55 protein-coding genes and 1 pseudogene (1 of these 56 only partly in view) are annotated in these 56102 nt (G+C 72.1%); 25 read left to right on the plus strand and 31 right to left on the minus strand.

What is annotated here, in order from left to right; translation table 11 throughout:
- Nucleotides 1-36: the beginning of an acyl-ACP desaturase gene (locus IMZ35_RS00265; RefSeq protein WP_199438817.1), read on the minus strand. The gene continues 897 nt to the left of window position 1, outside the view; the window shows 36 of its 933 coding nt (coding positions 1-36); its start codon is at nucleotides 34-36; the stop codon falls past the left edge of the window.
- A 119-nt stretch (nucleotides 37-155) separates the two neighbouring features.
- Between IMZ35_RS00265 and IMZ35_RS00270 the strand changes: the two genes are divergently transcribed.
- The 4 genes from IMZ35_RS00270 to IMZ35_RS00285 all read left to right on the plus strand — a co-directional run bounded on the left by IMZ35_RS00270 (nucleotide 156) and on the right by IMZ35_RS00285 (nucleotide 3089).
- Nucleotides 156-1361 (plus strand): cysteine desulfurase-like protein, encoded by a 1206-nt coding sequence (locus IMZ35_RS00270; protein ID WP_199438818.1) that lies wholly within the window; start codon nucleotides 156-158, stop codon nucleotides 1359-1361.
- A gap of 13 nt (nucleotides 1362-1374) precedes the next feature.
- The gene (locus tag IMZ35_RS00275; protein WP_199438819.1) at nucleotides 1375-2217 is read left to right on the plus strand and encodes a patatin-like phospholipase family protein; all 843 of its coding nucleotides are present in this window, start codon (nucleotides 1375-1377) and stop codon (nucleotides 2215-2217) included.
- Between the two features lie 118 nt (nucleotides 2218-2335).
- Nucleotides 2336-2803: a DUF309 domain-containing protein gene (locus IMZ35_RS00280; RefSeq protein WP_199438820.1), complete on the plus strand. Its 468-nt coding sequence runs from the start codon at nucleotides 2336-2338 to the stop codon at nucleotides 2801-2803.
- 106 nt (nucleotides 2804-2909) lie between these two features.
- Nucleotides 2910-3089 carry a hypothetical protein gene (locus IMZ35_RS00285; RefSeq protein WP_199438821.1) on the plus strand — a complete coding sequence of 60 codons (180 nt, stop codon included), beginning with the start codon at nucleotides 2910-2912 and terminating at the stop codon, nucleotides 3087-3089.
- Between the two features lie 66 nt (nucleotides 3090-3155).
- Here IMZ35_RS00285 and IMZ35_RS00290 read toward each other — a convergent pair whose 3' ends face one another.
- Entirely contained in the window at nucleotides 3156-3680 is a 525-nt protein-coding gene (locus IMZ35_RS00290; RefSeq protein WP_199438822.1) for a DoxX family protein, read from the minus strand.
- Between the two features lie 69 nt (nucleotides 3681-3749).
- Complete coding sequence (locus tag IMZ35_RS00295; RefSeq protein ID WP_199438823.1) at nucleotides 3750-5393, minus strand: catalase; 1644 nt, start codon at nucleotides 5391-5393, stop codon at nucleotides 3750-3752.
- 116 nt (nucleotides 5394-5509) lie between these two features.
- Between IMZ35_RS00295 and IMZ35_RS00300 the strand changes: the two genes are divergently transcribed.
- On the plus strand, nucleotides 5510-6334 hold the full coding sequence (locus tag IMZ35_RS00300) for an EI24 domain-containing protein (protein ID WP_307867605.1): 825 nt from the start codon (nucleotides 5510-5512) through the stop codon (nucleotides 6332-6334).
- 194 nt (nucleotides 6335-6528) lie between these two features.
- On the opposite strand, the gene IMZ35_RS00305 is transcribed toward IMZ35_RS00300, so the two are convergent.
- Complete coding sequence (locus tag IMZ35_RS00305) at nucleotides 6529-7341, minus strand: S1 family peptidase (protein ID WP_199438824.1); 813 nt, start codon at nucleotides 7339-7341, stop codon at nucleotides 6529-6531.
- 169 nt (nucleotides 7342-7510) lie between these two features.
- Here IMZ35_RS00305 and IMZ35_RS00310 point away from each other — a divergent pair, with 169 nt between their 5' ends.
- From IMZ35_RS00310 to IMZ35_RS00330, 5 genes are all read left to right on the plus strand, one after another.
- Entirely contained in the window at nucleotides 7511-7885 is a 375-nt protein-coding gene (locus IMZ35_RS00310; protein WP_199438825.1) for an FKBP-type peptidyl-prolyl cis-trans isomerase, read from the plus strand.
- Between the two features lie 60 nt (nucleotides 7886-7945).
- The gene (locus IMZ35_RS00315; protein WP_199438826.1) at nucleotides 7946-8434 is read left to right on the plus strand and encodes a heme-degrading domain-containing protein; all 489 of its coding nucleotides are present in this window, start codon (nucleotides 7946-7948) and stop codon (nucleotides 8432-8434) included.
- A 122-nt stretch (nucleotides 8435-8556) separates the two neighbouring features.
- Nucleotides 8557-9096, plus strand: coding sequence for a YbaB/EbfC family nucleoid-associated protein (locus IMZ35_RS00320; RefSeq protein WP_199438827.1), 540 nt, complete (start codon nucleotides 8557-8559; stop codon nucleotides 9094-9096).
- Nucleotides 9097-9127: 31 nt separating this feature from the next.
- The gene (locus IMZ35_RS00325; RefSeq protein ID WP_307867607.1) at nucleotides 9128-9430 is read left to right on the plus strand and encodes a type VII secretion target; all 303 of its coding nucleotides are present in this window, start codon (nucleotides 9128-9130) and stop codon (nucleotides 9428-9430) included.
- A gap of 115 nt (nucleotides 9431-9545) precedes the next feature.
- Nucleotides 9546-10442 (plus strand): hypothetical protein, encoded by an 897-nt coding sequence (locus IMZ35_RS00330; RefSeq protein WP_199438829.1) that lies wholly within the window; start codon nucleotides 9546-9548, stop codon nucleotides 10440-10442.
- Nucleotides 10443-10492: 50 nt separating this feature from the next.
- Here the strand turns inward: IMZ35_RS00330 and IMZ35_RS00335 are convergent, their stop codons facing one another.
- Entirely contained in the window at nucleotides 10493-11551 is a 1059-nt protein-coding gene (locus IMZ35_RS00335; RefSeq protein WP_199438830.1) for an LCP family protein, read from the minus strand.
- Nucleotides 11548-12075 carry a SigE family RNA polymerase sigma factor gene (locus IMZ35_RS00340; protein ID WP_199438831.1) on the minus strand — a complete coding sequence of 176 codons (528 nt, stop codon included), beginning with the start codon at nucleotides 12073-12075 and terminating at the stop codon, nucleotides 11548-11550. The genes IMZ35_RS00335 and IMZ35_RS00340 overlap by 4 nt, the downstream gene beginning before the upstream one ends.
- Nucleotides 12076-12473: 398 nt before the next feature.
- Here IMZ35_RS00340 and IMZ35_RS00345 point away from each other — a divergent pair, with 398 nt between their 5' ends.
- Both IMZ35_RS00345 and IMZ35_RS00350 read left to right on the plus strand, forming a co-directional pair.
- A complete protein-coding gene (locus IMZ35_RS00345) occupies nucleotides 12474-13058 on the plus strand; it encodes a helix-turn-helix domain-containing protein (RefSeq protein ID WP_199438832.1) in 585 nt (194 codons plus the stop codon).
- Nucleotides 13059-13089: 31 nt separating this feature from the next.
- Nucleotides 13090-13746: an RES family NAD+ phosphorylase gene (locus tag IMZ35_RS00350; protein WP_199438833.1), complete on the plus strand. Its 657-nt coding sequence runs from the start codon at nucleotides 13090-13092 to the stop codon at nucleotides 13744-13746.
- Between the two features lie 40 nt (nucleotides 13747-13786).
- Here IMZ35_RS00350 and IMZ35_RS00355 read toward each other — a convergent pair whose 3' ends face one another.
- Both IMZ35_RS00355 and IMZ35_RS00360 read right to left on the minus strand, forming a co-directional pair.
- Entirely contained in the window at nucleotides 13787-14350 is a 564-nt protein-coding gene (locus IMZ35_RS00355; RefSeq protein WP_199438834.1) for a GNAT family N-acetyltransferase, read from the minus strand.
- Between the two features lie 41 nt (nucleotides 14351-14391).
- The gene (locus IMZ35_RS00360) at nucleotides 14392-16332 is read right to left on the minus strand and encodes a S9 family peptidase (RefSeq protein WP_199438835.1); all 1941 of its coding nucleotides are present in this window, start codon (nucleotides 16330-16332) and stop codon (nucleotides 14392-14394) included.
- Nucleotides 16333-16403: 71 nt separating this feature from the next.
- Between IMZ35_RS00360 and IMZ35_RS00365 the strand changes: the two genes are divergently transcribed.
- Entirely contained in the window at nucleotides 16404-17618 is a 1215-nt protein-coding gene (locus tag IMZ35_RS00365) for a metal-dependent hydrolase family protein (protein WP_199438836.1), read from the plus strand.
- 80 nt (nucleotides 17619-17698) lie between these two features.
- Here IMZ35_RS00365 and IMZ35_RS00370 read toward each other — a convergent pair whose 3' ends face one another.
- Nucleotides 17699-18691 carry a TerC family protein gene (locus IMZ35_RS00370; protein ID WP_199438837.1) on the minus strand — a complete coding sequence of 331 codons (993 nt, stop codon included), beginning with the start codon at nucleotides 18689-18691 and terminating at the stop codon, nucleotides 17699-17701.
- Nucleotides 18692-19018: 327 nt separating this feature from the next.
- Between IMZ35_RS00370 and IMZ35_RS00375 the strand changes: the two genes are divergently transcribed.
- Nucleotides 19019-21898 carry an alpha/beta fold hydrolase gene (locus IMZ35_RS00375; protein ID WP_199438838.1) on the plus strand — a complete coding sequence of 960 codons (2880 nt, stop codon included), beginning with the start codon at nucleotides 19019-19021 and terminating at the stop codon, nucleotides 21896-21898.
- Nucleotides 21895-22839, plus strand: a complete 945-nt coding sequence (locus IMZ35_RS00380) for an ABC transporter permease (RefSeq protein WP_199438839.1) — start codon at nucleotides 21895-21897, stop codon at nucleotides 22837-22839. Before IMZ35_RS00375 ends, IMZ35_RS00380 begins: the two co-directional genes overlap by 4 nt.
- 44 nt (nucleotides 22840-22883) lie before the next feature.
- Here IMZ35_RS00380 and IMZ35_RS00385 read toward each other — a convergent pair whose 3' ends face one another.
- The 5 genes from IMZ35_RS00385 to IMZ35_RS00405 all read right to left on the minus strand — a co-directional run bounded on the left by IMZ35_RS00385 (nucleotide 22884) and on the right by IMZ35_RS00405 (nucleotide 30423).
- The gene (locus IMZ35_RS00385) at nucleotides 22884-24989 is read right to left on the minus strand and encodes a hypothetical protein (RefSeq protein WP_199438840.1); all 2106 of its coding nucleotides are present in this window, start codon (nucleotides 24987-24989) and stop codon (nucleotides 22884-22886) included.
- A gap of 4 nt (nucleotides 24990-24993) precedes the next feature.
- A complete protein-coding gene (locus IMZ35_RS00390; RefSeq protein ID WP_199438841.1) occupies nucleotides 24994-25797 on the minus strand; it encodes a protein phosphatase 2C domain-containing protein in 804 nt (267 codons plus the stop codon).
- A 5-nt stretch (nucleotides 25798-25802) separates the two neighbouring features.
- The gene (locus tag IMZ35_RS00395; RefSeq protein ID WP_199438842.1) at nucleotides 25803-26639 is read right to left on the minus strand and encodes a vWA domain-containing protein; all 837 of its coding nucleotides are present in this window, start codon (nucleotides 26637-26639) and stop codon (nucleotides 25803-25805) included.
- Nucleotides 26640-26946: 307 nt separating this feature from the next.
- Nucleotides 26947-29112 (minus strand): excinuclease ABC subunit UvrB, encoded by a 2166-nt coding sequence (gene uvrB, locus IMZ35_RS00400; protein ID WP_199438843.1) that lies wholly within the window; start codon nucleotides 29110-29112, stop codon nucleotides 26947-26949.
- A 60-nt stretch (nucleotides 29113-29172) separates the two neighbouring features.
- Nucleotides 29173-30423, minus strand: a complete 1251-nt coding sequence (locus IMZ35_RS00405; protein WP_199438844.1) for a DUF5685 family protein — start codon at nucleotides 30421-30423, stop codon at nucleotides 29173-29175.
- A gap of 144 nt (nucleotides 30424-30567) precedes the next feature.
- Between IMZ35_RS00405 and IMZ35_RS00410 the strand changes: the two genes are divergently transcribed.
- Together IMZ35_RS00410 and IMZ35_RS00415 are read left to right on the plus strand one after the other, a co-directional pair.
- The gene (locus IMZ35_RS00410) at nucleotides 30568-31059 is read left to right on the plus strand and encodes a ribonuclease FAU-1 family protein (protein ID WP_307867756.1); all 492 of its coding nucleotides are present in this window, start codon (nucleotides 30568-30570) and stop codon (nucleotides 31057-31059) included.
- A 180-nt stretch (nucleotides 31060-31239) separates the two neighbouring features.
- On the plus strand, nucleotides 31240-31716 hold the full coding sequence (locus tag IMZ35_RS00415; RefSeq protein WP_307867608.1) for a ribonuclease FAU-1 family protein: 477 nt from the start codon (nucleotides 31240-31242) through the stop codon (nucleotides 31714-31716).
- A gap of 55 nt (nucleotides 31717-31771) precedes the next feature.
- Here the strand turns inward: IMZ35_RS00415 and coaE are convergent, their stop codons facing one another.
- The 3 genes from coaE to rpsA form a co-directional block, all read right to left on the minus strand.
- The gene (coaE, locus tag IMZ35_RS00420) at nucleotides 31772-32872 is read right to left on the minus strand and encodes a dephospho-CoA kinase (RefSeq protein WP_199438846.1); all 1101 of its coding nucleotides are present in this window, start codon (nucleotides 32870-32872) and stop codon (nucleotides 31772-31774) included.
- Between the two features lie 14 nt (nucleotides 32873-32886).
- Complete coding sequence (locus IMZ35_RS00425) at nucleotides 32887-33513, minus strand: hypothetical protein (RefSeq protein WP_199438847.1); 627 nt, start codon at nucleotides 33511-33513, stop codon at nucleotides 32887-32889.
- 151 nt (nucleotides 33514-33664) lie between these two features.
- Nucleotides 33665-35155: a 30S ribosomal protein S1 gene (gene rpsA, locus IMZ35_RS00430; protein WP_199438848.1), complete on the minus strand. Its 1491-nt coding sequence runs from the start codon at nucleotides 35153-35155 to the stop codon at nucleotides 33665-33667.
- A 190-nt stretch (nucleotides 35156-35345) separates the two neighbouring features.
- Between rpsA and IMZ35_RS00435 the strand changes: the two genes are divergently transcribed.
- The 4 genes and pseudogenes from IMZ35_RS00435 (at nucleotide 35346) to IMZ35_RS00450 (ending at nucleotide 38289) form a co-directional block, all read left to right on the plus strand.
- Nucleotides 35346-36212: a class I SAM-dependent methyltransferase gene (locus tag IMZ35_RS00435; RefSeq protein WP_199438849.1), complete on the plus strand. Its 867-nt coding sequence runs from the start codon at nucleotides 35346-35348 to the stop codon at nucleotides 36210-36212.
- Nucleotides 36213-36266: 54 nt separating this feature from the next.
- Complete coding sequence (locus IMZ35_RS00440) at nucleotides 36267-37196, plus strand: GNAT family N-acetyltransferase (RefSeq protein WP_199438850.1); 930 nt, start codon at nucleotides 36267-36269, stop codon at nucleotides 37194-37196.
- Between the two features lie 242 nt (nucleotides 37197-37438).
- A pseudogene (locus IMZ35_RS00445) lies at nucleotides 37439-37612 on the plus strand (TetR/AcrR family transcriptional regulator); the annotation flags it as partial.
- 62 nt (nucleotides 37613-37674) lie between these two features.
- On the plus strand, nucleotides 37675-38289 hold the full coding sequence (locus IMZ35_RS00450; protein WP_199438851.1) for a CE1759 family FMN reductase: 615 nt from the start codon (nucleotides 37675-37677) through the stop codon (nucleotides 38287-38289).
- Nucleotides 38290-38296: 7 nt separating this feature from the next.
- Here the strand turns inward: IMZ35_RS00450 and IMZ35_RS00455 are convergent, their stop codons facing one another.
- Together IMZ35_RS00455 and polA are read right to left on the minus strand one after the other, a co-directional pair.
- Entirely contained in the window at nucleotides 38297-38890 is a 594-nt protein-coding gene (locus IMZ35_RS00455) for a P-loop NTPase family protein (RefSeq protein ID WP_199438852.1), read from the minus strand.
- 236 nt (nucleotides 38891-39126) lie between these two features.
- On the minus strand, nucleotides 39127-41811 hold the full coding sequence (gene polA, locus IMZ35_RS00460; RefSeq protein ID WP_307867609.1) for a DNA polymerase I: 2685 nt from the start codon (nucleotides 41809-41811) through the stop codon (nucleotides 39127-39129).
- Between the two features lie 52 nt (nucleotides 41812-41863).
- On the opposite strand from polA, the gene IMZ35_RS00465 reads away from it, so the two are divergent.
- A complete protein-coding gene (locus IMZ35_RS00465; RefSeq protein WP_199438853.1) occupies nucleotides 41864-42301 on the plus strand; it encodes a hotdog fold thioesterase in 438 nt (145 codons plus the stop codon).
- 65 nt (nucleotides 42302-42366) lie between these two features.
- Here IMZ35_RS00465 and IMZ35_RS00470 read toward each other — a convergent pair whose 3' ends face one another.
- The 7 genes from IMZ35_RS00470 to IMZ35_RS00500 all read right to left on the minus strand — a co-directional run bounded on the left by IMZ35_RS00470 (nucleotide 42367) and on the right by IMZ35_RS00500 (nucleotide 50235).
- Nucleotides 42367-43080 (minus strand): ABC transporter ATP-binding protein, encoded by a 714-nt coding sequence (locus IMZ35_RS00470; protein ID WP_199438854.1) that lies wholly within the window; start codon nucleotides 43078-43080, stop codon nucleotides 42367-42369.
- On the minus strand, nucleotides 43077-43913 hold the full coding sequence (locus IMZ35_RS00475; protein WP_307867611.1) for an ABC transporter ATP-binding protein: 837 nt from the start codon (nucleotides 43911-43913) through the stop codon (nucleotides 43077-43079). Before IMZ35_RS00475 ends, IMZ35_RS00470 begins: the two co-directional genes overlap by 4 nt.
- Complete coding sequence (locus tag IMZ35_RS31610; protein ID WP_199438855.1) at nucleotides 43910-45631, minus strand: branched-chain amino acid ABC transporter permease; 1722 nt, start codon at nucleotides 45629-45631, stop codon at nucleotides 43910-43912. The genes IMZ35_RS00475 and IMZ35_RS31610 overlap by 4 nt, the downstream gene beginning before the upstream one ends.
- The gene (locus tag IMZ35_RS00485) at nucleotides 45628-46545 is read right to left on the minus strand and encodes a branched-chain amino acid ABC transporter permease (protein WP_199438856.1); all 918 of its coding nucleotides are present in this window, start codon (nucleotides 46543-46545) and stop codon (nucleotides 45628-45630) included. The genes IMZ35_RS31610 and IMZ35_RS00485 overlap by 4 nt, the downstream gene beginning before the upstream one ends.
- A 74-nt stretch (nucleotides 46546-46619) precedes the next feature.
- A complete protein-coding gene (locus IMZ35_RS00490) occupies nucleotides 46620-47846 on the minus strand; it encodes a branched-chain amino acid ABC transporter substrate-binding protein (RefSeq protein ID WP_307867613.1) in 1227 nt (408 codons plus the stop codon).
- Between the two features lie 645 nt (nucleotides 47847-48491).
- The gene (locus tag IMZ35_RS00495; protein ID WP_199438857.1) at nucleotides 48492-49103 is read right to left on the minus strand and encodes an ANTAR domain-containing response regulator; all 612 of its coding nucleotides are present in this window, start codon (nucleotides 49101-49103) and stop codon (nucleotides 48492-48494) included.
- A 160-nt stretch (nucleotides 49104-49263) separates the two neighbouring features.
- Nucleotides 49264-50235 carry a hypothetical protein gene (locus tag IMZ35_RS00500; protein ID WP_199438858.1) on the minus strand — a complete coding sequence of 324 codons (972 nt, stop codon included), beginning with the start codon at nucleotides 50233-50235 and terminating at the stop codon, nucleotides 49264-49266.
- Nucleotides 50236-50486: 251 nt separating this feature from the next.
- Here IMZ35_RS00500 and IMZ35_RS00505 point away from each other — a divergent pair, with 251 nt between their 5' ends.
- Both IMZ35_RS00505 and IMZ35_RS00510 read left to right on the plus strand, forming a co-directional pair.
- Nucleotides 50487-51323: a S1 family peptidase gene (locus IMZ35_RS00505; protein ID WP_307867615.1), complete on the plus strand. Its 837-nt coding sequence runs from the start codon at nucleotides 50487-50489 to the stop codon at nucleotides 51321-51323.
- Between the two features lie 38 nt (nucleotides 51324-51361).
- The gene (locus IMZ35_RS00510) at nucleotides 51362-51781 is read left to right on the plus strand and encodes a CoA-binding protein (RefSeq protein ID WP_199438859.1); all 420 of its coding nucleotides are present in this window, start codon (nucleotides 51362-51364) and stop codon (nucleotides 51779-51781) included.
- Here IMZ35_RS00510 and IMZ35_RS00515 read toward each other — a convergent pair.
- Together IMZ35_RS00515 and IMZ35_RS00520 are read right to left on the minus strand one after the other, a co-directional pair.
- The gene (locus IMZ35_RS00515) at nucleotides 51773-52147 is read right to left on the minus strand and encodes an HPF/RaiA family ribosome-associated protein (protein ID WP_199438860.1); all 375 of its coding nucleotides are present in this window, start codon (nucleotides 52145-52147) and stop codon (nucleotides 51773-51775) included. The two genes, IMZ35_RS00510 and IMZ35_RS00515, sit on opposite strands and share 9 nt — an antisense overlap.
- A 75-nt stretch (nucleotides 52148-52222) precedes the next feature.
- Nucleotides 52223-52597, minus strand: a complete 375-nt coding sequence (locus IMZ35_RS00520) for a PH domain-containing protein (protein WP_199438861.1) — start codon at nucleotides 52595-52597, stop codon at nucleotides 52223-52225.
- 107 nt (nucleotides 52598-52704) lie between these two features.
- Between IMZ35_RS00520 and IMZ35_RS00525 the strand changes: the two genes are divergently transcribed.
- A complete protein-coding gene (locus IMZ35_RS00525; protein ID WP_199438862.1) occupies nucleotides 52705-52905 on the plus strand; it encodes an antitoxin in 201 nt (66 codons plus the stop codon).
- An 80-nt stretch (nucleotides 52906-52985) separates the two neighbouring features.
- Here IMZ35_RS00525 and IMZ35_RS00530 read toward each other — a convergent pair whose 3' ends face one another.
- Genes IMZ35_RS00530 through IMZ35_RS00540 form a run of 3 tightly spaced genes read right to left on the minus strand, consistent with a single transcriptional unit; the run spans nucleotide 52986 to nucleotide 56069 of the window.
- The gene (locus IMZ35_RS00530) at nucleotides 52986-54506 is read right to left on the minus strand and encodes a tripartite tricarboxylate transporter permease (RefSeq protein ID WP_199438863.1); all 1521 of its coding nucleotides are present in this window, start codon (nucleotides 54504-54506) and stop codon (nucleotides 52986-52988) included.
- Complete coding sequence (locus IMZ35_RS00535) at nucleotides 54499-55023, minus strand: tripartite tricarboxylate transporter TctB family protein (RefSeq protein WP_307867617.1); 525 nt, start codon at nucleotides 55021-55023, stop codon at nucleotides 54499-54501. The genes IMZ35_RS00530 and IMZ35_RS00535 overlap by 8 nt, the downstream gene beginning before the upstream one ends.
- Nucleotides 55024-55046: 23 nt before the next feature.
- Nucleotides 55047-56069 carry a Bug family tripartite tricarboxylate transporter substrate binding protein gene (locus tag IMZ35_RS00540; protein ID WP_229369214.1) on the minus strand — a complete coding sequence of 341 codons (1023 nt, stop codon included), beginning with the start codon at nucleotides 56067-56069 and terminating at the stop codon, nucleotides 55047-55049.
- Between the last annotated feature and the right edge of the window lie 33 nt (nucleotides 56070-56102).

Genomic DNA, 56102 nt, shown 5'->3' on the forward strand with positions numbered 1-56102 from the left:
TTCCAGAAGCAGTCGCGCGGTTGCGGACGTGGCCATGAGATTTCATCCTTCCGAGGGATCGGTCCCCCCTAACCTACGCGACCGTAACCTACGGAGGCGTAACCGTGGGATCGAGGTACGGTCGGGCCGGTCGGGCAAGACGTGAGGAGACAGCCGTGCACTACGACGTCACCGCCGTGCGAGCACACTTCCCGGCGCTCGACGAGGGCGCCGCCCACTTCGACGGCCCCGGTGGCTCCCAGGTCCCCGAGGAGGTTGCGGACGCCGTCGCGGGTGCCCTGCGCTCGGCCCTGTCAAACCGGGGCACGACGACGGCCGCTGAGCGCCGCGCCGACGGGATCGTGGTCGCGGCCCGCGAGGCGGCGGCCGACCTGCTGGGCGCCGACCCCCGCGGGATCGTGTTCGGGCGCAGCGCGACGCAACTCGTCCAGGACTTCGCCCGGACCCTCGCGAAGACCTGGGGTCCCGGCGACGAGGTGGTGGTCACCCGGCTGGACCACGACGCGAACATCCGCCCGTGGGTGCTGGCGGCGCAGGCCGCGGGCGCGACCGTCCGCTGGGCCGACTTCGACGCCGCCACGGGCGTGCTCGACGTCTCGCACGTGGCCGCGCAGCTCTCCGGCCGCACGCGGCTCGTCGCCGTGACGGGGGCGTCGAACCTGCTGGGCACGCGGCCCGACGTCGCGCAGATCGCGCGGGTCGTGCACGACGCGGGGGCGCTGCTGCACGTCGACGGCGTGCACCTGACGCCGCACGCGCACGTCGACGTCGCCGAGCTGGGCGCCGACCTGTTCGTCTGCTCCCCCTACAAGTTCCTCGGCCCCCACCTGGGCCTGACGGCGGCGGCGCCGGCGCTGCTGGAGACGCTGGAGCCGGACAAGCTGCTGCCGTCCACGAACGCGGTCCCGGAGCGGTTCGAGCTGGGCACGCTGCCCTACGAGCTGCTCGCGGGCACGACGGCGGCGGTGGACTTCCTCGCGGGGCTCGTGCCGGGCTCGGGATCGCGCCGGGAACGCCTGCGCACGTCGTTCGAGGCGCTCGACGAGCACGAGGCCGGTCTGCGCGACCGGCTGGAGGCGGGACTGCGCGCGATCGACGGCGTCGTCCTGCACGGAGCACCGGACCGGCCGCGCACGCCGACCGTGCTGTTCTCGGTGGACGGGGTCGCCCCGGACGAGGTGCGCCGCCAGCTCGCGCGGATCGGGGTGAACGCGCCCGCCGGGCACTTCTACGCCCTGGAGTGCTCCCGCTGGGCCGGGCTGGGCGACACGGGTGCGGTGCGCGCCGGGATCGCCCCTTACACGAACGAGTCCGACGTGGACCGTTTGCTGGACGGTGTGGCGCGCACGGCGCGTCCCTGACGAGAGGACTCCCATGTCGCGTGCGCTGGTGCTGGGTGGCGGTGGTCTGGCCGGGATCGCCTGGGAGATCGGGGTGCTGCGGGGCCTGCTCGACCACGGTGTCGACGTGACCGACGCCGAACTCGTGGTGGGCACGTCGGCGGGGTCCGTGGTGGGTGCGCTTCTCACGACGGGGGCCGACCTGGAGGAGCTCTACCAGGCGCAGCTCGAAGCGGGCTCCGGCGCCGAGCGGCCGGTGGACTTCGACGCCGAGCGGTTCGGCACGGCGGTGCTGGAGGCCATGGCCGGAGCGACGACGCCGCAGGAGGTGCGGGCGCGCATCGGGGCGATCGCCCTCGCGGCGGACACCGTGCCGGAGGCCGAGCGGCGCGACGTCATCGCGTCGCGGCTGCCGGTGCACGAGTGGCCGGAGCGGCGGCTGCTGGTGGTCGCGGTGAACGCGGTCACCGGCGAGTGGACCGCGTTCGACCGCGACTCCGGAGCGGGGCTGGTCGACGCCGTGGCGGCCAGTTGCGCCGTGCCCGGCGTGTGGCCGCCCATCACCATTGGGGACGACCGGTGGATCGACGGCGGCGTCCGCTCGATCACCAACGCCGATCTGGCCGGGGGCTGCGACGCGGTGGTGATCCTCGCGCCGATGGTGCCGCCGGAGGGCAACCCGTTCGGCGGTCCGGTGCAGGAGGCCGAGCGGCTGGCCGCCACGACGCAGGTGCGACTCTTCGCCGCCGACGAGCAGTCCGCGGCGGCGTTCGGGTCGAACCCGCTGGACCCGGCCACGCGGCCCGGCGCGGCGCGGGCCGGGCGGGCGCAGGCGGCTCTCGTCGCGGACGAGGTCCGGCTGCTCTGGGGCGGCTGAGGAGTGCGGCGGGAACCGGTCGGCCGGTTCCCGCCGACGCCGTCCCGCTGGCGGGCAGACGCTGTCCGGCACCGGGCGCGCACGACGTCACCTCCCCCGGACGTGCGACCATCGGACCGTGACCGATCGCGACCGCGACGCCGAGGGCCGAGCACGCAACTCCCGCCCGCGCGACGGCCTCGGCCGTCCGCTCCCGCACGGACTGCCCGGCGTGGAGCGCCAGCCGGAGGGCGTCGTGCGTCCACCGGCGGAGTCCCTGTCCGAGGCGCAGCGCCTGCTCGACGAGACGATGCCCTTCCACGCGCACGAGGTGCTGGAGGACGCCTGGAAGTCGGCCCCGGAGCCCGAGCGAGAGCTGTGGCGGGGGCTCGCCCAGCTCGCCGTGGGACTGACGCACGCGCTGCGCGGCAACAGCGCCGGAGCGACGGCGCTGCTGCGCCGGGGCGCGGCCAACGTCGAGCCCTTCGCCACCGACCCGCCGCACGGCGTGGACGTGGCGGGCCTGGTCGACTGGGCCCGCGAGACGGCGGAGAACACCGAGCGGAGCCGGGAGTTCACCCCCGCGCCTCCCCGGCTGACGCGCTGAACGTCCGGTCGGAGCAGTCGAGTTGCGCCGAACGCCCGCTTCGCGGTGCGCGGCCACGGGTAGTTCGTCACCAGGGTTCTTCCACCCGACGACGAAGGAGACTCCCGTGCTCGCACTGGTTGCCGCAGTGATCTTCGGCTTGGCGCTGTTGCTCGACCTGGCGAACGCGTCGCTGGGCAGCGTGCTCGACAACGGCACGCTCCTGCTCGCCGGTCTGCTCTGCCTCGCGCTGCACCTGGGCGGCGTCGGCGCGTCGCGCAGCGTCAACTGGCGCCGCCGCCGCTGACCCCGGCCGTGGACGACGAACCGCCCGCCCCGCGACAGCGGAGCGGGCGGAGTCGTCGGGGGGTGATCAGCGCGAGGGCAGGACGTCCCCGACCCTGCCGGACACGCGCTCAGCCGTGCTCGACACCTGGCGCGCTCCCCTGCGCGCCGCCCGCCTGGCCCGCCAGCCCAGCGACGGCTTGCCCGCCGTGTCGGCCGAGGCCACCAGCAGACCGCCCAGCAGGGACGTGTTCTTCAGGAAGTGCAGCCGGTCGGCCGAGCGCCGGGCCGGGTCGGCGTCGTGCTCCCAGAACGGGTGCGCCGCGATCGTCGTCGGGATCAGGCTGCCCGCGAGCAGCGCGGCCGACAGGCGGGGGAACTTGTTCAACGCCAGCATCGTCCCGGCGACCACCTTCACCGCGGCGTCGACCTTCACCAGCGTCGCCGCGTCGGTCGGCACGCCCTGCGGCAGCCGGTCGCGGGTGCGGGTGAGCACCGCGTCCACGACGGGCTGCGCCGCCTTGGCCCTGGCCTCCGGGTCGCGGAGGCCGTCCACGCCGTCCGAGATGAACGCCGCTGACAGCAGCGGCCTGGCCAGTCTCCGAAGGATCATCGAACGATCTCCTCACCACGGTCGAGAGTCGGGTCCGGGAGTACCCGGCCGCGCTCGTCCCCAACCCCGTCAGACGCGCGCGTCGGGCACGCAGTGCGTCATCTTCAGGCCCTCGACGTCGCGCGGCCCGTTGGAGCCGAGGTTCGCCAGACGCGCCCGGTCCCCGTCGGTCAGCGTCTGGCCGGCCAGCGGCTCCAGCCCGGCCACGTCCTGCGGCGCGATGCCCAGTCCCTCGCCGACGCGCAGGCCGAGGTCGTCCTCGACGAGGAGGAAGTGCCACACCATCCGCTCCTGGATCGGGCGCGGGCACTGCGACAGCAGGGTGGTGAAGTTCGCGACGAGGTCGTCGCGCTCCCAGTCCTCCATGAGCAGGTAGCGCTGCCCGGCCTGGGTGTAGTCGTCGGTGCGCGGGATGCGCTTGCGGGTCAGGCGACCGGCGATCTCCGGCCCCTGGTCGTCGTGCGTGGGGTACTCGGCCTCCCGCAGGCCGTCGATGATCGACGGCTCGTAGTTCACGTGCGGGTTCTCGCCCCCCGCGTCGGTGCGGTAGTCCATCTGCCCGTCGCGCTGGTTGGTGCGCACCCGCGTCTTCGCCTGGTTCACCGGCAGCTGGAGGTAGTTCGGCCCGACCCGGTAGCGCTGGGTGTCGCTGTAGGAGAACGTGCGGCCGACCAGCATCTTGTCGTCGGAGAAGTCGAGGCCGTCGACCAGGACGCCGGTGCCGAAGGCGATCTGCTCGTTCTCGGTGAAGAAGTCGCTCACGTTGCGGTCGAGCACCATGCGGCCCACCGGCTTCGCCGGGAACTCGTTCTCCGGCCACACCTTCGTGTCGTCCAGGGGGTCGAAGTCCAGCTCCGGGTGGTCGTCGTCGGACATCATCTGCACCAGCATCTCCCACTCGGGGAAGTCGCCGGCGTCGATGGCGTCCCGCAGGTCCTTCGTGGCGTGGCCGAGGTCCCGCGCCTGCACCTTCGCGGCGTCCTCCTCGGTCATGCTCCTCACGCCCTGCTTCGGCATCCAGTGGTACTTCACCAGGACGCTGTCGCCGTTCGCGTCGAGCCACTTGTAGGTGTTCACGCCGAAGCCCTGCATGTGCCGGTAGTCCGCCGGGATGCCCCGCGGGCTGAACAGGTTGACCAGCATGTGCATCGCCTCCGGCGTCTGCGACATGAAGTCGAAGATGCGCGCCGGTTCCTGGCGGAACGTCACCGGGTCCGGCTTCAGCGCGTGGATCACGTCCGGGAACTTGACCGCGTCGCGGATGAAGAACACCGCGAGGTTGTTGCCGACCACGTCCCAGTTGCCGTCCTCGGTGTAGAACTTCACCGCGAAGCCGCGCGGGTCGCGCGCCGCCTCCGAGGAGTCCCGGCCGCCGATGACGCTGGAGAAGCGGACGGCGACGTCGGTGCGCTTGCCCGGTTCGGCGAACAGCTTCGCGCGGGTGTACTTCGCGATCGGCTCGTCGCCCCACTTCCCGTAGGCCTCGAAGTACCCGAAGGACGTGGTGCCGCGCGCGTGCACCACCCGCTCCGGGATGCGCTCCCGGTCGAAGTGACTGATCTTCTCCAGGAACTGGTAGTTCTCCAGCGTCGCCGGGCCGCGGGCGCCGACCGTGCGCTGGTTCTGGTTGTCGTAGACGGGGTGCCCCTGCCGGTTCGTCAGGACCGGGCGGTCGTCCCCCGCCTCCGAGCCCTGGCTCGACACGTCGGTCATGGGTGAACCGGTCCTTCCTGGTGGCGGATGCGGGCCAGAACTGGGCCTACCCGCGCCTCCCCCGCCCACTCGCCACCAGCGGGTGAGGCGGTTCCCCTGATCGGTGGAGTTCACGGGTGCCGACCGTCACCGCGGGCACGGCTATGCTGCCCGCCGTGATCAGGGTGCTGCGCGACTTCTCCAGCGGTGTGGGTCTGCTCGGCCGCGGTTTCGGGCTGGTGTTCCGCACGCCGCGCCTGCTGCTGATCGGCGCGATCCCCGCACTGATCACGACGGCGCTGCTGATCGGCGGCGTCGTCGCGCTGGGCGTGTGGATCGAGGACCTCGTCGCGTGGGCCACGCCCTTCGCCGACGACTGGAACGAGACCGTCCGCACGGTCGCGCGCTTCGCCGCCGGAGCCTCGCTCGTCACGGCGTTCGTCGCGATCGGGCTGCTGCTGTTCACCGCGATCACGCTGATCGTCGGCGGTCCCTTCTACGAGCACATCGCCGAGCACGTCGAGGACGAGATGGGCGGCGTGCCGGAGGCCGAGCAGGTCACCTGGTGGCGCTCGGCGGTGGTGGGCGCGCGCGACGGCGCGCTGCTGATCTGCATCGCCGTGCTGTGCGCGGTCCCGCTGTTCCTCGCCGGGTTCGTCCCCGTGGTCGGGCAGACGGTGGTGCCGGTGCTGGCCGTGTGCGTCAACGCCGCCCTGCTCGGCGTCGAGCTGACCGGCATCCCCTTCACCCGCAGGGGGAAGTCCCTCGCCGTGCGCAGGCGGGCGCTGAGCCGGCGCAGGGCGCTGACGCTCGGTTTCGCCGTGCCCACCTACCTGCTGTGCCTGGTCCCGCTCGCGGCGCTGGTCGTGATGCCGGCCGCGATGGCGGGTGGCACCGTGCTCGCGCACCAGCTGCTCGCGCAGACGCCGGCCGTTCGGCCGGACGGCGCCCCGGTGCGCTGATCCGGCGTCCCGGCGCCGCGCGGTGGCGTCGTCCGCCACCGGCAGGACGACCGGACCCGTGGCCGGGGACGGGCACGGCCCCGCCGCGGCGAACCCGCGCGGCCGACGTGCGGCGCGGCCGACCCCCGCGCCCGGCGCGGGGAGAGCGGAGACCGCCGGGAGCGCGTGACGCCCCCGGCGGCCTCCGCGGTGGATCAGGAGTTGATCTGCGCCTGGAGCGTCGTGGCGTAGTTCGACACCCTGGAGTAGACGCCGGGGTAGCCGGCCGAGGCGCAGCCGTAGCCCCACGACGTGACACCGATGAGCTTGCCGCCGGCGACGAGCGGGCCGCCGGAGTCGCCCTGGCACGTGTCCACGCCGCCCGAGGAGTAGCCGGCGCAGACCATGTGCGTCGAGTAGTACTCGGAGCCGTAGGAGGACGTGCAGCTGGAGCTGCTGACCAGCGGCACGGTGGCGGAGAGCAGGTAGCGCGACGCCGAGCCGCCCGAGGACGTGGTGCCCCAGCCGAGGATGCGCGCGGTCGTGCCCGCCGCGTAGAGCGCCGAGTCGGCCGAGGTGGCGATCGGCAGGGTCGTGCGGTTGAGACTGGTGCTCAGCGTCAGCACCGACACGTCGGAGGTCATCGTGTTGGAGTTGTAGCTGGGGTGCACCCAGATCCGGCTGACCGTCGACACGGTGCCGGCGGTGGAGCTCTTGTCGTCGCGTCCGGAGACGACGCGCACGGCAGACGGGCTGTCGCCCACCGTGCAGTGCGCCGCGGTGACGACCTTGTTGGGCGCGACGAGCGTGCCTCCGCAGTACTGGGAGCCGCCCGAGGTCGCGAGGTAGACCACCCACGGGTAGGTGGTGGTGCTGACGCGGCTGCCGCCCACGATCTGCGTGCTGAGGTCCGGGTCGTCGGACACCGGGGGCGCGGCCGAGGCCGCGCTGACACCGGCGAGCGGCAGCAGCAGGGCCACCGCCGCGGCGCTCAACAACGACCGCAGGCGGTGCAGGGTTTCCGCCATGATCATCTCCTTGCTTCGGAATCCTCGTCGACCTCGCCGTTGAGGTTGTACACAGAGCAACAGAAGGGTCACTGAACGCGCAAGAGCCAGTGGGTGTGGGCCGAACGGCGGCACGCGATCACGCGTGGTTGACTCGCGCGCGGACACACCCGATCGAGGAGGACATTCCATGGCCCTGCAGAAGCCCGAGATCGACCGGCCCGACGGGCCTCCGCCCGCGGACCTGGTGATCGAGGACATCACCGTCGGCGACGGCCCGGTGGCCGAGGCGGGGCAGCTCGTCTCCGTGCACTACGTCGGCGTCTCCCACGCCACCGGCGAGGAGTTCGACGCGTCCTGGAACCGCGGGTCCACGTTCGACTTCCCGCTCGGCGGCGGTCGCGTCATCGCCGGGTGGGACCAGGGCGTGCAGGGGATGCGGGTCGGCGGCCGCCGCCGGCTCACCATCCCCCCGCACCTGGCCTACGGCGACCGCGGCGCGGGCGGCGTGATCAAGCCCGGTGCCACGCTCGTCTTCGTCGTCGACCTGGTCGGCGTCAGCTAGGACGCCCGCCCGCGCGGCCCGTCGACCTCGCACGGCGCCGCGCGGGTAGGTTGGCCGGTGATGAGCACCGACGACACCGACCACCGCGTCCTGCTGGCCGAACTGGCCGAGCAGGAGGAGCGGTTGCAGTTCACCGAGTTCGACAACGACACGGCGATCTACCTGGGTCTGCACCTGCTCACGGCGGCCCGCTCCCGCGGCCTGCCGCTGACGATCTCGGTCCGCCGCAACGGCCACCGCCTCTTCCACGCCTCGTTGCCGGGCACGTCGCCCGACAACGACGAGTGGATCGAGCGCAAGAGCCGCGTCGTGGACCGGTTCGGGCAGAGCTCGTTCCGGACGGGCACGCACTTCCGGGCGCGGGGCACGACGTTCGAGGAGTCCTCGCGGCTCGACCCGGACCGCTACGCCGCGCACGGCGGGGTGTTCCCGGTGATCGTCCGGGGCGTGGGCCCGATCGGCACGGTCGGCGTGTCCGGCCTGCCGCAGGCGGAGGACCACGCGTTCGTCGTGGAGCAGCTGGCGGAGTTCCTCTCCACGAGGAGCTGACCCGCGGCGCGCCTGCTCCGTTCGGAGCATTTGAGCCGGTCCCGGAACCCGCGGGCCCGGCGCTGCGTCATCCTTGACGAACAGCACGACAGAGCACCGATCGCAGGGGGAAGGACACCGGGGTGCCCGACGACATCGCTGGCTCCGAACGGATGCTCTCCCAGTGGCAGAGCAGCGTTCAGGAGCGCGCGAACCGCTACCAGGCGATGGCCACGCGCGTGCAGGGCATGTCCATCACCGAGACGTCGGCGGACCGGCTGGTGCAGCTCACGATCGGGTCCAACGGCATCCTGACGAACCTCACCATCGCCGAGGGCGCCCGCGAGAAGCGGATGGCCGAGCTGTCGCAGGAGATCATGCGCACGCTCCAGCGCGCGCAGTCCAAGATCCCCGAACTGCTCCAGCAGGCGATGGCCGAGACGATCGGCACGCAGGACGAGACCGCGAACGTGCTGTTCGACGAGGCCAAGAAGAACTTCCCGGCTCCTCCGCCGGAGGAGCCGCCGCCCGCGTACGGCACGGAGCTGCGCTTCGGCGTGGAGGACGACGCGCCGCCTCCGCCGCCTCCGCCGCGCACGGGCCCGCCCGCTCCGCCGCCTCCGCCGAGGCGCAGGCGAGATGACGACGACGACGACTTCGGCGGCGAGTCCGTCCTGACCTGAGCGGTCCGACAGAGCTGGGAAGGTGGTACCCGTGGCTGGTGGTTGGGAAGTCGTCGCGGACGAGCTGGACGGTCACGGCAAGCAGTTGCTGGACCTGTCCGACCGGTTGCAGACCGCCATCGACGCGGCCAAGCAGGTCAGCATGCCCACGGACGCCTACGGCATCCTCTGCCAGCCGTTCCGGCTGATGCTCGACCCGGTCGAGCAGTGGGGCCTGGACGCGCTGCAGGGCGCGGTCGACGCCGTGAGCGCGACCTCGGAGCAGGTGAAGACCACGGCCCAGGGCTACCACCGGCTCGACCAGGGCGGTGCGAACGTCGTTCGCTCCGTGTGACCTCGCGCGGCCGGGCGGTCGTTGCCGGTCAGCACCTCGTCCACCCGACGTGGTCGGACACGTGCGGATAAGATCAGCGCGTCGTTCTGGGGGGAATCGAAGGGGTGTTCCACGCATGAGCCAGCCACCGCCGCCGCCGCCACCACCGGCACCGACACCACCGACGCCGCTGAACGAGCAGGAGCAGCAGCAGCTCGTGCGCCAGATCGGTCGCGCGATGCTGAACGCGGTTCCGCCGGACTGGCAACGGGTGCACACCGAGTACCGGGCCGCCGGTCGGCACATCGAGGTCGACGTCGTCTTCTCCGGTCCGGACGGTCAGGCGCGTCCGGTGCGCCCGCCGCTGGACGTGGTGCAGATGCTCGGCCAGCTCCGTGCCGGGATGTACTCCCCCGACCGCGGCACGTGGCTGTCCGCCGTCTACGAGCTGGAGGCGCCGGCCACGTTCTCGGTGGACTTCAACGCCGAGGACGAGCCGCGCTGGCGCAACGCGCCGCCGCCCATCGGCTTCACCGACGAGCTGCGCACGTTCCCGCGCGCCGACGACCGCATCCCCGCCTGGTGGCGGCAGCGCATCGGACTCCCGCCCCTGCAACCGGTCGCCCAGACCGACACCCCGGCGAACGGCACGCCCGCCCCGCTGCGCACGGCGCGGGTGTACGACGGCAAGGACCCCGCCGGACGGCCGGTGGTGAACCGCCCGCCGCTCGACCCGCGGCTGCGCGAGGCCGTCGTGTCCTACCTGGAGGCCGCCCCGGTGGTGCTGGCCGCGCGCAACCTCGACCACGACGAGTTCGCGCCGGGGCAGCAGGACGTCCCGCTGAACTTCCGCACCGACGGCACGTGGATCTGGGCCGGGGCGGTGCCGCACTACCTGCGCAAGCACAACCTGCCGCCGGAGCCCGAGCTGATCGCCCACATCCAGGGCCGCGGCTTCCGGCTGCCCGAGGTCGACGAGGCGTCGCGCGACCTCGCGGTCGGCCTGATCACCGGCAGCCGGGGCACCGCGTAGCACGCGGGGGTGGCGCGGGAAGCCCGCGCCACCCCGTCCTCCCGTGCGGATCAGTCGACGCAGGACGTCTCGCCCGGCGGTTCCGCTGCCGACGGCTCACCGCCCGGTGCGGGCTCCAGGAAGTCCTGGACGTGGGCGCGGACCGCGGCGGGGTCGATCTCCAGCCCCTGACCGCCCCCCTGGAGCTCCGCGCCGTCGCCGACCGGGATCGTCGTCGTGCGGACGGGGGCCGCGGTCAGGCCCCGCAGCAGGTCGGCGGGGTTCCACCCCTCGTCGGTCCGCACGTTCTCGTGGACCGCGCTCAGCACGGCCGCCAGCTTCGCCGGATCGGTGAGCACCCCCGACGCGACCGCCGTGGTGGCGAGCGAGGTCAGGACCGCCTGGTGCCGCCGGACCCGGTCGAGGTCGCCGTTCGGCAGGCCGGACCGCTGGCGCAGGAAGGCCAGCACCTGCGGGCCGGTCAGCGTCTGCCGACCGGCGGGGAGGTCCACGCCGGAGTACCGGTCCGCCGCGCTCGCGTTCAGGCACACCTCGACGCCGCCGAACGCCGTGGCGAGCCGGCCGAACGCGACGACGTCCACCGAGGCGTGGTGGTCGATCTCGGTCCCGGTGAGCGTCTCGACCGTCTCCGCGAGGCTCCGCGCGCCCTCGGCGTCGGCGGCGTCCTCGGTCAGCCCCCGGCCCAGCGCCTCCTCGTGAGCCGTCGAGTAGACCGACCTCAGCGGGACGACGCCCCGGCCGGGCACCTCCACGGCGGAGTCGCGCGGCAGGGAGACGGCGCTCAGCGCGCCGTCGCCGCTCACGCGCGTCAGCACGATCGAGTCCGCGTTCGCCGTGTCGTCCAGGCCGATCAGCAGGACGTTCGACGCCGCCACCGGGACGGTCGCCACCGGAGCAGGTGGCGTGTCGCGGGCCTCGGTCAGCGGGACCGCCACGGCGAGCACGGCGACCGCCGCGGCCAGTCCGGTGGCGGCGATCAGCGGCGCGGCGCGGCGGCGCGGCCGGCGTCGGCGTTCGAGCTCCGCCAGGACCGCGCCGGGGTGGACCGACTCGGCCGCCTCCGCGGCCACCGCCTGCCGGATCAGGGTTTCGAGGTCGGAATCACTCATCGCAGGACCTTCCGGACGGACGGGGCCGCGCGGCGGGCACCCGTGGAGTCGGCCGCGCGCAACGTCGCCAGCGCGCGGGAGATGTGACTGCGCACGGTCACCTGAGCGCATCCGAGGACGGTGGCGATCTCGGCGTCCGACAGGTCCTCGTAGTAGCGCAGGACGACCGCAGCGCGCTGCTTGCGCGGCAGCACGGCGATCCTGGCGCGCATCGCGTCGCGCTCGGCGTGGGGCACGGCCGGATCGCCGACGACCGGCGCGACCGCGTCGAGCGCGCCGTGCGAGGCCACGACGTCGCGCGCGGCTCGGCGCCGCCGCCAGGACAGGTACTCGTTGGTGATCATGCGCCGGACGTAGAGGTGGGGTGCGTCCATCGCGCCGATGCGGTCCCAGCGGTGGTGCACGCGCAGCAGCACGTCCTGCACGACGTCCTGCGCCAGGTGGCGGTCGCACGTCAGCGCGGTGGCGTACCGCAGGAGCCGATCGAGTCGATCGGTGACGAACCGGTCGTAACCGTCTGACACCGTCGCTCCCTTCTACTGGTGGGGGACTGCGGACGGGAAACCCCCCGACCCCCTCCCGTTGTTGAGCGGACGGCGGAGTTCTCCTGTGACCTGACTCACAGCACGGTGCCGTCGAGCGGCGTGCGAGGCGGAGAACCGGTCGACGAGGTCGTCGTCGCGACGCGGGAAACGGGTCCGGACGCGGCACCGGCGAGGCCGAGCGGTGCGCGATCGGAGGTCTGCCGGTGTCGAGGCGGTGCCGGGAAGGACCACTCCCCTCACGTCGAATACGCATCGCACCACTATCGAGAGTGACAGTGCATCACGTAGCGTGGTGGCCCGTGCGCATTCAGTGGAAATGTGCGACGAATTTCCCCCAACGGGCGCACGAAAGCGCACGAACAGGATACGGTGTGCGCATGAGCCCCGCATGGGAGACGGTACTGGCGAAGGCCGGCCTTCAGGTCACGCCCGACGAGTTCCTCTCGCTCGTCGAGGACGCCGCACGCAGACTCGCTCCGCCGCACCCCGACCCGGTCGGGTACTTCTCCCCCGAGCAGCGGGAAGCGCTCACCGACGTCGGCCTCGACCTCGGTCCGGCCACGCGGTTCGACACCCGGCCCCGCGCCCGCTCCGTCGTGGCCATCGCCGTGCTGCGCGACTCCGCGCTGACCGTCGGCGAGGCCGCGCGCCGCCTGGGCGTCGACCCGAGTCGCATCCGGCACCGCCTCGGCGTCGGCAGGCTCGACGGCTGGAAGGACCGCGGCGGCTGGCGGCTGCCCGCGTGGCAGTTCGCGGGCGACGAGGTGCTGCCGGGGCTGGACGTCGTGCTCGCGGCCGTGCCCACCGATCAGCCGCCGCTGGTCGTGGCCCAGTTCATGACCACCCCGCAGGACGACCTGGACGTCGACGGGAAGGCGGCCAGTCCGCGCGACTGGCTGCTCGCGGGTGGATCGCCCGATCGCGTCGCCGCCCTCGCCGCCGTCGTCGGCACGCCCGCCTGAGCTACCGCGAGAAGGAGACGACCGGACCCGCATGTCTCGGCTTCCCCAGCCGCCCGCGCCCGCCGTCCTGCAAGCGCACCTGCGCCGCACGGAGGACGTGGTGGCGGTGCACCACGCCACCCGGCTCGTCCGGGTGTTCACCGCCAAGGGCGAGCACCCCCAGAACTGGAACTCGTTCCGCTACACCGGCCCCCTGCCGCACGCCCGGTTCGACACGCAGGCACCGCGTCCCGACGGGGTGCCCTTCGAGGACCGCGAGCAGGGCGTCCTGTACTTCGGGCTGTCCGTGCGCACCAGCATCGCCGAGGTGTTCCAGGCGACCTCCGTGGTCGACCGGCACACCCGCAGTCCGTTCGTCGTCGTGTTCCGGCCGCGCCGCACGCTGCGGCTGCTCGACCTGGCCGGGCTGTGGCCGACGCGGGTGGGCGCGTCGCAGGAGATGAGCAGCGGCCCCAAGCACCTCACCCAGGCGTGGGCACGGGCGATCCGCGCGGCGTACCCGGAGCTGGACGGCCTCTGGTACCGCTCGTCGATGGACTCCGGCAACCCCGCCGTCTGCCTGTGGGACCCGCCCGCCACGACGGGCCTCCCCGCCACACCCGACGTCCTGCTCCCCCTGGACCACCCCGGCCTGGACCTCCCCCTGGCGAGGGTCTGCGAGGACCTGAACTACACCCTCCTGGACTGACGACGCGCGAGTCGACCGTTCGGGCACGGCGACTCGCGCGTCAGCGGCGGGCCGTGGAGATCTGGCGGCCGCGCGGGGGTGAGAGGAAGCGGGCGTAGCGCACCTCGGGCAGTTGCTGGCCCTCCAGCTCGAAGCGGTCGACCACGCCGTCGTGGCGCCAGCCGTGCGCCTCGCAGAAGCCGCGCGACGACTCGTCGTCCTGGAGCACCCACAGCACGGCGTAGCGGAAGCCCTGGCCGACCAGGTGACGCAGGGCGTGCTCGTGCACCTCGTGCCCCGCGCCCGTGCCCTGGAACTCCGGGTCCGCGTAGATCGCCTCCAGCTCGCCGGTGCCGAGGTCGGGGTGGGCGTCGTCGGCCTCGCGCACCTCGTCGACCGCGCAGTACGCGCCGATGCGCCCCTCCTCGTCGACGGACACGAAGACACCGCTGGGCTCCGGCAGCACGAGCTTGCGCTGCCAGTTCGGCAGACGGCTCTCCGGGAGCATCCGGTCGAGCACCGCGTCGTCGACGATCCCGCGGTACGCGCGCTGCCACGACGCCACGTAGATCCGCGCGATCGCCGCCGCGTCATCCGGCCGGGCCGCCCGCACCGTCCATCGCATGGTGCGAGCGTCCCGCACTCGCCCGACCGTCCGCCAGGTTTTCAGGCAATCGGTCCGAGATGGCGAGCCCACCAGTCCAGCACCGCGTCGAAGCGCTGCTGCCGGTGCCGCGGCCGTCCGGAACGGGTCAGCTCGTGGCCCTCACCGGGGAAGAGCAGCAACTCGGCGGCCACGCCGTTGCGGCGCAGCGCCACGAACATCCGCTGCGCCTGCTCCAGCGGGCAGCGCCAGTCGTGCTCGGAGTGCACGACGGCGAACGGCACGGTGATCTTCTCGGCGTGGGTCAGCGGACTCATCGCGCGCTGGGCCTCCAGGTCGGGGCCGCAGTAGGCGTCGGCGAAGAACCAGCCGATGTCCGACGATCCGGCGAAGGAGTCCCACGCGTTCACGGCGCGCTCGCTCCACGCGGCGCGGAAGCGCTCGCCGTGGTGCGCGGCCAGCCAGCTCGTCATGAACCCGCCGTAGGAGCCGCCCATCACGCCGACGTCGTCGGCGTCGCACTCGGGCAGCTCCAGCGCGAGGTCCAGCACGGCGAGCACGTCGGTGACGTCGACCGTGCCGAACGCCTCGACGACGGCCTGGCCGTGGGCCTGCCCGTAGCCCGCCGAGCCGCGCGGGTTCGGCAGCACGACGGCGTAACCGGCGGAGGCGTAGACCTGGGCCTCGTCGAAGAAGCCCCAGCCGTGGTACATGAACGGGCCGCCGTGCACGGCGAGGACGACCGGGTGCGGCCCCTCGCCCTCGGGCAGCACGACCCAGCCGTGCACCGGGTAGCCGTCGGGGGCGGTGCCGGTCAGCTCGCGCACGGCGTGCAACCCGGTCTCGCGCAGGGGCGCGGCGAAGTCGGTGAGCCGGTCGCCGCCCACCAGCACGACCTCGCCCGGACTGTCCGGAGTGGACACCACGGCCACGGTCCGGTCGCCGTCGGCGGCGAACGCCCGCACCGACGCCCGCTCGCCCGCCAGCAGTTGCAGCGAGTCGAGCACGGCGGCGTCCGCTCCGACGGGGACGGCGCGCAGCTCCAGCGCGCCGCGGTTGCGCACGACGACGAGCACGCGGTCGCCGGTGACGACGGGAGCGCCGGAGAGCTTCTCGCAGTCGACGGTCTCGGTGTCGGTCAGCCTGGTGCCGGTGGCGGGGTCGCCCTGCGCGCGCAGCGGCGCGCTCCACAGGCCGCTGTTGCGGGCCACGCTGTGGATGCCGGTGAACTCGGCGCCGTAGTAGAAGATCGTGCCGTCGGCGGTGACCACGGGCAGCGCCGCGTCACCGGCGCTGCGGACCACCAGGCGCGGGGCGCCACCGGTGACCGGCACGGCGTACAGGTCGTCGTGCAGCGTCTCGGCGACGCCCAGGTCGCGCGGCGCGGCGAACACCACGAGCGCGGAGTCCGGGCTCCAGGCCGGGTCGGACGCGCTGAACGTGCCGTCGGTCAGTTCCACCGGCTCGGCGGCGGAGTCGAGCGCGTCCACGACGAACAGCCGCGAGCGGCGGTCGCCGAGGAAGCCGACGTCGTCGACGCGGTAGTCGAGCCTGGTGATGTGCCGCGGCGCCTCGGCCTCGGGACCGGGCGCGGTCTCGCCCTCGGCGGCGGGGGTGCCGTAGCGGCCGGGCTCGGGGACGCGCGCCGTGAACGCGATCCACCGCGAGTCGGGCGACCAGACCGGGGCGCCGGCGCCCAGCGGCAGGTCGGTGAGGGCGCGGGACTCGCCGCCGTCCGCGGGCATGACGTGCAGCTGCGGCCGGCGTCCGGCCGAGGCGCGCAGGAACGCGACCAGCCCGCCGTCCGGGGAGATGCGGGGCGCGGCGTCGTGGTCGCCGTGCGTCCAGGGGACCGGGTCGCCGCCGTCGAGCGGGACGCGGTGCAGGCCGCCCCGGTAGGTGTCGGAGTCCGGGTCCGGCCGATCGAGGTCGACCAGCAGGAGGTCGCCGCACAGGGTCGGGGTGCCGGGTGAGTTCATGAGCCGCACGTCAACAGGTCGCACGGACCAGGACGTTACCGCAATGTGGTTAGCAAGGCTTACGAGATCTTTTGACGATCACATAGATTCCAGCCATGACGCGAACCGTGTTCTCCGGCGGCAGGGTGTTCGACGGCAGCGGCTCCGAGGCCGCCGAGGCCGACGTGGTCGTGCAGGACGGCCGGATCGTCGACGTCGGCTCCGGCCTGGACGGCGACGAGCGGGTGGACGCGACCGGGCACACGGTGCTGCCCGGCCTGTTCGACTGCCACGTGCACGTGACGCTGAGCGGCGTGAACCCGCTGAGCATCCTGAACTCGCCGTTCTCGTTGCAGTTCTACGAGGCGGCCGAGAACCTGCGCACCACGCTGGCCTGCGGCATCACCTCCGTGCGCGACGCCAGCGGAGCCGACCTGGGCATCGCCGAGGCGCTGCGCCGGGGGATGATCCCCGGCCCGCGCACGCAGATCTCGATCTCCATGCTGTCGCAGACCGGTGGTCACGGCGACGACTGGATGTCCTGCGGCGCGGTCGTGCCGACGTTCCTGCCGCACCCCGGACGCCCCAGCTCCGTCGTGGACGGCCCCGACGAGGTGCGCCGCAAGGTCCGCGAACTGGTGCGCGACGGCGCCGACGTGATCAAGATGGCGACCACGGGCGGCGTGCTGTCGCCGCGCTCGGACCCGAAGCGCGCGCACTTCCGCGACGAGGAGATCGCCGTGGCCGTGCAGGAGGCCACCGCCGCCGGGATCGCCGTGATGGCCCACGCCCAGGGCACCGCCGGCATCCTCGCCGCGGTGCGCAACGGGGTCAGGTCGATCGAGCACGGCATCCACCTGACCGACGAGGCGATCGACCTGATGCTGGAGCGCGGCACGTGGCTGGTGCCGACGCTGCTCGCACCGCGCGACGCGATCGCCGCGGCGGACGCCGGGGTGCTCACCCCGGAGATGGCCGCCAAGGCGCGGGCCGGCCTGGAGAGCCACGTCGCGTCGATCACGGCCGCCGCCGCGGCCGGGGTGCGCATCGCGATGGGCACGGACTCGGGCGTCGGCCCGCACGGGCGGAACCTCGACGAGCTGTCGCTGATGGTGGAGTGCGGGATGAGCCCGGCGGCGGCGCTGCACGCGGCCACCGGGTCGGCGGCCGAGCTGCTGGGGGTCGGCGAGGAGCTGGGCGCGGTGGAGCCGGGCAAGCGCGCCGACCTCGTGCTCGTGGAGGGCGACGCGGCGGACCTGATCCGCTCCGGCGCCGGGGCGCTGCGCGGTGGCGTGCGCGGCGTGTGGCAGGACGGCGTGCGGGTGTCCTGACCCCGGACGCCGGAACGGCCCGCGGCGTCGTGCCGCGGGCCGTCCCGGTGCGTCGTGCGGGCGGTGTCAGGCCGACGGTGTCAGGCCGACGGGACGTGCTTGGCGGCCTCGGGGTGGCGCTTGACCTTGATCAGGCTGGCGACGGTCGTGATGATCAGGACGCCCACGATGACGCCGAGGGACAGCCCGATGCCGATGGTCGGCACGTGCAGCGGCTCACCGCCGTTGAGGAACGACAGCGAGTTGGTGTGCAGCGCCTCCAGGATCAGCTTCACGCCGATGAACCCGAGGATCACCGCCAGGCCGATCGACAGGTAGACGAGCTTCGTCAACAGGCCGCCCAGCAGGAAGTACAGCTGGCGCAGACCCATCAGCGCGAAGGCGTTGGCCGCGAAGACCAGGAACGGCTCCTTGGTCAGGCCGAAGATCGCCGGGATGGAGTCGAGCGCGAACAGCAGGTCGGTCGTGCCGATGGCGACCATCACGATGAACATCGGCGTGACGAAGCGCTTGCCGTTGATCTTGATGAACGACTTCTCGCCGTGGAACTCGTCGGTCACCGGGAAGATCCGGCGCACGACGCGCAGCATCGCGTTCTCCTTGAACTCCGCGTCCTCGTCCTCGCCCTTGGCGAGCTGGATGCCCGTGTAGATGAGGAACGCGCCGAAGATGTAGAAGACCCAGCTGAACTGCTCGATCACGGCCGCGCCGACGGCGATGAAGATGCCTCGCATGATCAGCGCGAGCACGATGCCGACCAGCAGCACGCGGTGCTGGTGGATGGCGGGCACCTTGAACGCCGACATGATGATCAAGAAGATGAAGAGGTTGTCGATGCTCAGCGAGTACTCGGTGATGTACCCGGCGAAGAACTCGGTCGCCGGTGTACCTCCGGCGAAGAACCAGAGTCCGAGCCCGAAGGCGACGGCGACCGCGACGTAGAAGGTGACCCAGCGACCGGCTTCTCCGATGCTCACCTCGTGCGGGTGGCGATCGACCACGAACAGGTCGATCGCGAGGAGAACCAGGAGGCCGCCGATCGTCGCGATCCACAGCCACAGGGGTACTGACATCAAAACCTCCGGTCACAGGCGCACGCCAATGCCCGGAGGTCTCCTCCGCCGGTTCTGCGATCCGAACCGACCGACGGCACCGGGATCCCGACACTGGGTTCCGTGCTGACGACACCGCCGCGAGGGAGTACTCCCCTCCTTGCTGATGTGCATTGTGACCCGCGGGCGGCGCGGAAAGCCAGCGGAGGTGACCAGACCCACCACGGAACCGGGCAACCCCGCACCCCGTCGCACGTCCGGCGGAGTCGGCGCCAGCTGAGAGGTCGGCCCCGTTCGCCCCGTCCTCCGCCGCGCGGCTCTCAGCGGACCTCGAATAGGGTCGGTGCGGTGAACCGCCTCTTCCGCACGCGCGGCAGGTGGTCCGTCTCCGCTGTGATCGTCGTACTCGCCCTGGTGGGTGGAGTCGTGCTCTGGTCGCGGTCCGGGGACGACCCACCGCCGGTGAGCACACGCGACGCCGTCATGGACGTGCCGGACGGCCCCGGGAGCTCGCAGACGATCCAGATCGACACGACGCTGTACCTGCCCCAGAAGACCCCCGCGCCAGCGGTCCTGCTGCCGCACGGGTTCGGCGGGAGCAAGCAGAGCGTCGCCACCCAGGCGACCGAACTCGCGCAGCGCGGCTTCGTCGTCCTGGCCTACTCGGCGCGCGGCTTCGGCCGCAGCACCGGCCAGATCGCGCTGAACTCCCTCGACTACGAGGTCCGCGACGCGCAGAAGCTGCTCGACTGGCTCGCCACCCGCGAGGAGGTCGTGACCGACGCGGCCGGTGACCCGCGGGTCGGCGTCACCGGCGGCTCCTACGGCGGCTCGCTGGCGCTGCTGCTGGCCGGAGTGGACCCCAGGGTCGACACGATCGTCCCCGTCATCACCTACAACGACCTGACGCAGGCGCTGCTGCCGAACTCGGCGAGCACCGACGAGGTGGCGCGGGAGACCGCGTCACCCGGTGCGTTCACCGCCGACGGCGTCTTCAAGCGGTCGTGGGCCGGCATCTTCTTCTCCGCCGGTCTCACCAGCGCGGACTCCGCCAGCCCCGGCCGCGAGGCGCGGGAGCCCGGCCAGGAGGACGACGACGCCTCCGGCGGCGGTGGCGACACCGGCGCGGGCACGCCCGGCCCCTCCACGCAGGGGCAGCCGGGTCGACCGGGCGGTGACCAGCAGCTCGACGCGTGCGGCCGGTTCCGCCCCGAGGTGTGCGCCGCCTACACGGAGGTCGCGACCACCGGCCGGATGAGCCCCGCGACGCTGGAGCTGCTGCGCCGCTCCTCCCCCGCGTCGGTGACCGACCGGATCACCCAGCCGACGATGCTGGTGCAGGGCGAGCAGGACACCCTGTTCGGACTCGACCAGGCCGACGCCAACGCCCGGCAGATCTCCGCGGCGGGCGCTCCGGTGAAGGTGGTCTGGTACGCGGGCGGCCACGACGGCGGCAGCCCCGGACCCGAGCTGCGCGGGACGATCGCCGACTGGATGGACTTCCACCTCGGGCGGAAGGGCGCCGACCCCGGCACGGGATTCGAGTACCAGGTGCAGGGCGCGTTCCGCAGCAGCGGCACGCCGTCGCTGCGCACGGTCAGCGCGTCCGGCTACCCCGGTGTCGGCGGAGCCGGCCCGGTCGAGCGGCGGGCGCTGCCGCTGACCGGTGACGAGCAGCTCGTGGTCAACCCGGCCGGGGGCAACCCGGCGGCGGTGAGCAACCTGCCCGGCCTGGGGGCCGCGCTGAGCGGGTCCAGTTCGCTGGCGAGCCGCCTCGCGGTCGACCTGCCCGGTCAGGCGGCGCAGTTCTCGACGCAGCCGCTGGACGGGCAGGTGCTGCTGGCCGGCGCGTCCACCGTGCGGCTGCGCGTGGCCGGCGTGCCCGGTCAGCCGGTGCCCGAGGACGGCGCCGTGCTGTTCGTGAAGCTCTACGACGTCGGCCCGGACGGGACGCGCACCCTGCCCGGCTCGGCCGTGGCCCCGGTGCGGATCGCCCTGCCCGCCGACGGCGGCGCCGCCGAGTTCGAGGTGACGCTGCCCGGCGCGGTGCGGCCGGTCGAGACGGGTCACCGGGTGCAGGTCGTCGTCGCGACGACGGACCAGGCGTACGCCAACGCGACCGAGCCGGCCGCCTACCGGGTGTCCCTCGCCGACGACGCGGCGCTCGACGTGCCCGTGGTTCCGGGGTCCAACACCTCCGAGGGCATCCCGCTGGGCGCCGTGTGGGGCATCGCCGTGGTGCTGCTGATCTCGGCGCTGGTGGCGGTCGTGGCGGTGTTCCGCCGCAGGCTCGCCTCGGACGTCGACCCGGAGCTGACCGGCGTGCCGCTGGTCATCGAGAACCTGAGCAAGTCCTACCCCGGCGGGCTGACCGCCGTGAAGGACCTGTCCTTCCGGGTGGAGCACGGCCAGGTGCTGGGCCTGCTCGGACCGAACGGCGCCGGCAAGACCACCACCCTGCGGATGCTGATGGGCCTGATCCACCCCAGCGAGGGACGGATCAGGGTGTTCGGCCACCGCATCACGCCGGGTGCGCCCGTGCTGTCGCGGATCGGGTCGTTCGTCGAGGGCGCCGGGTTCCTGCCGCACCTGTCCGGCGCGGAGAACCTGCGCCTGTACTGGGCGGCGACCGGTCGTCCCGCCGAGCAGTCCCACGTGGAGGAGGCGCTGGAGATCGCCGGGCTCGGCAGGGCGGTCGACCGGCGCGTGCGCACCTACAGCCAGGGCATGAGGCAGCGTCTCGCCATCGCGCAGGCGATGCTCGGCCTGCCGGACCTGCTCGTGCTCGACGAACCGGCCAACGGGCTCGACCCGCCCCAGATCCACCAGATGCGCGACGTGCTCAAGCGCTACGCGGCCGCCGGTCGCACGGTCGTGGTGTCCAGCCACCTCCTGGCGGAGGTCGAGCAGACGTGCAGTCACGTCGTCGTGATGCACCGGGGCCAGCTCGTGGCCGCCGGTGAGGTCGCCGACATCGCCGCGGGTGGCGGCGAGGCGACGTTCCGGGTGGACGACCCGGAGCGCGCGACCGAGGTCCTGCGCGGCCTGGAGGGCGTCACCGAGATCGGCGTCGACGGCGACCAGGCGTACGCGAGCCTGAACGGCGTGCCGCGAGCGGTCGCGCTGACCGCGCTCGTGCAGGCCGGGATCGCGGTGGACCAGGCCGGTCCGCGGCGCCGCCTGGAGGACGCGTTCCTCCAGCTCGTCGGAGAGGAGACGGCACGATGAGCAGGACCGACAGCGGCGGCGAGAACGGCGTGCACACCGACCCCACCGCCATCGCCGAACTCGCGCAGGCGGCGGCGCACCAGGTCACGGAGGTGGCACCGGACGGCTCGACGTCGTTCTACCGGGCACGCCGGACGCTGCCGCTGCGCGTGGAGCTGATCCGGCAGCTCAAGCGCAGGCGCACCCAGCTCGTGCTGGGGTTCCTGGTGCTGCTGCCGTTCGTCCTCGTGGTGGCGTTCCAGGTCGGCGAGGACAACGGCAACAACCGCTCCGGCGGGTTCGTCGACCTGGCCACGGCCAGCGGCGTGAACTTCGTGATCCTGACCCTGTTCGTCTCCAGCAGCTTCCTGCTGCCGATGATCGTGTCGCTGTTCTTCGGCGACACGATCGCGAGCGAGGCGTCGTGGTCGAGCCTGAAGTACCTGCTGGCCGCGCCGGTCCCCCGGCACCGGCTGCTGCGCCGCAAGGCGATCACCTCGGGCGTGCTGTCGGTGTTCGCGCTGGCGCTGCTGCCCGCGGTGGCGCTGCTCGCCGGGGTGGTCTGGTACGGAGCCGGTGAGGCGGTGAGCCCCACCGGCGAGGCCGCGCCGTTCGCCGACAGCGTGCTCGCGGTGGTGCTGACCGTGGGCTACCTCGCGGTCCAGCTGTTCTGGGTGGCGGGACTCGCGCTGTTCCTGTCCGTGTCGACCGACGCACCGCTGGGCGCGGTGGGCGGCGCGGTGCTGGCGTCGATCCTGTCGCAGATCCTCGACCAGATCACCGCGCTCGGGGACCTGCGGAACTACCTGCCGACGCACCAGGCCCTGGCGTGGGTGGACGTGTTCTCCACCGACGTGGACTGGTCGAACATGCTGTGGGGGACGTTCTCCTCGCTCGCCTACGGCGCGTTCTTCACGATGCTGGCCGCTCGCCGGTTCGCCACGAAGGACATCACCAGCTAGTCCGCGGGGCCGTCGCACCGCGAACCGGTGCGACGGCCCCGCGCTCAGCGGCCGGTGAAGGCGAAGCGCAAGAACCTCGGATAGGTGATCGAGTCGTAGGCGGTCGTCTCCCGCGCCGCGATCAGGTGCGCGGTGCGAGCGGCCTCGATCTCGCCGTGGCAGCGGCGCACGGCCCGGTCGTGCTCCACGCGGCGCTGCGCGGTGACGGCGTTCGCGGCGCGCACCTGGTCAGCGATGGCGACGAGGTCCGCGGTGAACCGCTCGTTGACCAGCGCCTTCTGCTGCATCGCGGACGCCTTCACCTGCTGCTCCAGCTCGTCGAGGTCGCGCACGCGCTGCGCGAAGCGGCTCTCGATGATGCGGCGCAGGCTGTCCGGCAGTCCGGTGGGCTGGGAGTTCCGCGCGATCCACTCCTGCTTCTGCCGCCAGTCCTCCAGGCGGCTCGCCTTGACCGCGCCGAACCCCGGCACCCGCACCGTCAGGCCGGACGGCAGCCGGAAGAACGGGTTCTTGTTCTGCGCCTGGCTGTTGGTGACGTAGTTGACGCCGGCGAAGTCCGCCGCGGTGGCGATCCCCGCCTCGCGCAGGTTCGCCACCAGCTTCCCGCCCAGGCCCTCCAGCCCGGCATCGGCGATCGACACCGTGGCCAGCCGCTGCCGCACGTGCTCGGCGCGCAGGTCCGCGAGCGCCTGGTCGAGCTCCCGCTTGCGCTCCGCGCCCATCCCGCCGCGCCTGCTCATGATGGACGCGAGCTGCCGCTGGGCCTCGGTGTCGATCGCGGCGGTCTCCTTGCGGTGCCGCTCCTGCAGGCCCGCCTTGAGGACCTTCTCCGAGGCGGCGCGCTGAGCCGCGGACTTCGCCAGCGCGTCGCCCTCCTCGGTGAGCACGGCGAGCCGCTGGTTGATGTCGAGCAGGCGCGCGTCCAGCTCGTCGAGCCGCGCGTACTCGCGGCGCTTGGCCCTGGTCTCCTGGCGGGCCCGGTACACGGCGAACGTCGAGGCGAACCACAGCAGCAGGCCGCACACGCCGGTGAGCGCCACGCCCGCCGGAGCCAGGACCGCGAGCAGGACCGTGCCCACCACGAGCAGCGGCGCGACCAGCGCGACGGCGGTCAGCGAGGAGTCCCGGCCGACGAACCGCGCCCTGGGCACCGGCTCGGTCGGCAGGACGTGGTCGGCCATCCACGGCGGCAGCGGCGCGGCGGGCTGCACCGGCCGGAAGGTCCCGCTCGACTGGGCTGTGGTGAACGTGATGGGGGTCAGCGGCGGCAGCGCGGTGACCGGTGCGCCCAGCATCCCCCGCACCCGCGCCACCAGCTCCCGCACCTCGGGCACCTGGTGGTCGAGCAGGATCGGGAAGCGGCTGGACCCGGCCGGGTCGGTGTAGTCCTCCTCGGCGAGCAGGAGGTACTCGCCGCCCTGCTGGTGCAGCTGCCCCCACAGCGCCGGGTCCGCGGCGACCGACACCAGCGACAGGTAGATCACCCAGGCGGAGAAGCGGTCCACGTCCGGGCGGAAGTCCACGTCGGAGCGCAGTGGCGACTGGTAGTTGCGGTGCCCCATCTCGGCGGCCTTCATGCCGTCGAGAGCGGGCACGTACATGCCGTCGTAGTCGACCAGCCGCAGCGAGCCGTCCGAGGCGACGAGCAGGTTGCCGTGCTGGAGGTCGCCGTGCGCGATGCCCGCGTCCGCCAGGTCCGCGACGAGCGCGGCGAACCGCTCGGCCAGCCCGACCAGCGCGCGCTGGTCGTGGACGTGCTGCTCGATCCAGCGGGTCAGGCCGGTGCCCTCGACCCAGTCCATCTTCAGCACCGGGTACCAGCGGCCCTCGACGAGCACGCCGCGCTGGAGGTACTCGAACCCGACCTTCCACCGCCCCTCGACCCGGTTGAGGTGGTCGCTGATCGCCCGGTAGCGCACGGTCTGGTCGGCGACCTCGCGGGTGAAGCACTTGATGGCGTGCCGCTTGCCCGCGGCCGTCGTCACCGAGAACACGCTCGCGAAGTTGCCGGAGATCGGCCGCGGACGCGCCAGCTTGTCCAGCTCGACCTTCGCGCCCTTCAGATCGGGCTCGGCGAAGCAGAGCCGGGTGTTCTGCAGCGCCTCCACGTAGGCCGCGCCGGAGGGGAACTGCACCACGGGTGCTGCCACTCGCCTACCCCAGGTCCACGTGCACGAGTGCCACGTCGTCGTTGCGCATGTCGCCGTTGCCGCGCTGCTTGGTCACCCAGTCGGCGAAGTCCTCGTCCGTGCCGGAGCAGGCCAGCTCCCGCAGCACGTCCCACGGTGCGCCGTCGCGCTCCTTCTCCGCCAGGAACCACGCGGCGAGCGCGTCCGTGGCGAGGAAGAACTGATCGCCCTCGCGGTAGGAGCCCTGGGTGAGGCGCACCCGCTCGGCGATCAGGTCCTCGTCGGTGTTGCGGCTGTTGAGCAGGTTGGGCGAGGTGCCGAACTCCTCGGCCGAGTCCAGCGGGAACGTCCGGCTCAGGGCTCCGTCGCGGACCTGGAACAGGCACGAGTCGCCCATCGCCGCGGCGTACCAGCGCTGCCCGTGGGTCCCGGCGAGCTGGAAGGCGAGCAGCGTGGCGTACGCGCCGCGGTCCAGGCCCGGCTGCTCGTACCAGCGGATCGGCCGGTCGTTCGCCTCCCGGTCGGCCACGTAGCCGGCGAGCCAGTCCTCCCACTCGTGCACCACACCCAGCACGGCCCGGCCGAACGTGCGGCGGTTGCGCAGGGTGTTGGGACGCGTCGCGGCGGCGTGCACGAAGGACTCGGCCAGCAGCCGCGCCCAGGGTCCTGCCAGCACGCTCTCCGAGGCGCCGTCGGCGATGGCGGCCAGCACCTGGCCCTCCACCTCCTCGTCGCGCGCGACGTCGGGCAGCACCGCGGACGCGTCCTCGGTCTCGTGGGGTCGTGAGCCGTCCTTCTGGACGCTCATCGTGGAGATGAAGGAGCGCATGCGGGTCAGCGGAGGTCCGTGGCCCTGGTGCCGATGTCCAGGAACTGCACGACGGAGGCGATGTCGGCGTTGTAGACGAACCCGCGGGTGACGTCGCTGATCTCGAAGCCCTGCTGCGAGGCGTAGGAGCGCATGTCCGGCGGGAGGGTGCTGGACATGCCGAACAGCGTGCGCGCGTAGGCGTCGGGCAGGTCCTCGTCAGACTCCGGGAACGTCACGGGGGTCGCCTCGCTGGCCGAGACGTGCAGGTTGAACAGCAGGGTGGCGCCGTCGGCGCTCGCGTGGGTCTGCACGTCCACCGCCGCGGTCGACGGGTCGCCGTCGGTGGACTCGCCGTCGGTCAGGTTCAGCACGATCGGCGGGAAGCAGCCGGGGTGGTCGGCGAGCCACTTGGCCACGAGCGTCTCGGCGTACTGGAGCGCGCGGACCATGGGCGTGCCGCCGTTGGCCACCGGCTCCATCCACACCGGGAAGCGGGTCGTGGTCTCCACGAGGCCACCGGCGCCGTCCGGCACCTTCTTCGGGCGCTCCTCGACGCGGGCGGGGTTGTCGGCGACCTGGCTCAGCGGCACGAGGTCGCGGCCCTCCAGGTCACCGCTGAAGGCGGAGCCGACGGACTGGCCGTAGCCGACCACGGCGACGTGGAAGTAGTCGCGGACGCCCTCCTCCTTCGCGCACTTGACCGACAGCTCCGTGAGCAGCCGGTTGATCGCGTCGGCGACGACGTCCGCCTTGCGCTGCGGGATCTCCCCGCCGATGGGGTCGTTCATCGACGCGGACTGGTCGACCAGGAACACGAAAGCGGTCGGGTTGGTCCGACTGATCTCGGCCGAATACGCCATGGTTCGTCGTCTCCTCACTCAGTCCGCACCCACGAAGGAGGCAGGGCGTCACCGTAGTGGGTGACAGAGTAGTCACGAACAGGTCTCGTCTGCGCTCGCCTCCCCCGTGTCGGTACTCCGTTCGCGCGGTGGCGGGCCCGGACGGGCGCACTGGCGCGCGGTGAGCACGCGAATCGTGCTGGACAGCGCCCCGCGGGACGAGGAAGGACTCCGCGGGGCGCTGACCCTCGCACCGGCCGGTGGACGCCCTCTCACCGGCCGGGTGGCCGTCACCCCCGCGCGCGGCGGGCCGGACGGGGAGGACCGGTCAGCCGACCCCGGCCGCGTCCATGCCGCGCAGCTCCTTCTTCAGGTCCTGGATCTCGTCGCGCAACCGACCGGCCAGCTCGAACTGCAGCTCGCGCGCCGCGTTCATCATCTGGTCGGTGAGCTGCTGCACCAGGTCGGCCAGCTCGGAGCGGGCCATCGTGCTGACGTCCTTGTCGACCAGGACGCCGGAGCTGCGGCCACCCGACCCCCCGGTCGGCTTCTTGCCGCGCGAGGCGTTGCGGCCGGAACCGCCGATCTCGACGGCCTCCTCCGCCTCGGAGTAGACCTGCTCCAGGATGTCGGTGATCTTCTTGCGCAGCGGCTGCGGGTCGAGGCCGCGCTCGGTGTTGTAGGCGACCTGCTTGACCCGCCTGCGGTTCGTCTCGTCGATGGCGTGCCGCATCGAGTCGGTGATCCGGTCGGCGTACATGTGCACCTCGCCGGACACGTTGCGCGCCGCGCGGCCGATGGTCTGGATGAGGCTCGTCCCGGACCGCAGGAAGCCCTCCTTGTCCGCGTCGAGGATCGCGACGAGCGACACCTCGGGCAGGTCCAGGCCCTCCCGCAGCAGGTTGATGCCGATCAGCACGTCGTACTCGCCCAGCCGGAGCTGCCGCAGCAGCTCGACCCGGCGCAGCGTGTCCACCTCGGAGTGCAGGTAGCGGACGCGGATGCCCAGTTCGAGCAGGTAGTCGGTGAGGTCCTCGGCCATCTTCTTGGTCAGCGTGGTGACCAGGACCCGCTCGTCGCGGTCGGCCCGCTCGCGGATCTCGCCCACCAGGTCGTCGATCTGCCCCTCGGTGGGCTTCACGACCACCTCGGGGTCGACCAGGCCGGTCGGGCGGATCACCTGCTCCACGAACTCCCCGCCGCTCTGCCCCATCTCGTAGGGGCCGGGCGTCGCCGACAGGTACACGGTCTGCCCGATGCGGTCGGCGAACTCCTCCCAGCGCAGCGGGCGGTTGTCCATCGCGCTGGGCAGCCGGAAGCCGTGCTCGACCAGGTTGCGCTTGCGGGAGGCGTCGCCCTCGTACATGCCGCCGATCTGCGGCACCGTCACGTGCGACTCGTCGATGACCAGCAGGAAGTCGTCGGGGAAGTAGTCGATCAGCGTCGCGGGCGCGGACCCGGCCGGACGCCCGTCGATGTGCCGCGAGTAGTTCTCGATGCCGGAGCAGAACCCGACCTGGCGCATCATCTCGATGTCGTAGGCGGTGCGCATCCGCAGCCGCTGCGCCTCCAGCAGCTTGCCCTGCCGCTCCATCGTCGCCAGCGTCTCCGCCAGCTCCGCCTCGATGGCGGCGATGGCGCGCTCCATGCGGTCCGGACCGGCGACGTAGTGCGTCGCCGGGAAGATCCGCAGTTCGTCGACCTCCTTGACGACGTCACCGGTCAGCGGGTGCAGGTAGTACAGCTTGTCGATCTCGTCGCCGAAGAACTCGACCCGGATCGCCAGCTCCTCGTACGCGGGGATGATCTCCACCGTGTCACCGCGCACGCGGAACGTGCCGCGGCTGAAGGAGATGTCGTTGCGGGTGTACTGCACGTCCACGAGGGCGCGCAGCAGCACGTCGCGCTCGACCTCGCCGCCCACGGCCAGCGGGATGGACCGGTCGAGGTAGGACTGCGGCGTGCCGAGGCCGTAGATGCACGACACCGAGGCGACCACGATGACGTCGCGCCTGGTCAGCAGGCTCATCGTCGCGGAGTGCCGCAGCCGCTCGACGTCCTCGTTGACCGAGGAGTCCTTCTCGATGTAGGTGTCGCTCTGCGGGATGTACGCCTCGGGCTGGTAGTAGTCGTAGTAGCTGACGAAGTACTCGACCGCGTTGTCCGGGAAGTACCCCTTCAGCTCGTTGGCCAGCTGCGCCGCGAGGGTCTTGTTCGGCGCCATGACCAGCGTGGGGCGCTGCACCTGCTCGACCAGCCAGGCCGTCGTGGCCGACTTGCCGGTGCCGGTGGCACCGAGCAGCACGACGTCCTTCTCGCCCGCGTTGACCCGCTTGGTGAGGTCGGCGATGGCCGCCGGCTGGTCACCCGCCGGCTGGTAGTCGCTGACCACGCGGAACCGCCCGTCGGTGCGGGGGACGTCGCCGACGGGACGGAACTCGGAGTGCGCCTTGACGGTGCTCTCCTCGTTCGGGAGTTCGGTTGCGAAAGCCACGTGACGACGGTACGCCCGGCCACCGACAACTTCCGATCTCCGCAGGTGGAGCGGTGTCGGTCAGCAGTCGCACCCGCAGCAGTCGCAGTTGCAGTCGCAGCTGCCGCAGTTGTCGCAGTCGTTGGCACGCCGCTTCCCGCTCCACGGGCCGGGGAACGGGTCGCGGCAGCAGTACTGGCACGTGCCGCACTGGTAGAGCACCGCCACACAGCCCGGCACCAGCGATCGGCTGGTCGGCGGGGTCGTGAGCTTCGGCCAGCACCACAGCCCGCTGCCGGGACCGGGGTCCTCGCGCTTCCCGCGCCGTCCTCCCGAGGTGGGCGGCGGCGGCGGTGGCGGCGGGACGTGCCCCGGCGCGGAGGCCGGCGGAACCGGTCCGGGCGCCAGCGGGGGCGAGGCGGGCGGGTACGTCCCCCGCTGCGGCTGCCAGCCGGGCGGCGTGCCCGGCTGGTGGGCGTGCGGTTCGCCGAACGCGCGGCGGATCGCCTCGTCCACCTCGTGCACGAGCAGCGCGTGCACGAGCCGCTGGTCGGTGAACTCCGCCTCGCGCAGCGCGAGCCGGATGCCGAGCGCGGCGTCCTCGCACAGCCGCCACACCTCGGCCCGGTCGGTGCCGGTGGCGGTGAGCGGGTTCCACGCGCCGGTGCGCAGGTCCTCCGCCCGGTCCTCCACGGCGTCCAGCAGGTGCGCCAGCCGGCCGAACATCCGGCCCACCTCGCGCAGCGGCGCGACGTTGCCCGGCCTGCCCGCGAGCACGGCGGAGAACGCCGCGGCCTCACCCGTCGCGGTCTCGGTCGGCTCGGTGACCGCCAGCACGGACGTGCCGGGGCCGGCCGCCCGCTCCAGCTCGGTCTGCCTGCCGACCGCGTCGAGCAGCACGGCCGTGTCGAAGCCGATCTCGGCGCCGATCCGCGTGCTCCGCTCGGCCCAGCGGCGGGCCACGCTCCGCCCGGCCGTCGCGACGGGCCGGTGGGCGAACGCGCCGTCGCCGTCGTCGGCGTGGTCGCGCACCTTCGCGGAGGCCAGCAGGAGCGAGGCCGTGGCGGCCAGCCTGGCGCCCGCGCCGTGCGCGACCTCGGCGGAGCGCAGGCCCCGCAGCGCGCACGGACCGGCGGAACGACGACCGGTGCCCGGCTCCGTCTGCGCCTCGACCAGCGCCGAGATCACCAGGCCGTCGTAGTTCGTCGCCAAGCGGGACAGGTGGCCGTGGTCGTCGCGCAGGGCGAGGCACAGACCGCAGAGGTGTGCCAGCCAGGTCTCCCGGAGTTCTGGACCGAGACGGTTGCGGCAGGGACGGATGATGCCGAACATGAGGTCGGATCCTACGTTCTGCCTCACCCGTTGGAGGGAACATTGGCCCACGGACAGCCGATCTCCGGGACCGCGCGGAATCGGCACGACGGCGGAACGCTCGCCCGCGCCGCCTCCACGGCGCCGCACGTCCACCCGCCGAAGATCGAGTACTTCGACGTCGACGCCAGGAGCAACACCGATCCCAAGGGGCACCTGCGGGGCGTCGAGGAGTTCCGCGTCGAACCGCACGGTCTCTACATGTCCCGTCCGGTGGCCGGTCATCCCCGGTTGTCGCACTTCGAGTCGTGGTTGCTGCCCGCCCAGGGGTTGCGGGTCACCCGCCAGTCGTGGCACCCCGGCCACGAGTGCGACTACGACCTCTACGTGGACGTCGTGGAGATCACCTCCAGCGGGTCGGTCTGGAAGACCGTTGACCTCTACCTGGACCTGCTCGTGCGCACCGGTCGCGGCGTCACCGTCCTGGACACCGACGAACTCCTCGCGGCGCTGGACGCCGGGCTGATCCAGCCGCACCGGGCGCAGTGGGCGCTGGAGACGACCTACCGGGCCGTCGCGGGCATCTCCGCCCACGGCTACGACGCGGTGCGCTGGCTGGCGGCGCACGGAAGCGTGACGACCTGGCGGCGACGCTGAGTCAACATCGCCCCCGAACGGGCGGTCACTGTTCGTGTGCTTCACCGGGTCGTGATCGGCAGAGGCACAACCCGTGATGTAACGAATCGACCCGAAGGGTTACTACACGAACACTTACGGCTACTGTCGCTTGCTGTGGGAGCGGTCATCACACCTCAGCTGGTAGACGTCGTCGACACCGTGAACGCTGTTCGCAGCTACTCGTCCGGTTCGTCGCGGCAGCTCTCCGTGTGCCAGGTCGAGCGGTGGGGCCTGCGGCTGGAGTGCCCGACGCCGGACGACCCGTTCTCGGAGTCGGAGGTGACCTGGCTGCTGCCCGACCTCGGGCTGCGCCTCACGCACCACCGGCCCCGTTCCCGGCACGCGCGCAGCGGCCCGAGCACGCTCACCGCCGTGCGCGTCGAGATCGGCGAGCACGGCTGGCAGACGACCGACCTGCTGCTCGGCCTCGCCGTGCCGGGCGGCACGACCGCGCGCATCGTCCGCTGCGAGGAGTTCGCCGCCGCCGTCGCGGGCCGCGTCCTGCTCCCCGACGACGCCGACCAGGCGCTCCGCACCGTGCACCGCACGCTGGAGGAGATCAGCCGCAACCGCCACGACCTGTCGGCCTGGCTGGGCCACCTGGGCATCTACGACTCCTGGCCCCCGCTCCACTGACCGCGAGTGGAGCGTTCCAGCACCGCGAGTGGAGCGTTGGGGCACCGCGAGCGCCTCACTCGCGCCCGGTGCGCCACGACCGCGCCCGCGGCACCGCCTCCTCGAACCACGGCCGCTTGGCGTCGACGTACCCGCCCGTGCCGCCGTCGGCCACGTGCTCGGTGGCCACCCGCAGCTTGAACTCCTCGTACTCCGCGCGCGCCTCGGCCTCGGCGCACAGCCAGTCGCGCAGCAGCAGCGCGGTGACCCACTCCGGCGACCCCTCCCGCCGCAGCAGCACGCGCGCGGGCCGACCGGGATCGGCGCTGTCGAACACGCCGTCCTCGCCGAAGAAGCCCGCACCGGCCAGTGCCCCGGCGTCGACCTCGGCGGAGAGCTGGAGATCGATCACGTCCTCCGCGGCGAGCCCCGGCACGGCGGTGGAACCGATGTGCTCGGCCCGGTGGCCGGTGGCGGTCGCGAGCCGCGCCACGATCCGGTCGGCCTGCGCCGGCCACGTCTCGTCGGACGGCACGACGCGCGGGTCCACCGGCCGGAACCCGCGACGCAGCCGCACGTTCGCCTCGTAGGGCACCAGCCGGTCCGCCCACAGCGCGTCCACGACGGCGTGCACCTCGTCCTGCGTGCCGGAGTTGTCGAGCCACACGTCCGCGACGGCACGCCGCTGGTCGTCGTCGGCCTGGGAGGCGATGCGGGCACGCGCGTCGGCCTCGGGCATCCCGCGCGACTCCACGAGCCTGCGCACCCGCTCCTCGAGTTCGGCGTGCACGATCAGCACCAGGTGGTAGGCCGGGGCGAGCCCGTTCTCCACGAGCAGCGGCACGTCGTGCACGACGACGGCCTCCGCCGGTGCGGCGGCCGTGATCTCGGCGGTGCGCGCGCCCACCCTCGGGTGGACGATCGCGTTGAGCGTCCGGCGTGCCTCGTCGTCGGTGAACACCCGCGCCGCCAGCGCCGCCCGGTTCAGCGCTCCGGAGGCGTCCAGGACCTCCTCGCCGAACGCCGCGACGATCTCGGCGAGCCCGTCCGTGCCCGGTCGCACGACCTCCCGCGCCAGCAGATCGGAGTCGACGATCACGGCTCCGTGCTCGGCGAGCCTCCTCGCCACGGTCGACTTGCCGGATCCGATTCCGCCGGACAGCCCCACGCGCACCATGTGGACCAGGGTATTCAGGGCGCGGGTGCCGTCATCGAGCGGGCGGCCAGATCCGCGAGCACGGCCTTGACCCTGTCGTCGGGAAGCGCGTCCGGCTTGGCGCGGACGACGAAGCTGGACCTGCCGATCGTGCCCGCGACGAACCGCTCCTCCTTCGTCACGACGTAGGACGCCTTCTGCTCGCCCACGTCGATCTGCTCGACGGTGGCGCCCTCCTGCTTCTCCGCGTCGACGCTCTCGGTGATCCGCTGCGTCGCCGACGCCTCGTCGGAGAAGTTGGACAACCCGATGATCACCGCGGCGTCGCCGACCTGCCGCCCCTCGGGGACGCCGTAGTAGCAGTCGAGCTTGGCGGTGCGGGCGACGGCGGGTTCGGGGACGCCGACGATCTCCACGGGCTTGGCGAGGTCCTTGCCGACGACCGCGGAGACGTCCTCGGCCGGTACGACCAGCTCGCAGTCGTCCGGGACGGGCCTGTCGGCCATGACGGACGTGGCCACCGCGGACGCCGGGGGCGCGATGACCGGGACGCTCGGCGGCGGCGCGGACTCGCGCGGCTCCTCGCTGCCGCACCCAGCGAGCACTCCGGCGCAGGTCACCAGGACCAGCGCCGCCACCGCACCACCGCGAACGACCCTCATAGAGATCCGAAAGTAGTCGCCCGGCGCCGACCCTGCCAGCAGGAGCGGTGAACTACCACTCGACCGATGTCGTCGCCGGACAACGGGAAGGCCCCGCACCACGGAGCGTGGTGCGGGGCCTTCGAGCGTGCGGAGCGGTGATCCCGAGGGATCAGGCGCCACCCGACAGCTTCTCGCGGAGCGCGGCGAGCTGCTCGTCGCTGGCCAGCGTGCCACCGCTCTGCGCGGGGGCACCGGTGCTGGACGCGGGAGCCGGAGCCTCGCCACCGGAGGAGTAGTTCGTCTCGCCCGCGGCCTCTTCCTCGGCGGCGGCGGCCTTGACGATCTGCTTCATGTGGGCCTCGTAGCGGGTGTGGGCCTCGGCGTACTGCCGCTCCCACTCCTCGCGCTGCTTCTCGAAGCCCTCCTGCCAGTCCTGGGTCTCCGGGTCGAAGCCCTCGGGGTAGATGTAGTTGCCCTCGGGGTCGTACTCGGCGGCCATGCCGTACTGGGTCGGGTCGAACTCGGAGTCCGGCGTGAAGCCCTCGTTGGCCTGCTTGAGGGACAGCGAGATCCGGCGGCGGTCCAGGTCGATGTCGATGACCTTGACCATGACGTCGTCGCCGACCTGCACGACCTGCTCCGGGATCTCGACGTGGCGCTCGGCCAGCTCGGAGATGTGGACCAGGCCCTCGATGCCCTCGTCCACGCGGACGAACGCACCGAACGGAACCAGCTTCGTGACCTTGCCCGGCACGATCTGACCGATCGCGTGGGTGCGGGCGAACTGACGCCACGGGTCTTCCTGGGTCGCCTTCAGCGACAGGGAGACGCGCTCGCGCTCCATGTCGACGTCCAGGACCTCGACCGTGACCTCCTGGCCGACCTCGACGACCTCGGACGGGTGGTCGATGTGCTTCCAGGACAGCTCGGAGACGTGCACCAGGCCGTCGACGCCACCCAGGTCCACGAAGGCACCGAAGTTGACGATGGAGGACACGACGCCCTTGCGGACCTGGCCCTTCTGCAGCTGGTTGAGGAACTCGCTGCGGACCTCGGACTGGGTCTGCTCCAGCCACGCGCGGCGCGACAGGACCACGTTGTTGCGGTTCTTGTCCAGCTCGATGATCTTGGCTTCGAGCTCGCGGCCCACGTAGGGCTGGAGGTCGCGCACGCGGCGCATCTCGACCAGGGAGGCGGGGAGGAAGCCGCGCAGGCCGATGTCCAGGATGAGACCACCCTTGACCACCTCGATGACCGTGCCCTTGACGGGCTCGTCCTTCTCCTTGAGCGCCTCGATGGTGCCCCAGGCGCGCTCGTACTGCGCGCGCTTCTTGGAGAGGATCAGCCGACCTTCCTTGTCCTCCTTCTGGAGGACCAGGGCCTCGACCTCGTCGCCGACGCTGACGACCTCGGCCGGGTCCACGTCGTGCTTGATCGACAGCTCGCGCGAGGGGATGACGCCCTCGGTCTTGTAGCCGATGTCGAGCAGGACCTCGTCCCGGTCGACCTTGACGATGGTTCCCTCGACGATATCGCCGTCGTTGAAGTACTTGATCGTCTTGTCGATAGCAGCGAGGAAGTCCTCCTCCGTCCCGATATCGTTGATGGCGACCTGCTTCGGCGCAGCGGCAACCGGGACAGTGGTGGTGTCGGTGGACATTAGGTAGGTGGCTCCGGTACGGATTGAGGTTTGATGGCCTGCGATGGTGTTCACACGCAGTGAGCACACCGTGCAACAGTGACCTGTGTTCCGGCATTCCTGGATCATGGGCAGGGCACACCCACTACGCGGGCGATATCGTACGTGCCTCGACGACCACCGGGCAAACCGGTCCCCTTGAAGGAGCAGTGTGTCCAACCAGCCGGGATCTTCCTCGACGGCCACCGCGGACCACCGGCACGCGAGCGCGGAGCTGGCGCTCGGCACCACGGGCATCGTCAAGCGCGACGCCGACGCCGCCGAGTCGCGGGCGGCGAGCCGGATCTGGTGGGACGCCGACGCCGACGACTACCTCTCCGAGCACGGTGACTTCCTGGGCGCGGCGGACTTCCGCTGGTGCCCGGAGGGCCTGCGCGAGGAGGAGGAGCGCCTGCTCGGCGACGTCGCGGGCAAGCGCGTGCTGGAGGTCGGCTGCGGCTCGGCCCCGTGCGCGCGGTGGTTGCGCGTCAACGGTGCGGAGCCGGTCGCGCTCGACATCTCCGCCGGGATGCTGCGGCACGCCGTCGCGGGCAACGCGAGCACCGGGATCTCCGTGCCGCTGGTGCAGGCGAGCGCGGACGAGCTGCCGTTCGGCGACGAGACCTTCGACGCGGCGTGCTCGGCGTTCGGCGCGGTGCCCTTCGTGGCCGACTCCGGCGCGGTGATGCGCGAGGTGGCCCGCGTGCTGCGGCCCGGTGCGCCGTGGGTGTTCGCCGTGACTCACCCGATCCGGTGGATCTTCCCGGACGATCCGGGACCGGCCGGGCTGACCGTCGTGAACTCCTACTTCGACCGCACGCCCTACGTGGAGGTCGACGACGCGGGGCGGGCGACCTACGTCGAGCACCACCGCACCACCGGTGACTTCGTGCGGCAGGTCGTGGCGGCGGGGATGGAGCTCGTCGACCTGATCGAGCCGGAGTGGCCGGAGGGCCACACGCGCGGCTGGGGCCAGTGGAGCCCGCTGCGCGGACGGCTGTTCCCCGGTACGGCGATCTTTTCCTGCCGCAAGCGCTGACCCGTACCGTGCTGTCCCGACGGGGACGGTCGGGGCGCGGAGGTCGGTACGGCGATGATGGTGGGGCGGGGCCTGGTCGAGGCGCAGTCCGCGCGGTTCGCCGCGCTCGACCCGCTGCTCCCGGCGTGTCCCGAGCCCCCGGACGGCGACGTGGTCACCGCCGCCGTGCCGGACGGCTCCAGGGTGGCCGGCGTGATCACCCACCACGTGCACCGGCCGGGCTCCGTGGTGCGGCTGTGGTCGGCCAGCGACGTGCGGGAGCTGCACCCGCTGCTCGGCGGCGCGGGACTGGTGGGGATGCACACGCTGCTGCGGGCGTGGCGGCACCGGCTGGACCGCGTCCCGCCGCCGGGGACGGACAGCGCGGCCGTGGTGACCTGGCCGAGCCGTGACGTCGAGGCGACGCGCGCGCTGCTGGACCACGGTCTGGTGCCGCTGTCGACGATCGCCGTGCGGCGCGGCGTCCCGCTCGTTCCCGAGCGGGCGCCCACGCTGACGATCCGCCGGGCCGGACCCGCCGACCTCGGCCCCGTGGTGGACCTGGCGCTGGCGGAGCTGCGGTACTCCTCGCTCGTCGGCGCGACGGTGCTGCGCCCGGACGCGGTGGAGCTGAAGCGGCGCACGCTGGGCGAGCGGCTGCGCGCGAACGCGCCGATCTGGCTGGCCGAGCGGGACGGCATCGCCGTGGCGCTGGCGGAGTGCGCGATCACCGACGCCGATCCGACGACCTGGGCCGGGTCGCGACTGCCGCGGGGCCGCTGGGGCTACCTGAACTGCGTGTCGGTGCTGCCGGGCGCGCGCGGGTCCGGCGTGGGGCAGCAGCTCGTGGCGCACGCCCACCGCGAGCTGCGCCGGATGGGCGCGACGGGCACGTACCTCTACTACAACCAGCCGAACCCGCTGTCCTCGGTGTTCTGGATCCGCCAGGGCTACCGGCCGCTGTGGACCGTCTGGGAGGTCCGGCCGGCGTCGGCCCTGCGCTGACCGGTTCGTCCGCTCTGCGAGGTCACGGGCTGCGGCACCTCGTCCACGGCGGCGACCCCGGCGGGGTGGGGCGCGACGTGGCCGTCCCGACCGGTCACCCGGCGCCGGGGCTCGCGTGCTCGACGCTCGCCGCGTACGAGCGGCGGGCGCGGACCCCGTCCCGGCTGAAGCCGGAACTCGTGCTGGCACCCGCTCGCCGCGCCCGGCACGCACCGCGGCGACCGAGCAGAAGCTGGTCGGCGAGCGCGGGACGGCTGCCCGCCGACGTCGAGGTGGGCACGGCGGCGGCGCTGTTCGGCACGCTGCTGGTGATCGCGCTGGACCGGCAGGTCCTCCAGCCGGAGCGCAGTCGCGCCGAGGTCCGCGAGTCGGTGCTGGTCCTGGTGCGGGGACTGCGCCCCGCCGCGGGGGAATGATCGGCGACAGGACGGCGTTCTATGCAAACGCATGAACTCGTCGCGCCACAGGAGGAGCTCAGATGACCACCCGCAGCCTCGCGGTGCTCTCCGCCGGACTGAGCGTCCCGTCGTCCACCCGCGTGCTGGCCGACCGGCTCGCCGCGGCGACCGCGCGCGCCCTGGCCGAGCGGGGAGTCGAGGTCGAGACGCACCACGTGGAGCTGCGCGAGCTCGCGCACGACGTGACCAACAGCGTGCTCACCGGTTTCCCGACCGGCGGGCTGCGCGAGGCCGTCAACCGCGTCGTGGGCGCGGACGGCCTGATCGCCGTCACCCCGATCTTCACCGCGTCCTACAGCGGCCTGTTCAAGTCCTTCGTCGACGTGCTGGAGCCCGGTGCGCTGACCGGCAAGCCCGTGCTGCTCGGAGCCACGGCCGGTTCGGCGCGGCACTCGCTGGCCGTCGACCACGCGATGCGGCCGCTGTTCGCCCACCTGCGCACGCTGACCGTGCCCACGGCCGTGTTCGCCGCCTCCGAGGACTGGGACAACAGCACCGACGAGCGGTCGCTGCTGCACCGGATCGACCGGGCCGCCGCCGAGTTCGCCGGTCTCCTGGACCGGTCCGCACCCGCGTCCGGCACCGGCGAGCTCGACGACTTCGTGCCGTTCGACCAGCTGATCGCACGCGGCTGACCGCGCGTCAGACCGACCCCTCACCCGCTCGCGCCGCCCGCAGCAGCGGACCGGCGAGCCAGGCGTCCACCTCGCGCTGACCGCGCAGCCGCACGACGGACAGACGCGGCCCGTGCTCACTCGCGAGCACGGCGGTGAGCTTGTCGGCCACCCGGCCGTGGGACTTCCACCCCCAGCGCAGCAGGTGCTCCGGGTCGGTGAACACGGTCAGCAGCGGCGGTTCGACGTTGCCGTTCCACAGCACGGTCCGCCGGAGCCGGCGGACGACGGTCCGCACGACGAGACGACGCATCGCCGTGCGGAAGGGGTGGTCGAGCCACACGATCGTGTCGGCGTGCTCCAGCAGCAGCGGGCGGGCCCGCGAGTACTGCCACTCGGTGATCCAGGCCGGGCGGCCGACGAGGACCGCGACGTCGTCGAGGAACTCGGGGCGCGGCACCCAGCCGGGGCCGTGGTACAGCGCGTCCATCTCCACGTGCGGCGAGCCGATCCGGCCCGCCAGGGCCTTCGCCAGCGTGGTCTTCCCCGCCCCGGTGCTGCCCGCGACCAGCACCCGCCGGGGCGGGTGGGGCAGCGGATCTGCGGGTCCGAGCAGCGGCACGCGGTCAGGCTACCGCCCGCTCGCGCGGCCCCTCCCGACGCGCGGGAGCATCCGGCCGCCGCAGAACAGGTGCGTCGCCGGCCTGCCGTTCCCGCCGCCGGCGAAGGGGCCGTGCGGGTGCGGTCGTGCGCCCGACGGCTCGTCCTGCTGCCCCGGCTCCGCCTCCCGGGCACCCCGAGCGCTCCGCTCGGGACGCGAAAGCTCAACTCGCGGTGCTCGAACGCTCAACTCGCGGGTCAGTGGGCTGCGGCGTCCCAGGAGCGGCCCACGCCGACCGAGACCGACAGGGGGACGGTGAGCGGGTAGGCGTGGCCCATGTGCTCGCGCACCAGCGCCTCCACCGTCTCGCGCTCGCCCTCCGCGACCTCCAGCACGAGTTCGTCGTGCACCTGGAGCAGCATCCGGCTGCGCAGGCCGGACTCCTCCAGCGCCGTGTAGACGTCGAGCATCGCGACCTTGATGATGTCCGCCGCGCTGCCCTGGATCGGCGCGTTGAGCGCCATGCGCTCGGCCATGTCGCGGCGCTGCCGGTTGTCGCTGTTGAGGTCCGGCAGGTAGCGGCGGCGGCCCAGGATCGTCTCGGTGTAGCCGACCTTGCGCGCCTCCTCCACGATCGAGTGAAGGTAGTCGCGCACGCCGCCGAAGCGGGAGAAGTACGCCTCCATCTGCTCGCGCGCCTCGGAGGCGGAGATCCGCAGCTGCTGCGCCAGGCCGTACTCCGACAGGCCGTAGGCCAGGCCGTAGGACATCGCCTTGACCCGGCGGCGCTGCTCCCCCGTCACCTCCGAGGTCGGCACCGCGAACGCTTGCGCCGCCACGTAGGTGTGCAGGTCCTCGCCGCTGCGGAACGCCTCGATCAGGCCCTCGTCACCGGACAGGTGCGCCATGATGCGCATCTCGATCTGGCTGTAGTCGGCCGTCATCAGCTCGCTGAAGCCGGAGCCGACGACGAACCCCTCGCGGATGCGGCGACCCTCCTCGGTGCGGATCGGGATGTTCTGCAGGTTGGGGTCCGTCGAGGACAGTCGCCCGGTCGCGGCGATCGTCTGGTGGAACGTCGTGTGGATGCGGCCGTCGTCGGCCACCGACTTGAGCAGGCCGTCCACCGTGGACTTCAACCTGGTGACGTCGCGGTGGGCCAGCAGGTGCTGCAGGAACGGGTGCTCGGTGTGCTCGAACAGGTTCTGCAACGCCTCGGCGTCGGTGGTGTAGCCGGTCTTGGTCTTCTTCGTCTTCGGCATGTTCAGCTCGTCGAACAGCACCACCTGGAGCTGCTTGGGCGAGCCGAGGTTGATCTCCTTGCCGATCACCGAGTAGGCGTCCTGCGCGGCCTGCTTCACCCCGGCGGCGAAGTGCGCCTCCAGCGCGGCCAGGTGCTCCGCGTCGATCGCGATGCCCACGTTCTCCAGGTCGGCGAGCACGCCGGCGAGCGGCAGCTCCAGCTCGGCCAGCAGGCGCGTGCCGTTGGTCCGCACCAGCTCCTCGTCCAGGGCGTCGGCCAGCTCGGCCACGGCGCGGGCGCGCACGATGGCGCCGGTGGCGGCCTTCCGCGACTCCTCGTCCTCGTCGGCGAGCAGCGAGAGCTGACCGGTGTCGGCCTCCTCCGCCCGCAGCTCGCGCGACAGGTGGCGCAGGGCGAGGTCGTCCAGCGCGAACGAGCGCTGGCCCGGCCGCACCAGGTAGGCGGCGAGCGCCGTGTCGCTGGTCAGCCCGTTCAGCACCCAGCCGCGCGCCCGCAGGCGGCGCAGGGGAAGTTTGAGCTCGTGCCCCGCCTTCGCGACCGAGGCGTCGGCGAGCCACGCCGCGAGCGCGCGCTCGTCGGCCTCGGACAGCTGCCGCACCTCGACGTAGCCGCCCTCGCCGGTGGACGCGGCCAGCGCGACGCCCTCCAGGTCGCCGCCCGACTCGCGGAACGCCAGGCCGACCCGGCCGCCGCGGGCGTGGGCCGCGAGCCAGGCCTCCAGCTCGCCCGCCGGGATCGCGCCGCCGGTGACCTCGAAGCCGTCCTCCGCCTCGGGCTCCGCGGTGGACAGCGTCGCGAACAGCCGGTCGCGCAGGACGCGGAACTCCAGCTCGTCGAACAGCCGGTGCACCGCGTCGCGGTCCCACGGCCGGACGTCCAGGTCGGCGGGACCGACGGGCAGGTCGACGTCCTTGATCAGCTCGGTGAGCTGCCGGTTGAGCAGGACGTGGGACAGGTTCGCCCGCAGCGCCTCGCCCGCCTTGCCCTTCACCTCGTCGGCCCGGTCCACCAGCGCGGCGAGCGAGCCGAACTGCTGGATCCACTTGGTGACGGTCTTCTCGCCGACGCCGGGGATCTTCGGCAGGTTGTCGGAGGGGTCGCCGCGCAGCGCGGCGAAGTCGGGGTACTGGGTCGGCGTGACGCCGTACTTCTCCAGCACGGACTCCGGGGTGAACCGGGCCATCTCCGACACGCCCTTGACCGGGTAGAGCACGGTGACGTGGTCGTTCACCAGTTGCAGGGCGTCGCGGTCGCCGGTGCAGATCGCCACCTCGAAGCCCTGCTCGACGGCCTGCGTGGTGAGCGTGGCGATGACGTCGTCGGCCTCGAAGTTGTCCTTCGTCAGCGACGGGATCGACAGCGTGCCCAGCACGTCCTTGATGAGGCTGACCTGCCCCTTGAACTCGTCCGGCGTCGCGCTGCGGTTCGCCTTGTACTCGGCGAACTGCTCGGTGCGGAACGTCGTGCGCGAGACGTCGAACGCCACCGCCACGTGGGTGGGCCGCTCGTCGCGCAGGAGGTTGATGAGCATCGAGGTGAAGCCGTAGACCGAGTTGGTGGTCTGGCCGGTGTTGGTCTGGAAGTTCTCCTTCGGCAGCGCGAAGAAGGCGCGGTAGGCCATCGAGTGGCCGTCGACGAGGAGCAGCTTCTGCCCGGCGCTGGCTGCGGAGGAGGTCACGGGGCGAGTCTAGGGTGGGCCACCGACAGCGCTGAACCGACCGGAGGTGCCGGTGACCGTCCCGAACCACACCGCGACCCGCTACGAGGCCGAGACGAACCCGGAGTTCGCGGCCGAGCAACTGGTCGACAAGCTCGGCATCGAGATCACCCGATCGGAGAACGGTCAGCTGGTCGGCACCATGCCCGTGGCGGGCAACCGCCAGCCCTACGGACTGCTGCACGGGGGCGCGAGCGCGGTGCTCGCGGAGACGCTCGGCTCGCTGGCCTCCTTCGAGGCGGCCGGTCCCGGCCGGATCGCGGTGGGGCTGGAGCTGTCGTGCACCCACCACCGGGCGGCGCGCTCCGGCCTGGTGACCGGTGTGGCGTCACCGCTGCACGTCGGCCGCTCCACGGCCACGTTCGAGATCGTGATCAGCGACGAGGAGGGCAAGCGGGTCTGCACGGCGCGGCTGACCTGCGTGCTGCGCGACACCCCGCCCGGCGGCTGATCCCCCCGGACGCACGAGGCCGCCGCACCCGATCGGGTGCGGCGGCCTCGTGCTCCGCGAACCGCTCAGCTCTCGCCGAGGTAGGCGTCGCGGACCCGCTGGTCGGCCAGCAGCTCGTGGCCGGGGCCCTGGAGCGTCGTGCGGCCCAGGTCGATCACGTACGCCTGGTCGGAGAGCGCGAGCGCCGCGAGGGCGTTCTGCTCGACGAGCAGGATCGTGGTGCCCTGCTCCTTGAGCTCCTTGATGGTGTCGAAGATCAGCTGGGTCATGATCGGCGACAGGCCCATCGAGGGCTCGTCGAGCATGAGCAGCCGGGGCTTCGACATCATCGCGCGGCCCATGGCGAGCATCTGCTGCTCACCACCGGAGAACAGACCCGCCTTGTTGTGCCTGCGCTCGCCGAGCACGGGGAACAGGTCGTACACGCGCTGCATGTCCTTCTCCACGCCGTCGTCCTTGCGGACGTAGGCGCCGAGCTGGAGGTTCTCCTCCACGGTCATCCGCGGGAACAGCCGCCGCCCCTCCGGGGAGTGGGCGACGCCGGCGCCGAGGATGGCGTGCGCGGGCTGCGCGTGGATCGGTTCGCCCTCCAGCAGGATCTCGCCGGAGGCGGGACGCAGCAGACCGGAGATGGTCCGCAGCGTCGTGGTCTTGCCCGCGCCGTTGCTGCCGATGAGGCTGACGATCTGACCGGCCTCGACGGTGAACGAGATGTCGCGGACGGCCTCGATCGCGCCGTAGGCGACGCTGAGGTTGCGGACCTCGAGCAGCGGACTCATGCCTGCCCCTCCTGCGCACCGCGGTGCTGCTGTTCCTCGACGACGCTCGCGACCTCGGCCTCGACCTCGTCCGGCGGCTTGCCGAGGTACGCCTCGACGACCCTGGGGTCGCCGCGCACCACGTCCGGCGTGCCCTCGACCAGCAGCTCGCCCTGCACGAGGACGGACACCTGGTCGCAGAGGCCGAAGATGAACTTGATGTCGTGCTCGATCACCACGACCGACACGCCCGTCTCGCGGATCGCGAAGATGAGCTGCCTGGCGGCCTCGGTCTCCTGCGGGTTCATGCCGGCGGTCGGCTCGTCCAGCAGCAGCACGGCCGGGTCGGTCGCCAGTGCCCTGGCGATCTCCAGGCGGCGCTGGTCGCCGTAGGGCAGGTTGCGCGCCAGCTCGTCCTCCAGCCCGGACAGGCCGACGAACTCCAGCAGCTCCCGCGAGCGCTCCTTGGCCGCGTTCTCGCCCTTGCGGTAGGCGGGACCGTGGAACAGGGAGGCCAGCGGACCCTGCTTCATCCGCACGTGCCGTCCCACCAGGACGTTCTCCAGCACGGTCATGCTGGGGAACAGCCGGATGTTCTGGAACGTGCGGGCGACGCCCGCGGTGGTGACCTTCGCCGGGTCGCCGGGCAGCGTCGTGCCCTTGAGCAGGACGCTGCCGGTGGTCGGCGTGTAGAGCCCGGTGAGGCAGTTGAAGAACGTCGTCTTGCCAGCCCCGTTGGGACCGATCAAGCCGAGGATCTTGCCCTCCTCCAGCTGCAACGAGACGTTCTTCAGGGCCTTCAGGCCGCCGAAGACCATCGAGACGTCGCGTGCTTCCAGCACTGGCGTGCTCACGCCTTGGCCTCCTTCACGGCTCCGGGAACCTCGTGCACCTCGTCGACCGGGGCGCCGCCGACGTCCTCGTCGGCCAGCTCGGCCCTGCGGTGCCGGTCGGGCACGAGGCCCTGCGGGCGGAACCGCATGATGAGCACGAGCGCGAGACCGAAGATCAGCAGGCGGTACTCGCTGAACTCGCGGAGCTTCTCCGGCAGCACGAACAGCAGCGACGCGCCGAGGACCGCTCCGGGGATCGAGCCCATGCCGCCGAGGATGACCGCGGCGAGCAGGGTGACCGACTCCAGGAACTTGAAGCTCTCGTAGGACACCGTGCCGTTCTTGTGCGCGAAGACCGCGCCCGCGAGGCCGGCCAGCATGGCGCCGACGAGGAACGCGAGGATCTTGGCCTGGCCGGTGCGGATGCCCATGGCGCGGGCCGCGTCCTCGTCCTCGCGGATGGCGATCCACGCGCGGCCGATGCGGCTGAACTTGAGGTTCGCGAACACCGTCATGACGAGGGCGACCAGCAGCACGATCAGGACGTAGTAGAGCACGCCCGCCGGGAGCTTGATCGACCCCAGGGTGAACGACTTGTTGAAATCGGCCCCGAACAGGCTCAGCGCCGGAATGCCGGGGATGGCGTTCGCGCCGTTGGTGAGCCCGCCGATGTTGTTCTGGGCGGAGCGGGTGAAGATCTCGCCGAACGCCAGCGTCACGATCGCGAGGTAGTCGCCGCGCACGCGCAGCGTCGGCGAGCCGACGATGGCGCCGAAGATGCCCGCGACGACCGCCGCGATCACCGCGGCGACCGGGAACGGCAGGTGCACGCCGAACGCGGCAGCGGCCGCGCCGGAGAAGTTCGCCGCGACGAGCGCGCCGATCCCCATGAACGCCACGTAGCCGAGGTCGAGCAGACCCGCCAGGCCGACCACGATGTTGAGGCCGATGGCGGTGGCGGCGTAGATGCCGATGTTCGCCGCGACGGTCATCCAGTACTCGGAACCGGCGTCGGTGAACGGCAGCAGCAGCGCGCAGAGCAGCAGCACGACCACGCTGAAGATCCGGTGCTTCTCCGACAGCTCGGAGACGAAGCGGATCGCTCCGGTCGCGCTGAGCGCGGCCATGGCACCGGCGGCGAAGCCGAGGAAGGCGAGGAACAGCGGACCCGCGTAGGGGTTCGCCGCACCGCCCTGACCACCCGCGGTGAGCACCAGCGAGACGCCCAGCAGCACCAGGACGAACACCACGACCAGCACCGCGTAGGCGGCGGCGGTCGGCAGCTTCAGCGTCCAGTGGGCCGGGGGCTCCACGCCGAGGGCGATCGCGCCGAGGATCACCGCGGCGCCACCGACCAGGCCGACGAGGGCGCCGAACGCGGTCGCGCCGTCAGCCGCGGTGATGGCGCCGAGGCCACCGCCCTCGATCGTGATGAACAGGCCGCTGATGACCGACACGAGCAGGCCGCCCCAGCCCAGGGCGCGCAGCACGCGCGCCCGGCTCGGCACGGGCGCGAACGAGGCGATCAGCACGAGCAGGCCGAGCAGCAGCAGGTGGAACCGGAAGCCGGTGACCGCGAAGGGCGCGTCGAAGAACTGGAGCGTCGCCTTGTCGGGGTACGGGCCCTCGTTGAGGACGAACGTCGCCCACGGCAGCAGCGCCGCGACGATCAGGAGCACACCGCCGACGAGTACCAGCGGCCGGGCGAACGGCCGGACGATGTTGGACACCTTGTTCACGCGCGCACCCTTTCCGGCTCGCCGAACAGGCCCTGGGGCCGGAACACCAGCACCAGGATGAGCACGACGAAGATCCAGACGTAGTCGTACTGGGTGCCGCCGGGCATGTACTGGCCACCGATGGTCTTGACCAGGCCGATGATGAAGGCGCCGATCACCGCACCGCGGATGCTGCCGACACCCCCGAGAACGGCCGCGGTGAACGCGAAGATGCCGGTCTGGAAGCCCATGTCGATGTTGACGTTGGTGATGTAGCTGCCGTAGAGCAGACCGGCCACGCCGGCCAGCGCCGCACCGAGCACGAAGGTCAAGACGATCACCCGGTCGGGGTTGACGCCCATCAGCTTGGCGGTGTCCGGGTCCTGCGCCGTGGCGCGCATCGCGCGGCCCATGCGGGAGCGGTTGATGTAGACCTGGAGCAGGACGGACAGGACGATCGACACCACGATGATCAGCACGCCGGACCACGGCACGCTGATCGGGCCGAGCGCCAGGTTGCCCTCGGCGAACACGCGCGGGAAGCGCAGCGCGGACGTCGCGTCGGGGTAGAACGTGCGCACGGCCTCCTGGAGCGCCACCGAGATGCCGAGCGCCGTGATCAGCGGGGCGAGGCGGGGCGCGTTGCGCAGGGGCCGGTAGGCGAAGCGCTCCATGATCAGCGCGATCACCACGGCGACGACCACGCCGCCGAGGAGCATGAGGGGCAGGCTGAGCACCCAGCTGTCCTTGATCCCCTGCGGGAGGAGCCAGGTGTAGGTCGCGAGCGAGCCGTACGCGCCGACCATGAAGATCTCACCGTGCGCGAAGTTGATCAGCTGGATGATGCCGTACACCATCGTGTAGCCGAGGGCGATCAGGGCGATCAACCCGCCCTGGACCACGCCGTTGGCCAGCTGTTGAAGCAGGATAGACACGACTACCTCCATAGGCGGCGGGGGCGAGCGATGCTCGCCCCCGCCGTGGTCTGACTAGTGCCCAGTAGTCGTGATCAGCCCGCGAACTCCCCGGTCTTCGCGTCCTTCCAGGCACCGGCGGTGACCTGGTAGACGGTCAGCACCTTGTTGGTGCTGTCGCCGAACTCGTCGAACGCGACGTCACCGGTGGCGCCGGAGGCGGAGTACTTGCCGACGGCCTCGATCAGCGCGTCGCGCTTGTCCTCGGACCACTCGCCGCCGTCACCGAGGGTGGTGGCGAGCGAGGCGATGATCGCGTTGGCCGCGTCGTAGGAGAACGCGCCGTACGCGCCGTAGGCGTCGCTGTACTTCTTGGCGCTGTACGCGTCGACGAACGTCTTGGCGCTCGGGAGCGACTCGGTCGGCGCGCCCACGGAGGTGGCGAGGTCGCCGTCCTTGCCGCCCAGCTCGATGAACTTGCCGTCGAAGATGCCGTCGCCGCCCATCAGCGGGATGTTGAGCTGGGCGTCCTTGAGCTGCTTGCTCAGCGGGCCGCCCTGCGGGTACTCACCGCCGTAGTACAGGGCCTCGGGGTTGGCGGCCTTGATCGTGGAGATGACACCGGCGAAGTCGGTGTCCTTCTCGCCGACCTTCTCCTGGGCCACGATCTCGCCGCCCTTGGCCTTCACGCGAGCCGCGAACTCGGTCGCCAGGCCCTCGCCGTAGGTCTTGCCGTCGGTGATGATGGCGATCTTCTTCTTGCCCGCGTCGTTGACCAGGTAGTCCGCGGCGAACGGGCCCTGGAGGTCGTCCGTGGTGCACACGCGGAAGTAGTTGGCGAAGGCGCGCGCCGGGGCGGTGGCGAAGTTCTCACCGCGGGTCAGCGACGGGTTCGTGTTCGCCGGGGAGACCTGGACGATCTTCTTCTCGAAGAGGATCGGCTGCACGGTCTGCGCCACGGACGAGTTCAGGGTGCCGATGACGCCGACGACGCTCGTGTCGGAGGCCAGCTTCGTGGCGGCCTGCGCGCCCTTGGCGGGGTTCGCCTCGTCGTCCTGCGTGTCGACGGCCAGCTTGTAGCCCTTGACGGTGCACTTCTCGTTGGCCTCGTCGACGGCCAGCTGGGCCGAGTTCTTGATGCCGAGGCCCAGGGCCGACAGGCCACCGGACTGCGGGGCGATGACGCCGACGGTCAGCGTGCCCTTCGACGTGTCGCAGCTGCCACCGGCAGTGCTGCCACCCTCGGTCTTGTTCGTGCTGCACGCGGCGACGAGCAGAACGCCGACCACGATCGCTGCGGACTTCACAGAGTGCTTGCGCACGTGAGTCCCCTCCTTGATCCCAGCTCCTCGCGGACGCGAGTTCGCCGCGTACCGCTCTTACACCCGTCTAGTGAGGGTTGGGGCGGAACGTAGGCGATGAAGAGGGGCGCAGTCATCACGACGATAGGGCTCGTGACCATAACGCAACTCGGCGTTATGGTTTTCTTGAGGATCGCTACGGACAGTCACAGGCGATCACTCGTGATTGTCGGCGGTCAATGCGCGGCGGATTAGCACACGCGGACGCGCCGTCTTGTTAACGAACATTAAGCACTGGTCACATCATCCCAGGACTGGAGGTGTGCTGAGTGCCGTCCGCGCTGTGAGGTGCATCGCCCGCGCACCCGGTTCGCGACCGTCCGCGGACGTGGCCCGACGGCGTGGACGGGGAGGTGGGGCGAGACGCGCCGCGCGCAGAGAGGCACGACGCGGACGGCGCAGACGGCGCGGACGGCGTCGCGCTCGTGGTCGGCCGCATCGGCGGCGAAGGGGCGCGCGGGGTGGGGAGGGCACCACCCGGTGCTCATCGGCCTCGGCCGGGCACCGGCGGGCGAGCACGTCGTGGAGGTGCGGAAGAGGGGCGCGCCCCGGCTCGTCGCGGCGCGGCCGGAGCTGCCGGCCGCGACGACCCGGAACGCGGGTGGATCAGCCGAAGTTCTCGATCACGGCTTCCGCGACGGCCTTCATGGTCGTGCGGCGGTCCATCGCGGTGCGCTGGACCCAGCGGAAGGCCTCCGGCTCGGACAGTCCCTGCTTGCTCATCAGCAGACCCTTGGCGCGCTCGACGACCTTGCGCGTCTCCAGCCGCTCGGTGAGACCGGCGACCTCGTTCTCCAGCGCCTGCAGCTCCGAGAAGCGGCTCATCGCCAGCTCGATGGCCGGGATCAGGTCGCGCTTCTGGAACGGCTTGACCAGGTACGCCATCGCGCCGGCGTCACGAGCCCGCTCCACCAGGTCGCGCTGGCTGAACGCGGTCAGGATCACGACCGGAGCGATGCGTCCGCCCGCGATCACCGACGCCGCCTCGATGCCGTCGACCTTGGGCATCTTGACGTCGAGGATCACGAGGTCCGGACGGAGTTCGGTGGCCAGCTTCACGGCCTCGTCGCCGTCTGCGGCCTCACCGGCCACCTGATAGCCCTCCTCGCGGAGCATCTCCACGAGGTCGAGGCGGATGAGCGCCTCGTCCTCGGCGACGAGCACGCGACGCTGGACGACCTGGGCCTCCGGCTGGGCCTCGGCAGCCTGTTGGGTCACCGGGGTTCTCCTGACGGGGATCTTGCGCCACGCCTGACACGGTCGCGTCAGGCCGAGAGCGCAGTCTACCTGCGTGAGCGGTGCTCACCATCCGTGTCCGCCGTGATGGTGAGCACGACTCACGACGCCGACGTCGCAGCGTCGAGCCCCGCGTCCGGAGTCACTCCCAGGGGGTGTACTCCCGCGGCCAGCGCAGGGCCGCCATCCGCTCGTCCAGCACCGGGTCCGGGGCCTGCACGGCTCGCAGGTGGACGGTCGTGGCCCCGTCGGACAGCGACACCACGTCCGGGCCGTCGACCGACCGGCCGAACCCCGGCAGCCCGAACACCGGGTGCAGGAGGCGGTCGGCGGTCCCGGCCGGGTCGTCGTCGCCGGGCCGGTCCAGCCACCACTGCCCGTCGGTGCCCCACACCCGCAGCCACGGGGCCGCCGCGAACAGGTGAACGCGGCGCAGCAGCGCGCTGCCCGCGTCCGCCGGGCCCGCCACCGCGCCGTGCTCGGCGAGGTGGGCGCGCTCGGCGGCCGTCAGCGCGGGGCCGGTGATCCGCTCGGTGGGCACCCCGCGGTGCTCCAGCAGCGCGCGCACGTACCTCTGCGCCGCCTCCCAGCCGGTCGCGTCCACCCCGGCCAGCACGACGGACGCGCCCGGTTCGTGGACGAGGAACAGCTCGGCGGAGCGGGGGTGCTGCCGGGAGCGCAGGCCGGGCAGTCCGAGGAGCTGTCCCGCCTCGGTCCGGGGCAGCAGCTCGTAGAGCAGCGGGCCGACGGCCAGCGGCGCCGGGTGCAGCCGCACCACGGGACCGTCGAGCTGGACCGCGGCCACGGCGTGCGCGGACCGGGTGATGCTCGCCGGTGGCCGCAGGTGCAGGTAGCCGGCCGAGTCGCTCACCGCCTGGAGCACGCGCGCCTCCAGCTCGCGCTGGGCGGTCGTGGTGGCCGCCGGCAGCAGCGCGTCGGCGATCCGGTCGGACACGGGCACGCCGTCGCGCAGCGCCGCGACCAGCGCGGCGCGGTCGTCGGCCGACAGGGAGGCCAGCGCGGCGCGCACCGCGGGGACGGCCTGGCTGGGGTTCTCGCCGGTGCGGGCACGGCGGAGGTCGACGAGCTGATCGGTCAGGGACGTTCGAGACACCGGTGTCCTCGTTCCCGCCGCCCGGCTCGGCGAAGGAGGACGCGCACGAGTGGCGTCGTCGTCGGAAGTTCGTCGTCGAGCAGGGGTGCCCCAACCCCTCGGCGGATCTGCCACTCGACCGCCGGGGAGTGGCTCCAGCCAGGCGTCTGCTCGCGCACGCCGTACCCCGATCCTAGCGGACTCCCGGTCTGCGGTGGCGCGTCGCGGTGCGGCACCCCACGCTTCCCCTGACACCGACCCGGGAGGAACCCGTGACGATCCGACCCCGCACCCCGGCACCGCTCGGCACCGCCGCCCTGCTCGGCGCGGTCCTGCTCACCGCACCGGGCACCGCGACGGCAGCCGACGTGGACTTCACGGGCGCCGTGGCGCTGAGCAACTGCTCCGGCGCCGTCGTGCGCGCCCCCGCGTCCGCGCCGTCCGATCCGGCGCTGGTGATGACCAACGGGCACTGCGTGCGGATGCTGGCGGCGGACGAGGTGCTGGTGGACCAGCACGCGTCGCGCACGTTCGCGCTGCTGAGCCCGAGCGGGAACGACGAGCTGGCGGTGCTGCGGGCGACGCGGCTGGAGTACGCCACGTCCACCGGCACCGACCTCGCGCTCTACCGCACCGACACGACGTACGCGCGGATCGAGGAGCTGGGCACGCGCGCGCTGCCGCTGTCGCGGACCCCGCCGCCCGTGGGCGCGGACGTGCGCGTCGTGTCCGGCTACTGGAAGCGCGTGTACTCCTGCTCGGTGGACGCCGTGGTGCACGAGCTGCGCGAGGGCGACTGGACGTGGCGCGACTCGATCCGCTACACGGAGTCGTGCGACACGATCGGCGGCACGTCGGGCTCACCGGTCGTGGACGCGGTCAGCGGCGAGGTGGTCGGCGTGAACAACACCACCAACGAGAACGGCGAGCGCTGCACGCAGGACAACCCGTGCGAGGTGGACGAGGCGGGGTCCGTCGTGGTGCGCGAGGGCGCCCGCTACGGCCAGCAGACGCACATGCTCGCCGCGTGCGTGGGCGGGGGCGGCCGGGTGGTGCTGACGCTGCCCGGCTGCGACCTCCCCCGCCCGGCGGAGGTCGCGGTCTCGTGAACCGCGACCTCCGCCGCCGCACGACCTAGGCTGGCGGGGTGAGCGCAGAAGCCGACACCGACACCGTCCGCCGCGTCCTCGCCGAGTGCGACACGTGGGCCGTCGTCGGGCTGGGGAACAACCCGGCCCGTGCCGCGCACGGCGTGGCGAGGTTCCTCCAGGAGCGCGGCAAGCGGATCGTGCCCGTCCACCCGAGCGCGGAGACCGTGCTCGGCCAGCGCGGCTACGCCTCCCTCGCCGACGTCCCGTTCCCGGTCGACTGCGTGGACGTGTTCCGCAACTCCGACGCGGCGGGGCAGTTCGCCGACGAGGCGGTGCGCATCGGCGCGCGGGCGGTGTGGTTCCAGCTCGGCGTGATCGACCACGAGGCGATGGCCCGTGCGCGAGCGGCCGGGCTGGACACCGTCATGGACCGCTGTCCCGCGATCGAGTGGCCGTCGCTGGGCCCGTCAGCTTGACGCCTCGGGCCGTTCCAGCGGCTTGCGGGCCGACTCGCGGTTCTTCGCGGGCTCGCGGCGCTGCTTGGCGTCGTCCACCTGCCTGATCAGCTCCTTGCGCACCTCGATGAGACCGCTGTCGAGGTCGTCGAGGGTGGAGGTCGCCACGAAGGGCGGCCAGCCGGAGAGCCTGGCCTCCAGGGTGATCTTCTGCTCCTTGCCGCCGCGCTCCTTCACCGAGATGCGCAGCTCCACCTGGTTGGGGTTCCACCCGGCCAGGTGCTTCGCCAGCGGCCCGAGCGTGCGCAGCACTCGCGGCTCGTCCGACTGGCTGAAGCCGGAGTCGAGGAGCAGGCGGTCTTCCAGGACACCAGCGGGGTCGGTCATGGGATTCCTCTCCGTCGGGGGTGTGGTTGTCACGCGGGTTGCCCGCCCGGGACCGGTTCCAATCCACCCGTCCGCTCAGCGGGTGATGTGCCAGAGGATCACGTTGTGCGCGTGGTGCGCCTTGTCGTGCCCGCGGAACTCCACCTCGTGCACGTGCGTGCCGCTGGTGATCGCGATGGAACTGGTGCTGAAGAAGCTGCCGCCGAAGCTCTTGTTCGACAGCACGGCCACGCTGCTGATCCGCTGGTAGGGCAGCGACACCAGCGCGACCTTCTTCCCGACGAACGACTTGTCCTGCACGACCACCCGCAGGTTCGTCAGCCCGAGGAAGCCCGTTCCCGCCCCGATCGCGTCGTAGACGGCGAGGATCTGCTCGCCGTCGAGCAGCCCGCTCGCGATCTGCTCGTACTGCTCCCGCTTGTCGAACACCGGCTTGTCGTTGGTCGTCACGTCTCCAGGGTGCCAGTGCAGGGTCGAGGAGTGGATTGCCCCGAACGGGGTAACCCCCCGGCACGACGGTGGCCGTCCCGGCCGCCCCTGGTCAGGAGGACGCAGCGATGGGTCTGGGTGACAAGTTCGACGGTCTCAAGGACAAGGCTCAGGACGCGGTGGGCCAGCACGGCGACAAGGTCGACCAGGGCGTCGACCGCGCCGGGCAGTTCGCCGACGAGCGGACCGGTGGGCAGCACACGTCTCAGATCGACCAGGGCGAGGACAAGGTCAAGGAGGGGCTGGACCGCTTCGGCGACCAGCGCTAGGACCCCGCAGGACGCCGCACGGGCGGCACGCGGCGCGTGACGTGCGCCGCGGGCCGCCCGTGGTGTGGCGGTCGAACCGGTCAGCTGTTCGAGTCGGCCGCCTCCGACGTGCTGGCGACGCGGTTGCCGCGGAAGCGCAGCACCAGCGTCCCCACCACGACGAGCAGCAGCAGACCGTAGGCGATGATCGCGAACGGGCTCGCGACCAGTGCGCCCAGGTCGCCCTGGCTGATCTGGAGCGTGCGCCGCAGCTGCTCCTCGGCCATCGGGCCGAGGATCAGGCCGACGACGGCCGGGGCGATCGGGTAGCCGTGCCGGCGCATGAAGAACCCGATGACGCCGATGATCAGCAGGATCACCAGGTCGTCCACGATGAAGTTCACCGCGTAGGTGCCCAGCGCGCCGAACAGCAGGATGCCCGCGTAGAGGTAGGGCCGCGGGATCTGCAGGACCTTCACCCAGATCTTCACCAGGGGGAGGTTCAGCACGAGCAGCATGACGTTGCCGATGTAGAGGCTCGCGATGAGCGCCCACACCAGCGCCGAGTTCTCGCCCTGGAACAGCATCGGGCCGGGGTTGATGCCGTAGCTCTGGAACGCCGCGATGATGATCGCCGCGGTCGCCGACGTGGGCAGGCCCAGCGTCAGCAGCGGCACCAGGACACCGGCCGCCGCCGCGTTGTTGGCGGCCTCCGGTCCGGCCACGCCCTCGATCGCGCCCTTGCCGAACTCCTCGGGCCGCTTGGAGAGCTTCTTCTCCGCCGCGTAGGACAGGAACGTCGAGACGTCCGCGCCGCCGGCGGGGATGGTGCCGATCGGGAAGCCGATGGCGGTACCGCGCAGCCAGGGCTTCCAGGAACGCTTCCAGAAGTCGGCGGTGTTCCACCTCCCGCCGACCGGGACGACGTGCACCGGCCCGTGCCGCAGCCGCGAGGCCACGTAGAACGCCTCGCCGATGGCGAAGACGCCGACCACGACGATCACCACGTCGATGCCGTCGCCCAGGGTCGCGGACCCGAAGGTGAAACGGGCCTGGCCGGTGAGCGTGTCGGTGCCGATGAGGCCGACGAACAGGCCCAGCGCGAGCGAGGCGAGCCCGCGGCTCATCGACGAGCCGAGCAGCGCGGCGACCGTGGTGAACGCGACGACCATGAGCGCGACGTAGTCGGCCGGTCCCAGCTTGACCGCGAGTTCCGCGATGGACGGTGCGAGCAGCGTGAGCAGGACCGTCGCGATCGTGCCCGCGACGAACGAGCCGATGGCCGCGGTGGCGAGCGCGGCGGCGCCGCGTCCCGCCCTGGCCATCTTGTTGCCCTCGACCGCCGTGATGATCGACGCGGACTCGCCGGGCGTGTTCAGCAGGATCGACGTGGTCGACCCGCCGTACATGCCGCCGTAGTAGATGCCCGCGAAGATGATCAGCGACGCCGTCGGTTCGAGCGAGAGCGTCAGCGGCAGCAGCAGCGCGACCGTCATCGCGGGGCCGATGCCCGGCAGGACACCGACCAGCGTGCCCAGCGTGACGCCGATGAACGCGTAGAGCAGGTACTCGGGTTGCGCCGCGGTGGCGAACCCGTCCAGGAGTGCGCCGAAGTTACCCATCGATCAACGGCACCCCCTCCAGGATCCCCGCCGGCAGGGACAGGCCGAGGCCCGCGCCGAAGGCGATCTGCACGACGACCGCGAGGACGACGCCCACCACCGCGGGCTTCCACCACGGGCGGGCGCCGAGGGACCACGCCGCCCCGGCGAAGAGGATCGCCGCGGCGATCATCCAGCCGAGCACGTCGAGCAGCAGGATGTGCGCCACGAGGAACACGACCAGCTTGAGCACGGTGAGCCAGTCCGTCTTCACGTTCGCGTCGACGTCCTCGCTCTCCTCCTCCTCGCCGAACCTGCCGCGCACGGTGGCGATCAGCACCGCCACGCCGGTCGCCACGAGCAGCGCGCCCACCGCGTAGGGGAACGCGCGGGGGCCGAGCGCGTTCGCCGAGTTGCGCACCGAGATGGTCCCGGTGTCGACGATCGTGAAGATCCCGAGCGCCACGACGAGCACGCCGAACACGTACTCGCCGATCTTCTTGGCCGCCCCCGGTCCGTCCGGGGGCGGTGTGTCCACTTCGGTTGCAGCGGGTGAAGAGGTCACGGCACCAGACCGATGTCCTGCAGAACGGGCTTGATGCGGCCGATCTCCATGGTCAGGAACGTCTGGAACTCGTGGCCGGTGAGGAAGGTGTCGTTCCAGCCCTTCTTCTCCAGCTCGGCCTTCCACGCGGGGCTGTCGTGCATCTCGGTCACGAGGGAGACGAGCTTGTCCTTGGCCTGCACGGAGATGCCGCCGGGGGCCACGACGCCGCGCCAGTTGGTCAGCTCGACGTTCATGTCGGACTGCTTCAGCGTGGGCACGTCGGGCAGCGCCGCGTTGCGCTGCGGGCCGGAGGTGGCCAGCGCGCGCAGCTTGCCGGCGAGGATCTGCTCCTTGTACTCGCCGATGCCGGAGATGCCGGCCTTGACCTGGCCGCCGAGCAGCGCCGCGAGGGACTCGCCGCCGCCGGAGAAGGGCACGTAGTTGAGCTTGTCGAACGCGATCTGCTTGTCCTGGAGCATCAGTCCGGCCAGGACGTGGTCGGTGCCGCCGGCGGAACCGCCGGTGATCGCGATCTCCTTGCCCTTCTCGTTCACCGCCGCCATCAGGTCCGAGACCGTCTGGTAGGGGGAGTCGGCGGGAACCACGACGACCTCGTCCTCGGCGGTGAGCCGGGCGATGGGCGTGGTGTCCTCGAGGCGCTTCTCCGAGGCGTTCGTCTCGACCGCACCGACCATGACCAGGCCGCTGATCATCAGGTAGGTCTCGGACTTCTCGTTGGCCAGCTTGGCCAGGCCGTTGGTGCCACCGGCACCACCCACGTTGCTGACCTGCACGTTGCTGACGATGTCAGCGCCCTGGATGGCGGCCTGCATCGAGCGGGCGGTCTGGTCCCAACCGCCTCCGGGGTCGGCCGGCGCCATGATCTCCAGCTTGTTGATCGACGTCGCCGACGACGACGAGCCGCCGCCGCAGCCTGCGAGCGCCACGCTCGCGGCCACGAGACCCGCCATCGCGACCACCGTTCCGCGACGCTGTCCGGCAACGGGACGCAGTCCGGTGGTGTTCCTTCTGAGCATCGAGCCCTCCGCGCTAGTTCGAAGCATCCGTGC

Origin of the sequence: Umezawaea beigongshangensis (genome assembly GCF_016464305.1) — a bacterium.
Taxonomy (GTDB): Bacteria; Actinomycetota; Actinomycetes; order Mycobacteriales; family Pseudonocardiaceae; genus Umezawaea_A; species Umezawaea_A beigongshangensis.

Bases quoted from the DNA above. Each gene is read 5' to 3' on its own strand.
- IMZ35_RS00355 (WP_199438834.1), bottom strand. From the start codon at position 14,350: ATGCGATGGACGGTGCGGGCGGCCCGGCCGGATGACGCGGCGGCGATC.
- IMZ35_RS00380 (WP_199438839.1), top strand. From the start codon at position 21,895: ATGAGCAGGACCGACAGCGGCGGCGAGAACGGCGTGCACACCGACCCC.
- IMZ35_RS00365 (WP_199438836.1), top strand. From the start codon at position 16,404: ATGACGCGAACCGTGTTCTCCGGCGGCAGGGTGTTCGACGGCAGCGGC.
- IMZ35_RS00370 (WP_199438837.1), bottom strand. From the start codon at position 18,691: ATGTCAGTACCCCTGTGGCTGTGGATCGCGACGATCGGCGGCCTCCTG.
- IMZ35_RS00275 (WP_199438819.1), top strand. From the start codon at position 1,375: ATGTCGCGTGCGCTGGTGCTGGGTGGCGGTGGTCTGGCCGGGATCGCC.
- IMZ35_RS00450 (WP_199438851.1), top strand. From the start codon at position 37,675: ATGACCACCCGCAGCCTCGCGGTGCTCTCCGCCGGACTGAGCGTCCCG.
- IMZ35_RS00345 (WP_199438832.1), top strand. From the start codon at position 12,474: ATGAGCCCCGCATGGGAGACGGTACTGGCGAAGGCCGGCCTTCAGGTC.
- IMZ35_RS00330 (WP_199438829.1), top strand. From the start codon at position 9,546: ATGAGCCAGCCACCGCCGCCGCCGCCACCACCGGCACCGACACCACCG.
- IMZ35_RS00530 (WP_199438863.1), bottom strand. From the start codon at position 54,506: ATGGGTAACTTCGGCGCACTCCTGGACGGGTTCGCCACCGCGGCGCAA.
- IMZ35_RS00335 (WP_199438830.1), bottom strand. From the start codon at position 11,551: ATGAGTGATTCCGACCTCGAAACCCTGATCCGGCAGGCGGTGGCCGCG.
- IMZ35_RS00310 (WP_199438825.1), top strand. From the start codon at position 7,511: ATGGCCCTGCAGAAGCCCGAGATCGACCGGCCCGACGGGCCTCCGCCC.
- IMZ35_RS00515 (WP_199438860.1), bottom strand. From the start codon at position 52,147: ATGACCGACCCCGCTGGTGTCCTGGAAGACCGCCTGCTCCTCGACTCC.
- IMZ35_RS00405 (WP_199438844.1), bottom strand. From the start codon at position 30,423: ATGTTCGGCATCATCCGTCCCTGCCGCAACCGTCTCGGTCCAGAACTC.
- IMZ35_RS00315 (WP_199438826.1), top strand. From the start codon at position 7,946: ATGAGCACCGACGACACCGACCACCGCGTCCTGCTGGCCGAACTGGCC.
- IMZ35_RS00395 (WP_199438842.1), bottom strand. From the start codon at position 26,639: ATGGCGTATTCGGCCGAGATCAGTCGGACCAACCCGACCGCTTTCGTG.
- IMZ35_RS00295 (WP_199438823.1), bottom strand. From the start codon at position 5,393: ATGACCGACGTGTCGAGCCAGGGCTCGGAGGCGGGGGACGACCGCCCG.
- IMZ35_RS00350 (WP_199438833.1), top strand. From the start codon at position 13,090: ATGTCTCGGCTTCCCCAGCCGCCCGCGCCCGCCGTCCTGCAAGCGCAC.
- IMZ35_RS00425 (WP_199438847.1), bottom strand. From the start codon at position 33,513: ATGAGGGTCGTTCGCGGTGGTGCGGTGGCGGCGCTGGTCCTGGTGACC.
- coaE (WP_199438846.1), bottom strand. From the start codon at position 32,872: ATGGTGCGCGTGGGGCTGTCCGGCGGAATCGGATCCGGCAAGTCGACC.
- IMZ35_RS00390 (WP_199438841.1), bottom strand. From the start codon at position 25,797: ATGCGCTCCTTCATCTCCACGATGAGCGTCCAGAAGGACGGCTCACGA.
- IMZ35_RS00290 (WP_199438822.1), bottom strand. From the start codon at position 3,680: ATGATCCTTCGGAGACTGGCCAGGCCGCTGCTGTCAGCGGCGTTCATC.
- IMZ35_RS00540 (WP_229369214.1), bottom strand. From the start codon at position 56,069: ATGCTCAGAAGGAACACCACCGGACTGCGTCCCGTTGCCGGACAGCGT.
- IMZ35_RS00440 (WP_199438850.1), top strand. From the start codon at position 36,267: ATGATGGTGGGGCGGGGCCTGGTCGAGGCGCAGTCCGCGCGGTTCGCC.
- IMZ35_RS00305 (WP_199438824.1), bottom strand. From the start codon at position 7,341: ATGGCGGAAACCCTGCACCGCCTGCGGTCGTTGTTGAGCGCCGCGGCG.
- IMZ35_RS00470 (WP_199438854.1), bottom strand. From the start codon at position 43,080: ATGAGTCCGCTGCTCGAGGTCCGCAACCTCAGCGTCGCCTACGGCGCG.
- IMZ35_RS00525 (WP_199438862.1), top strand. From the start codon at position 52,705: ATGGGTCTGGGTGACAAGTTCGACGGTCTCAAGGACAAGGCTCAGGAC.
- rpsA (WP_199438848.1), bottom strand. From the start codon at position 35,155: ATGTCCACCGACACCACCACTGTCCCGGTTGCCGCTGCGCCGAAGCAG.